Annotated in this window: 53 protein-coding genes; 26 read left to right on the top strand and 27 right to left on the bottom strand. The window is 64.7% G+C overall.

Annotated features, from left to right (window positions below; genetic code table 11):
* The 3 genes from OB916_RS14255 to OB916_RS14245 form a co-directional block, all read right to left on the bottom strand.
* The coding region (locus tag OB916_RS14255) for a HAMP domain-containing protein (protein ID WP_315909965.1) at window positions 1–1,329 on the bottom strand (1,329 nt) is incomplete at its 3' end.
* A 379-nt stretch (window positions 1,330–1,708) separates the two neighbouring features.
* Window positions 1,709–3,673, bottom strand: a complete 1,965-nt coding sequence (locus OB916_RS14250) for an ABC transporter ATP-binding protein (RefSeq protein WP_315909964.1) — start codon at window positions 3,671–3,673, stop codon at window positions 1,709–1,711.
* A gap of 247 nt (window positions 3,674–3,920) precedes the next feature.
* Complete coding sequence (locus OB916_RS14245; protein WP_315909963.1) at window positions 3,921–4,883, bottom strand: transcription initiation factor IIB; 963 nt, start codon at window positions 4,881–4,883, stop codon at window positions 3,921–3,923.
* A gap of 267 nt (window positions 4,884–5,150) precedes the next feature.
* Between OB916_RS14245 and OB916_RS14240 the strand changes: the two genes are divergently transcribed.
* Window positions 5,151–5,312, top strand: coding sequence for a DUF7859 family protein (locus tag OB916_RS14240; RefSeq protein ID WP_315909962.1), 162 nt, complete (start codon window positions 5,151–5,153; stop codon window positions 5,310–5,312).
* On the opposite strand, the gene OB916_RS14235 is transcribed toward OB916_RS14240, so the two are convergent.
* The 5 genes from OB916_RS14235 to OB916_RS14215 form a co-directional block, all read right to left on the bottom strand.
* Window positions 5,309–6,313, bottom strand: a complete 1,005-nt coding sequence (locus OB916_RS14235; RefSeq protein WP_315909961.1) for a threonine aldolase family protein — start codon at window positions 6,311–6,313, stop codon at window positions 5,309–5,311. The genes OB916_RS14240 and OB916_RS14235 overlap by 4 nt on opposite strands.
* Before the next feature lie 92 nt (window positions 6,314–6,405).
* Window positions 6,406–7,113: an RAD55 family ATPase gene (locus OB916_RS14230; protein WP_315909960.1), complete on the bottom strand. Its 708-nt coding sequence runs from the start codon at window positions 7,111–7,113 to the stop codon at window positions 6,406–6,408.
* Window positions 7,114–7,220: 107 nt separating this feature from the next.
* The gene (gene icd, locus OB916_RS14225; protein WP_315909959.1) at window positions 7,221–8,498 is read right to left on the bottom strand and encodes an NADP-dependent isocitrate dehydrogenase; all 1,278 of its coding nucleotides are present in this window, start codon (window positions 8,496–8,498) and stop codon (window positions 7,221–7,223) included.
* Window positions 8,499–8,653: 155 nt separating this feature from the next.
* Window positions 8,654–9,013: a cell division protein SepF gene (locus OB916_RS14220; protein WP_315909958.1), complete on the bottom strand. Its 360-nt coding sequence runs from the start codon at window positions 9,011–9,013 to the stop codon at window positions 8,654–8,656.
* 138 nt (window positions 9,014–9,151) lie between these two features.
* Entirely contained in the window at window positions 9,152–10,528 is a 1,377-nt protein-coding gene (locus OB916_RS14215) for an outer membrane protein assembly factor BamB family protein (RefSeq protein WP_315909957.1), read from the bottom strand.
* Window positions 10,529–10,612: 84 nt separating this feature from the next.
* On the opposite strand from OB916_RS14215, the gene OB916_RS14210 reads away from it, so the two are divergent.
* Both OB916_RS14210 and OB916_RS14205 read left to right on the top strand, forming a co-directional pair.
* On the top strand, window positions 10,613–10,882 hold the full coding sequence (locus OB916_RS14210; protein ID WP_315909956.1) for a DUF5827 family protein: 270 nt from the start codon (window positions 10,613–10,615) through the stop codon (window positions 10,880–10,882).
* The gene (locus tag OB916_RS14205) at window positions 10,879–11,688 is read left to right on the top strand and encodes an ATPase (RefSeq protein WP_315909955.1); all 810 of its coding nucleotides are present in this window, start codon (window positions 10,879–10,881) and stop codon (window positions 11,686–11,688) included. The genes OB916_RS14210 and OB916_RS14205 overlap by 4 nt, the downstream gene beginning before the upstream one ends.
* 28 nt (window positions 11,689–11,716) lie before the next feature.
* Here the strand turns inward: OB916_RS14205 and OB916_RS14200 are convergent, their stop codons facing one another.
* Both OB916_RS14200 and OB916_RS14195 read right to left on the bottom strand, forming a co-directional pair.
* Window positions 11,717–12,295 carry an MBL fold metallo-hydrolase gene (locus OB916_RS14200; protein WP_315909954.1) on the bottom strand — a complete coding sequence of 193 codons (579 nt, stop codon included), beginning with the start codon at window positions 12,293–12,295 and terminating at the stop codon, window positions 11,717–11,719.
* Between the two features lie 54 nt (window positions 12,296–12,349).
* On the bottom strand, window positions 12,350–13,684 hold the full coding sequence (locus tag OB916_RS14195) for a DEAD/DEAH box helicase (RefSeq protein ID WP_315909953.1): 1,335 nt from the start codon (window positions 13,682–13,684) through the stop codon (window positions 12,350–12,352).
* A 59-nt stretch (window positions 13,685–13,743) separates the two neighbouring features.
* Between OB916_RS14195 and OB916_RS14190 the strand changes: the two genes are divergently transcribed.
* Window positions 13,744–14,160, top strand: a complete 417-nt coding sequence (locus OB916_RS14190) for a VOC family protein (RefSeq protein ID WP_315909952.1) — start codon at window positions 13,744–13,746, stop codon at window positions 14,158–14,160.
* 30 nt (window positions 14,161–14,190) lie between these two features.
* Here OB916_RS14190 and OB916_RS14185 read toward each other — a convergent pair whose 3' ends face one another.
* The 3 genes from OB916_RS14185 to OB916_RS14175 form a co-directional block, all read right to left on the bottom strand.
* On the bottom strand, window positions 14,191–14,790 hold the full coding sequence (locus OB916_RS14185) for an RPA family protein (RefSeq protein ID WP_315909951.1): 600 nt from the start codon (window positions 14,788–14,790) through the stop codon (window positions 14,191–14,193).
* Window position 14,791: 1 nt separating this feature from the next.
* Window positions 14,792–15,724, bottom strand: a complete 933-nt coding sequence (locus tag OB916_RS14180) for a replication factor A (RefSeq protein ID WP_315909950.1) — start codon at window positions 15,722–15,724, stop codon at window positions 14,792–14,794.
* Window positions 15,725–15,823: 99 nt separating this feature from the next.
* Entirely contained in the window at window positions 15,824–16,405 is a 582-nt protein-coding gene (locus OB916_RS14175; RefSeq protein WP_315909949.1) for a GNAT family N-acetyltransferase, read from the bottom strand.
* 118 nt (window positions 16,406–16,523) lie between these two features.
* On the opposite strand from OB916_RS14175, the gene OB916_RS14170 reads away from it, so the two are divergent.
* A complete protein-coding gene (locus tag OB916_RS14170; RefSeq protein WP_315909948.1) occupies window positions 16,524–16,808 on the top strand; it encodes a DUF7091 family protein in 285 nt (94 codons plus the stop codon).
* Window positions 16,809–16,827: 19 nt separating this feature from the next.
* Here OB916_RS14170 and OB916_RS14165 read toward each other — a convergent pair whose 3' ends face one another.
* Window positions 16,828–16,977 (bottom strand): DUF7557 family protein, encoded by a 150-nt coding sequence (locus OB916_RS14165; protein ID WP_315909947.1) that lies wholly within the window; start codon window positions 16,975–16,977, stop codon window positions 16,828–16,830.
* Between the two features lie 111 nt (window positions 16,978–17,088).
* Between OB916_RS14165 and OB916_RS14160 the strand changes: the two genes are divergently transcribed.
* On the top strand, window positions 17,089–18,087 hold the full coding sequence (locus OB916_RS14160) for a mannose-1-phosphate guanylyltransferase (RefSeq protein ID WP_315909946.1): 999 nt from the start codon (window positions 17,089–17,091) through the stop codon (window positions 18,085–18,087).
* Window positions 18,088–18,160: 73 nt separating this feature from the next.
* Window positions 18,161–18,469 (top strand): DUF7116 family protein, encoded by a 309-nt coding sequence (locus OB916_RS14155; RefSeq protein WP_315909945.1) that lies wholly within the window; start codon window positions 18,161–18,163, stop codon window positions 18,467–18,469.
* A gap of 39 nt (window positions 18,470–18,508) precedes the next feature.
* On the opposite strand, the gene thyX is transcribed toward OB916_RS14155, so the two are convergent.
* Window positions 18,509–19,252 carry an FAD-dependent thymidylate synthase gene (gene thyX / locus OB916_RS14150; protein ID WP_315909944.1) on the bottom strand — a complete coding sequence of 248 codons (744 nt, stop codon included), beginning with the start codon at window positions 19,250–19,252 and terminating at the stop codon, window positions 18,509–18,511.
* 123 nt (window positions 19,253–19,375) lie between these two features.
* Here thyX and OB916_RS14145 point away from each other — a divergent pair, with 123 nt between their 5' ends.
* Complete coding sequence (locus tag OB916_RS14145) at window positions 19,376–19,807, top strand: DUF5788 family protein (protein ID WP_315909943.1); 432 nt, start codon at window positions 19,376–19,378, stop codon at window positions 19,805–19,807.
* Here the strand turns inward: OB916_RS14145 and OB916_RS14140 are convergent.
* The 3 genes from OB916_RS14140 to OB916_RS14130 all read right to left on the bottom strand — a co-directional run bounded on the left by OB916_RS14140 (window position 19,799) and on the right by OB916_RS14130 (window position 21,653).
* Entirely contained in the window at window positions 19,799–20,485 is a 687-nt protein-coding gene (locus OB916_RS14140; protein WP_449267327.1) for an RAD55 family ATPase, read from the bottom strand. The two genes, OB916_RS14145 and OB916_RS14140, sit on opposite strands and share 9 nt — an antisense overlap.
* A complete protein-coding gene (locus OB916_RS14135; protein WP_315909942.1) occupies window positions 20,469–21,053 on the bottom strand; it encodes a HalX domain-containing protein in 585 nt (194 codons plus the stop codon). The genes OB916_RS14140 and OB916_RS14135 overlap by 17 nt, the downstream gene beginning before the upstream one ends.
* Before the next feature lie 171 nt (window positions 21,054–21,224).
* Window positions 21,225–21,653, bottom strand: coding sequence for a hypothetical protein (locus OB916_RS14130; RefSeq protein ID WP_315909941.1), 429 nt, complete (start codon window positions 21,651–21,653; stop codon window positions 21,225–21,227).
* Between the two features lie 68 nt (window positions 21,654–21,721).
* Between OB916_RS14130 and OB916_RS14125 the strand changes: the two genes are divergently transcribed.
* The gene (locus tag OB916_RS14125; RefSeq protein ID WP_315909940.1) at window positions 21,722–23,266 is read left to right on the top strand and encodes a DUF790 family protein; all 1,545 of its coding nucleotides are present in this window, start codon (window positions 21,722–21,724) and stop codon (window positions 23,264–23,266) included.
* Here the strand turns inward: OB916_RS14125 and OB916_RS14120 are convergent.
* Together OB916_RS14120 and OB916_RS14115 are read right to left on the bottom strand one after the other, a co-directional pair.
* Window positions 23,263–24,444 carry an inorganic phosphate transporter gene (locus OB916_RS14120; protein ID WP_315909939.1) on the bottom strand — a complete coding sequence of 394 codons (1,182 nt, stop codon included), beginning with the start codon at window positions 24,442–24,444 and terminating at the stop codon, window positions 23,263–23,265. The genes OB916_RS14125 and OB916_RS14120 overlap by 4 nt on opposite strands.
* A 16-nt stretch (window positions 24,445–24,460) precedes the next feature.
* Window positions 24,461–25,651 (bottom strand): MBL fold metallo-hydrolase, encoded by a 1,191-nt coding sequence (locus OB916_RS14115; RefSeq protein WP_315909938.1) that lies wholly within the window; start codon window positions 25,649–25,651, stop codon window positions 24,461–24,463.
* A 324-nt stretch (window positions 25,652–25,975) separates the two neighbouring features.
* Here OB916_RS14115 and OB916_RS14110 point away from each other — a divergent pair, with 324 nt between their 5' ends.
* Entirely contained in the window at window positions 25,976–26,125 is a 150-nt protein-coding gene (locus OB916_RS14110; RefSeq protein WP_315909937.1) for a DUF7512 family protein, read from the top strand.
* Between the two features lie 2 nt (window positions 26,126–26,127).
* A complete protein-coding gene (locus tag OB916_RS14105; RefSeq protein ID WP_315909936.1) occupies window positions 26,128–27,156 on the top strand; it encodes a sulfite exporter TauE/SafE family protein in 1,029 nt (342 codons plus the stop codon).
* A gap of 60 nt (window positions 27,157–27,216) precedes the next feature.
* Here the strand turns inward: OB916_RS14105 and OB916_RS14100 are convergent, their stop codons facing one another.
* Complete coding sequence (locus OB916_RS14100; RefSeq protein ID WP_315909935.1) at window positions 27,217–27,930, bottom strand: helix-turn-helix domain-containing protein; 714 nt, start codon at window positions 27,928–27,930, stop codon at window positions 27,217–27,219.
* Between the two features lie 200 nt (window positions 27,931–28,130).
* Here OB916_RS14100 and OB916_RS14095 point away from each other — a divergent pair, with 200 nt between their 5' ends.
* The 3 genes from OB916_RS14095 to OB916_RS14085 all read left to right on the top strand — a co-directional run bounded on the left by OB916_RS14095 (window position 28,131) and on the right by OB916_RS14085 (window position 31,908).
* On the top strand, window positions 28,131–30,191 hold the full coding sequence (locus OB916_RS14095) for a hypothetical protein (RefSeq protein ID WP_315909934.1): 2,061 nt from the start codon (window positions 28,131–28,133) through the stop codon (window positions 30,189–30,191).
* 168 nt (window positions 30,192–30,359) lie between these two features.
* Window positions 30,360–31,190 carry a DUF4382 domain-containing protein gene (locus OB916_RS14090; RefSeq protein ID WP_315909933.1) on the top strand — a complete coding sequence of 277 codons (831 nt, stop codon included), beginning with the start codon at window positions 30,360–30,362 and terminating at the stop codon, window positions 31,188–31,190.
* 52 nt (window positions 31,191–31,242) lie between these two features.
* Window positions 31,243–31,908 carry a metal-dependent hydrolase gene (locus OB916_RS14085; protein ID WP_315909932.1) on the top strand — a complete coding sequence of 222 codons (666 nt, stop codon included), beginning with the start codon at window positions 31,243–31,245 and terminating at the stop codon, window positions 31,906–31,908.
* On the opposite strand, the gene OB916_RS14080 is transcribed toward OB916_RS14085, so the two are convergent.
* Window positions 31,909–32,502 (bottom strand): GNAT family N-acetyltransferase, encoded by a 594-nt coding sequence (locus tag OB916_RS14080; RefSeq protein ID WP_315909931.1) that lies wholly within the window; start codon window positions 32,500–32,502, stop codon window positions 31,909–31,911.
* Between the two features lie 114 nt (window positions 32,503–32,616).
* Between OB916_RS14080 and OB916_RS14075 the strand changes: the two genes are divergently transcribed.
* The 3 genes from OB916_RS14075 (at window position 32,617) to OB916_RS14065 (ending at window position 34,129) form a co-directional block, all read left to right on the top strand.
* Window positions 32,617–33,333, top strand: a complete 717-nt coding sequence (locus OB916_RS14075; RefSeq protein ID WP_315909930.1) for a hypothetical protein — start codon at window positions 32,617–32,619, stop codon at window positions 33,331–33,333.
* A gap of 22 nt (window positions 33,334–33,355) precedes the next feature.
* The gene (locus OB916_RS14070) at window positions 33,356–33,724 is read left to right on the top strand and encodes a DUF2237 family protein (RefSeq protein ID WP_315909929.1); all 369 of its coding nucleotides are present in this window, start codon (window positions 33,356–33,358) and stop codon (window positions 33,722–33,724) included.
* 90 nt (window positions 33,725–33,814) lie between these two features.
* The gene (locus OB916_RS14065; protein ID WP_315909928.1) at window positions 33,815–34,129 is read left to right on the top strand and encodes a YbjQ family protein; all 315 of its coding nucleotides are present in this window, start codon (window positions 33,815–33,817) and stop codon (window positions 34,127–34,129) included.
* An 86-nt stretch (window positions 34,130–34,215) separates the two neighbouring features.
* Here OB916_RS14065 and OB916_RS14060 read toward each other — a convergent pair whose 3' ends face one another.
* The 3 genes from OB916_RS14060 to OB916_RS14050 form a co-directional block, all read right to left on the bottom strand.
* Window positions 34,216–35,055, bottom strand: a complete 840-nt coding sequence (locus OB916_RS14060) for a fructosamine kinase family protein (protein ID WP_315909927.1) — start codon at window positions 35,053–35,055, stop codon at window positions 34,216–34,218.
* A gap of 195 nt (window positions 35,056–35,250) precedes the next feature.
* Complete coding sequence (locus tag OB916_RS14055) at window positions 35,251–35,376, bottom strand: hypothetical protein (RefSeq protein ID WP_315909926.1); 126 nt, start codon at window positions 35,374–35,376, stop codon at window positions 35,251–35,253.
* A 195-nt stretch (window positions 35,377–35,571) separates the two neighbouring features.
* On the bottom strand, window positions 35,572–36,552 hold the full coding sequence (locus tag OB916_RS14050; protein ID WP_315909925.1) for an FKBP-type peptidyl-prolyl cis-trans isomerase: 981 nt from the start codon (window positions 36,550–36,552) through the stop codon (window positions 35,572–35,574).
* Window positions 36,553–36,694: 142 nt separating this feature from the next.
* On the opposite strand from OB916_RS14050, the gene cyaB reads away from it, so the two are divergent.
* The 5 genes from cyaB (at window position 36,695) to OB916_RS14025 (ending at window position 40,890) form a co-directional block, all read left to right on the top strand.
* Window positions 36,695–37,258, top strand: coding sequence for a class IV adenylate cyclase (gene cyaB, locus OB916_RS14045; RefSeq protein ID WP_315909924.1), 564 nt, complete (start codon window positions 36,695–36,697; stop codon window positions 37,256–37,258).
* A 59-nt stretch (window positions 37,259–37,317) separates the two neighbouring features.
* A complete protein-coding gene (locus OB916_RS14040) occupies window positions 37,318–38,520 on the top strand; it encodes a methionine adenosyltransferase (RefSeq protein ID WP_315909923.1) in 1,203 nt (400 codons plus the stop codon).
* A gap of 81 nt (window positions 38,521–38,601) precedes the next feature.
* Window positions 38,602–39,030, top strand: coding sequence for a VanZ family protein (locus OB916_RS14035; protein WP_315909922.1), 429 nt, complete (start codon window positions 38,602–38,604; stop codon window positions 39,028–39,030).
* Window positions 39,031–39,083: 53 nt separating this feature from the next.
* A complete protein-coding gene (locus OB916_RS14030) occupies window positions 39,084–40,268 on the top strand; it encodes a tRNA sulfurtransferase (protein ID WP_315909921.1) in 1,185 nt (394 codons plus the stop codon).
* A gap of 91 nt (window positions 40,269–40,359) precedes the next feature.
* The gene (locus OB916_RS14025; RefSeq protein ID WP_315909920.1) at window positions 40,360–40,890 is read left to right on the top strand and encodes a DUF5804 family protein; all 531 of its coding nucleotides are present in this window, start codon (window positions 40,360–40,362) and stop codon (window positions 40,888–40,890) included.
* Between the two features lie 38 nt (window positions 40,891–40,928).
* Here the strand turns inward: OB916_RS14025 and OB916_RS14020 are convergent, their stop codons facing one another.
* Window positions 40,929–41,978 carry a saccharopine dehydrogenase family protein gene (locus OB916_RS14020; protein WP_315909919.1) on the bottom strand — a complete coding sequence of 350 codons (1,050 nt, stop codon included), beginning with the start codon at window positions 41,976–41,978 and terminating at the stop codon, window positions 40,929–40,931.
* A gap of 99 nt (window positions 41,979–42,077) precedes the next feature.
* Between OB916_RS14020 and OB916_RS14015 the strand changes: the two genes are divergently transcribed.
* Window positions 42,078–42,452, top strand: coding sequence for a Rieske (2Fe-2S) protein (locus tag OB916_RS14015; protein ID WP_315909918.1), 375 nt, complete (start codon window positions 42,078–42,080; stop codon window positions 42,450–42,452).
* A gap of 255 nt (window positions 42,453–42,707) precedes the next feature.
* Here OB916_RS14015 and OB916_RS14010 read toward each other — a convergent pair whose 3' ends face one another.
* A complete protein-coding gene (locus OB916_RS14010; protein WP_315909917.1) occupies window positions 42,708–42,998 on the bottom strand; it encodes a transcriptional regulator in 291 nt (96 codons plus the stop codon).
* Window positions 42,999–43,102: 104 nt separating this feature from the next.
* Between OB916_RS14010 and OB916_RS14005 the strand changes: the two genes are divergently transcribed.
* The 3 genes from OB916_RS14005 (at window position 43,103) to OB916_RS13995 (ending at window position 45,141) form a co-directional block, all read left to right on the top strand.
* Window positions 43,103–44,071 carry an NDP-sugar synthase gene (locus OB916_RS14005; protein WP_315909916.1) on the top strand — a complete coding sequence of 323 codons (969 nt, stop codon included), beginning with the start codon at window positions 43,103–43,105 and terminating at the stop codon, window positions 44,069–44,071.
* 90 nt (window positions 44,072–44,161) lie between these two features.
* Window positions 44,162–44,308: a hypothetical protein gene (locus OB916_RS14000; RefSeq protein WP_315909915.1), complete on the top strand. Its 147-nt coding sequence runs from the start codon at window positions 44,162–44,164 to the stop codon at window positions 44,306–44,308.
* Between the two features lie 113 nt (window positions 44,309–44,421).
* The gene (locus OB916_RS13995; RefSeq protein WP_315909914.1) at window positions 44,422–45,141 is read left to right on the top strand and encodes a diphthine--ammonia ligase; all 720 of its coding nucleotides are present in this window, start codon (window positions 44,422–44,424) and stop codon (window positions 45,139–45,141) included.
* Window positions 45,142–45,244 lie beyond the last annotated feature (103 nt).

The following is a 45,244-nucleotide window of genomic DNA, read 5'->3' as shown; positions in this document are numbered from 1 at the left end:
GCGGTCCATGGCCTCGTTCTCGCCGTCGGGCTCCATCCGCTGGGTGAGATCGCCGGCCGCACACTGCTGCATGATCTGGGCGTACTCGTCGGCCTTCTCCTGGAGGTAGTTCGACATCTCCATGGCCTCCGCTCGGGACACTTCCGCCTCCTTGCGGGCCTGCTCTGCCTCGTTGATCCGTTGTTTGAGTTGCTGTTGCATCTCGTCGAACCCTTCGTAGAGTCGGCCGATCTCGTCGATTCGTCCGGACGAGAAGTCCGCATCGAGATCCCCGTCTTCCATTTCTTCGACGCGGTTAGTGAGCCGATTGATCGACGTTGCCGTGCTCCGGCCGACTGCTGCTCCGATCAGTCCGGCGAACAACACGCCGAGTAGCGTCGCGTACAGCCCGTAGGTTTCCAGCGTCCCGGCGAATCCGTAGGCCTCGTCGCTCGGGGCGTGAGTGAGGACGACCCAGTCACTGCCGAAATCGGGCGCGTTTCGCTCACCCGACGGTGCGAACCCGACCAGGTGTTCCGAATCGGGCCCGATCGCGCTGTCGTGAACGTACTCGGAGCCGACGCTCGTCGACTCGCTCACCGTCCGGGCTTCGAGCTGTCGTGCACGTTCCAGTGCGGGACTGTCGCCCGGATACGGCTCGCCGACCGCTTCGCCGAGTTTCGCGTCCGCCATGACGATCGTGTTGTCGCTGTCCACGATGACCGTCTCCGACGAACGGTATTCGGGGTTCGCCCCGCCGGATAAGATCTCGTCGCCGATGTCTTCCATGTCGTGGACTGTGACGAGCCGTTGACTGCCCTCCAGGTCCTTCGTGAATGCGACCGCGTGATAGTCGTCTTCGGCGACGTAGAGCGGCGAGATGCCGACGTCGCCGACCGTGAAGTCGGGCTCACGGGCCCAGCCGACCGTCTCTCCGTCAAGCGTTTTGCCTCGCATCGAGGCCCGCGAGGAATGTTCGATCGTGTTCGTCTCTGTATCGACCACGTGAACGAGCGTCAGCGTCGATCGATCCGATACGTCGGTCCGGTACGTCTGCAGGTACTCGTCGATCACCCCGTCGCCTGCCCCGGCATCGGGGAGGTTACGTTCGAGCGTCTGCATCTCGATCGCGTTCGTTTCGAGCCAGTTGTCCAGTGCCTGTGCGTCGGCCGTCGCTGTTGATTCGAAGTCGCTGTCGACGCTCTGTTCGACCTGGTCGGCCATCAGCGACGTCCCACCGAGTCCGACGGCCCCGATCGCGAGCCCGATAAAGAGGATCACGATCCCGAACTTGACGGCGTAGCTTCGTCTGATTACGTTCGGTACGACTGTTCGTATGGTGTTGAGCATGGAATAGAAATATATGTAGATAATAATAAAAATTATGTAGAATTATATACAAATTTACAATACGAAGACATATCTCTTCGCTTCTTATGGTATGTCTGTTGCTGTATTCTGGTATAGTGCTCCGAGGAACTGTCTCGCGTCCGCTCCGGATCGGCCGGCTGCAGAACCCTCACCCCCACCGGAACAGTGCATTCGGGTGGGTGCTTCTGACACACTAGCCATTGACAACACTTGTTGTTATAATAGTTTCCCCGGGGTGGTACGATCGAGCGCTGCAGTGATTGTCGTGGCCGGTCAGAGAAACCTCCACCCCCGACCGGGTGTCGGAATTGGATTTCCTCGGCGAGGCCCATGGGCTGCTACGACAATCAGAGACGGCTTAGTCGTCGCCAGCCTCGGCGTCGACCCGTGACCGACGCCTGGCCGCCCGTTCGATAAACTCTCGCGGGAGTTCGTCGATTTCGCCGGCCTGGACCGCCCAGAGGTTCGCGTACAGGCCGTCCGCAGCGAGAAGGTCTTCGTGCGTGCCGCGCTCGACGATCCGGCCGTCCTCGATCACGACGATCCGGTCGGCGTCTTTGATCGTCGACAGGCGGTGGGCGATAGCGAAGGTGGTTCGATCTGCCGTCAACTCGTCGAGACTCTTCTGGATGAGCATCTCCGTCTCGGTGTCGACGTCGCTCGTCGCCTCGTCCAGCACCAGGATCTCGGGATCCTTGAGGATCGCGCGGGCGATGGCGATCCGCTGGCGTTGCCCACCCGAGAGTTTTACGCCGCGCTCGCCGACCTTCGTCTCGTAGCCGTCCGGGAGGTTCTGGATGAACTGGTGAGCTTCGGCCATCTTCGCGGCTTCGACGACTTCCGCCCGGCTGGCGTCGAAGGTCCCGTAAGTGATGTTCTCCTCGACAGTGCCATAGAACAAAAAGGTCTCCTGGCTGACGTAGCCGATCTGGCGGCGGAGGCTGGGAATCGTCACTTCGCGCAGGTCCGTCCCGTCGACGGTGATCGCACCCTCGTCGACGTCGTACATCCGCAGCAGGAGCTTGAGGATCGTCGACTTGCCCGCGCCGGTCGGGCCGACGAGTGCGACGGTCTCGCCGCCCTCGACCTCGAAAGAGATGTCCTCGACGATGGGTTCGCCGCTGGACTCGTCGTCCGGGTCGTAGTCGTACCCGAAGGTCACGTCGTCGTACGCCACGCGGCCGTCAGCCACCTCGAGCGGTTCGGCGTCGGGGTCCTCGGCGATCCGGGCGGGCGTGTCCATCAGCCCGAAGACCCGCTCGGCGGAGGCGTAGGCTCGCTGGTACATGTTGATAATCTGTCCGAACTGCGCCATCGGCCAGACGAACCGCTGGGTCAGCGTGATGAAGACGACGAACTGCCCGGTCGTCAGCGGCTCGCTGAACAGCCAGGGCGCGGCACCGGTCGTCTCGTAGGTTAGCGCCCAGTAGCCACCGACAGCGAACGTGAGCACGAATCCGATACCCGAGATGACCCGCAATCCGGGGAAGAACTTGATCCGGGTTTCGATGGCGCCCCAGTTGGCGTCGAAGTAGTCCTGCGAGACGTCCTCGACGCGGTCGGATTCGTAGGATTCGGTGTTCGCGCTCTTGATCACCTGGATGCCGCCGAGGTTGTTCTCCAGCCGGGAATTGAGCGCGCCGACAGAGGAGCGTACCTCGGCGTACTTGGGCTGGATCGTATCGATGAACCGCTTGGTAAAGAAGGCGATCAGCGGCACCGGGACGAGCGCGATCAGGGCCAGTTGCCAGTTGAGATAGAAGAGGATCCCGGCGATCCCGATCACCATCACGATCAGTCGGAACGCCGAGTTCATGCCGTCGTTGAGAAACCGCTCCAGGCGGTTGACGTCGTTGCTGAGGACGGACATCATCTCGCCGGTCTGCTTGTCGGCGAAGAAGTCCATGTTCAGCCGCTGCATCTGGTCGTAGGTGTCCGTCCGGACCGCGTGCTGGATGTGCTGGGCGAGGTTGTTCCAGCCCCAGTTGCGCGCCCAGTGAAACGCCGCCCCGAACGTGAAGGCCCCGGCGACGATCGCCGCGGCGATCCACAACTGTTCTCGCGGAGTCGCCGGAATCCAGGCGTCGGGGACGAACAACAGCGAGAACTCGGTCTCCTGTCGGATGATCGCGTCGATCGCGATCCCCAGAAACAGCGGCGGCAGCAGGTCCAGCACCCGCGCAACGATACTGGCGAGCAGTCCGACGCCGAAGTACCCGGCGTTCTCCCGCCCGTACTCGCGGAACAGCCGGACCATCGGTCGCTCGACGCGCTCGCGCTGGGCCTCGAACACGTCATCGTCGTCAGGGTTCGGTGCGTCCACACCCGCTTCAGGAACCCGCCCGAAAAAAGCCCGTCGCCGCCGTGTAAGACAGACGCTCACAAATCAGAGCGAAAGATCTCGGCTCCGGCGTGGGTGGCGGTCGATAGGAGTGGCCGCGATGACTCGGATCGCACTCCGGCGTATGAAGTAGTCTTCGTCCGCTCCCATAGGGATTATTGTACGTCTGTTCCGCATCGATCGCCCGATATGGTGCGGTCGGAGCGGTAAATCGGTACGATAATCTGTATCAGGCCATCGGGATGCCTTGCTCGGCTTCGAGCAGTTCGTGATAGCGGTTCCGGATCGTGACCTCGGAGATGTCCGCGACTTCCGAGACGGCGGCCTGGGTCGTCTTCTCGTTGGTCAACAGCGAAGCGGCGTACACCGCGGCGGCAGCGAGTCCGACGGGCGACTTTCCGGAGTGGACGCCCTGCTCTTTGGCGTTGGTCAGCAGCTCGCGGGCGCGGTGCTCGGCCTCTTCGGAGAGATCGAGGTCGGAGGCAAAACGGGGGACGTAGCTCTCGGGGTCGGCGGGTTTGACTTCCAGGCCGAGTTCGCGGACGACGTACCGATACGTGCGGGCGATCTCGTCTTTGCCCACGCGGGAGACGTCGGTGATCTCGTCGAGACTCCGGGGGACGCCGGCCTGCCGGGCAGCGGCGTACACCGCGGAGGTCGAGACGCCCTCGATGGAGCGGCCGGGCAGCAGGTCCTCGTCGAGTGCACGGCGGTAGATGACCGAGGCGGTCTCGCGGACGTTCTCGGGCAGGCCCAGCGCGGAGGCCATCCGGTCGATCTCACCGAGTGCCTGTTTGAGGTTGCGCTCCTTGCTGTCGCGCGTGCGGAACCGCTCGTTCCACTTGCGCAGCCGCTGCATCTTCTCGCGCTGGTTCGAGGACAGGGAGTTGCCGTAGGCGTCCTTGTCGCGCCAGTCGATGTTGGTCGAGAGCCCCTTGTCGTGCATCATGTTCGTGGTGGGCGCACCGACCCGGCTCTTCTCGTCTTTTTCCTTGGAATCGAACGCGCGCCATTCCGGCCCGCGGTCGATTTCGTCGGCGTCGACGACCAGTCCGCAGTCGTCACAGACGGTCTCGCCGCGGGCGTCGTCGGCGACGAGGTTTCCCCCGCATTCCGGGCAGGTAAGGTCGTTCTGTTCGTCGGTTTCCGATTCTACTGTCGATCGTGACCGCGTGCGTGTTGACTCACTCATGGTTCGAGGGCGGGCGCTATCCGGGCAGGAACATCCTGGCAAAACCCGGATCGTAGTCGCTGACCAATCGGTTAGTCTCAACCCTATATATTAGTTTCGGTATCTACACCTGTAGTACCGACAGCGACCCGTATCGTGTACTGCGGTATCTCCTCACATGAGTATTAAAGTAGGATAACATGGTGGTCGGGGCGGACGGCGATCGGGGGTCACTGTTCGGGGGCAGGCCCCGAAAAAGTCTTTTTCCCGGCCCGGAAACCACCAGATATGATTCAGCCCCTCGCCAGCGTCTTCGGCATCGAAGTCGATCCGGTGCTGGTGGCCCTGGTCGCCATCATGCTCGGGTTCGTGTTCTTCGTGTACATGTTCATCCGTCGGACCGTCACCGGGTTTCAGGAAGGGATCGAACAGAGCCGCCGCGAGCGCTAGAGCGACGCCGCGGTCTCGATCGCTGCTTCGATGTCTGCGTCGTCGATGTCCCAGTGCGTACAGAAGCGGATCGTGTGCTCGCCGAACGCCGAGCCCGCGACGCCGCGCTCGCGAAGTCGGTCGAGCACCACGTCCGCCGGCTCGTCGGTCTCGACGAGGACGATGTTCGTTTCCGGTTCGGACGGCGACAGGCCGGGGACGTCTCCGAAGCCGGCTGCCAGTTCGCGGGCTCGACGGTGATCCTCGTGCAGCCGGTCGCGGTTCTCGAGCGCGAGTAGTCCGGGGGCGGCGATCAGCCCGGCTTGGCGCATGCCGCCGCCCATGAGCTTGCGGATCCGCCGCGCGCGTTCGATGAACTCGTCTGGTCCCGCGAGCATCGATCCGACGGGCGCGCCCAGTCCCTTCGAGAGACAGCTCATCACCGTGTCGACCTCGCGGACGATCCGGTCGGCGGGCACGTCCAGTGCGGTTGCGGCGTTGAACAGGCGCGCGCCGTCGAGGTGGACCGGGACGCCGTGGTCGTGAGCGGCCTGCGCCGCCTCGTCGATCCGCTCGGGCGCGATTGCCGTCCCACCCTTCGAGTTGTGCGTGTTCTCGAGAACGAGCAGTCCCGTCCCGGGCCGGTGGTCGTCGCCCTCGACATAGCCGTCGTGGACCTGTCCGGGCCCGACGACGCCACGGTCGCCGCCGTCGATCGTCCGGGCCTGGACCTGGCTGTGCTGGGCGATCCCGCCCAGTTCCCACTTGTACGTGTGACACTCTTCTTCGAGGAGCACTTCCTGGCCGCGCTCGGTGTGGGCCCGGACGGCGATCTGGTTACCCATCGTTCCCGAGGGGACGTACAGCGCGGCCTCTTTGCCGAGCATATCGGCCATCCGCGCTTCGAGCTCGTTGACGGTCGGATCCTCGCCGTAGACGTCGTCGCCCACCTCGGCTTCGGCGGCGGCCTCGCGCATTTCGTCGCTTGGCTTCGTGACGGTATCGCTACGAAGGTCGATCATACCCGGTTTTCTCCGGGAGCACCCAAAAGGTTGTTCGGCACGGTCGTCTCCGAGGATCGAATGTCCACGCCCCTCCTCTCGGTGAATGCACTCTAGATCGCGCGACTGTCGTCGATCCGAACGTCTCGACGCTGAATGTCGAGCGAGAGATCTTCTGTGATGATATCTCCGCCCCGGTTTTTCGGGATGCGGAGCTGGTACTCGATGTTGTCTTTCGAGGTCGAGACGAGATCGAGTTCCCAGATGACGTCCGCGACGATGAGCGTCAGATCACGGAACGGCGGCTGTGGGTCGCTCGTGTGACAGAGCAGGACGCCCAGGCTGCCCGTCTCCTCGAGCTTCAGACTTAGAAACGAGAGCGTCTCGCTGTATGCCTGGCGTGAGTCACCGCGCTCGAGCGGGCTCATCGGGTCGACGATGACGTTGATCGGTTCGTCGATCGTCTCGACGAGATCGTACAGGTCGTCGAGTGGATCGTCTCTGACGGCGGAATTGCCCGTGTACGCACGGCTCCCGGTCAGCTCGCGGATCAGCTCGCCTTCCATGGTGAGCTTGTCTCCCGTCGTCTCGATCCGATATGGCATGTCGATGCCGCCGCGTTTGTCAAAATCGCGCTGCACCGACGATTCGGGCCGGAGCGTCGACACGTACAGCGACGGGCGTTCGCCCATCAACTGGTAGAGCAACGTCTGGCTTTGCGTCGCTGGCGGCGCGACGAGCGCGAGAATGTCTCCCGGATCCAATCCTCCGTTGAGACGCCGGTCGAGTGCCTTGATCCCCGTCGAAAGCTCACCCACCATATGCATGTTGTTGTCACTCACGGAAATATATGTTTGCAAAAAATTCAATGGAAATGATCAGAATTACAGCGATCCGGGAATGAATTCTCTCAGATTCCCGGGGGTCGTTACGACAGATCCTCGATCTTTGTGACGATTTCCTCGGCGTATTCGGTGGTGCCGAGCTTTTCAGCGCCTTCGAGCTGGCGTTCGAGGTCGTAGGTGACTTTGCCCGAAGAGATCGTCTCCTCGACGGCGTCACGGACGAGGTCCGCGGCGTCGTCCCAGCCCATGTAATCGAACATCAGTCGGCCGGAGAGGATCATCGCGGTCGGATTGGCCATGTCCTGGCCGGCGCGCTTGGGCGCGGAGCCGTGGACTGGCTCGGCCAGCACGCGAGCGTCGCCGAAGTTCGCGCCGGGTGCGATACCGAGTCCGCCGATCTGGGCACCCGCGGCGTCTGAGAGGTAGTCGCCGTTGAGGTTCGGCATCGCCAGCACGTCGAACTCGTCGGTTCGCAGTTGCATCCACTGCAACATCGCGTCGGCGAGACGTTCCTCGACCATGACGGCGTCTTCGGGGATGTCGACCTCGTCCTGGGTTTCCCACAGCGAGTCGGGCGCAGCGAAGACCTCGTCGTCGGGGTACTCCTCGTCGGCGACCTCCATGCCCCACTCGCCGAACTGGCCTTCGGTGAACTTCATGATGTTGCCCTTGTGGACCAGCGTGACCTTGTCGCGGTCGTGCTCCAGCGCGTAGTCGATGGCCTTCCGGACGAGTCGCTTGGAGCCGAACTCGGTGATCGGCTTGATGCCGATGCCGATCGGACCGTCGTGCATCGTCTCGTCGAAGCCCATCTCCTCTTCGACGAACTCCCGGACGCGCTCGACGTCTTCGGTGCCTTCTTCCCACTCGATGCCGGCGTAGACGTCTTCGGTGTTCTCCCGGAAGGTCACCATATCCATCTCTTCGGGTGCCTTCATCGGCGAGGGGACGCCATCGAGGTAGTAGGTCGGCCGGACGTTTGCGTAGAAGTCGAGCGTCTGGCGCAACGCGACGTTCAGCGAGCGGAAGCCAGCGCCGACGGGCGTCGTGAGCGGGCCCTTGATCGCGACCCGGAACTCGTCGATGGCATTGACGGTGTCATCGGGCAAGTTCTCGTCGTAGTGTTCGCGACCCGACTCCCCGGCGTAGACGCGCATCCACGCGATGTCGTGACCGGTCGCCTGGGCGGCGGCAGTCAGCACCTTCTGTGCGGCCGGCCCGACGTCTTTCCCGATGCCGTCCCCGTGGATGATCGGGACGATCGGCGTCTCAGGGATATCGAGTTCGTCCGCGTCCTCGTCGATGACTTCGATCGGCTGTCCCTCGGCCGGGACTTCGACCTTCTCGTAGTCGTATTTCATTATCGTCTGCACAGACGCCCAGAGTTCCTAAAAGGTCTGCCATTCCGGCGAGCGCCGGCGACCGAGACCTGTTGCAGTCGATCGGTATCGACCGAGACCTGTTGCAGTCGATCGGTATCGACCGAGACCCGCTGCAGTCGATCGGTATCGATCGACTACCGGCCGAGGCGCTCGCGGCTGATCGCCACGCCCGAGGGCGTGATGATCAATTGATCGTCGTCTTTCTGGACGATGTCGCCCCCGACTTCGCTGGCGACCTGCTTGAGTTCGTCCGTGATGTGTTCCATCGTCTGATCCTGCGTGGTGTGTCGCGTGATGTCCGCGATGACGATGTCGCCGTCGTAGACGGCGTCTTTGATGTCGATGACGTCCTGCTGGTCGCCGATGCGTGCGATCCGAACTGTCGTGTCAGCCTCGGCCGCGTCTGTCTCGAAGTCCTCTGCACTGAGTTCGACGTAGTCGTCCGTCCGCCGGGAAGAGCCGGATTCTCCCAGGATTTTGCTCATCAGTCCCATACTCCATCCAGCGGTGCCTGCCACAATAGGTTTTACGTCCGCGAACAGCTCGCGACGCCCCCGACCATTCGAACGGAGCGGTCGGCCCGCGACGCTCCCGGGCAGTCGAACGGAGCGGCCGGCCCGCTGTGCTCCCGATCACTCGTCGGAGCCGAGACAGTACACCTGCCCTTTTTCGAGCAGTTCGGTCTCGCGGTCGTCGTCCCAGTAATGCCGGAAGTCCGCCCGTTCGGCGTAGTAGATCCGGTCGCCGTGGGGCACGGCCGCACTGGTGACGTGACCGCGGTTCGGGACGCTCCAGCGGACCCGTCCGGTCGTCGATTCGAGCGCGTACAGGCGCGTGTCGTACGAGCCGACGAGGACGGTCGTCGGCGTGACGGTCAGCGATCCGATCACCGACCCGCCGACGTAGGTGGCCCAGCGTTGCTCGCCGGTCGCCGCCTCGAGGGCGTAGACGTACCCGTCGCCGCTCCCGACGTAGACGAGGCCACGCTCGGGGTCGATACCGGGGTTCGACATCACGATCCCGTCGGTCTCGAACGACCACAGTTCGGTCCCGTCTGTGAGATCCAGACAGTAGATCGAGCTGTCCCAGGAGCCGACGTAGGCCTTCCCCTCGTAGATCGGCGGAGTTCCCTTGACCTCGCCGTCGGTCTCGAACGACCACGCGAACGACAGCGACGGGAACTCCCAGGCGTAGACGATCCCGTCGTTCGACCCCGTGACGAGCCGTTCCGTGGCCGGATCGATGGCCGGCGAGGGGTGGGGCATACCGCCGATGTCCTGCTCGTCGGTCCACACCGGCTCGCCGGCGTCGACGTCGACGGCCCACAGCCGTCCGGACGCCGGGTGTTTGTGTTCGGTCACGAAGTACAGCACGCCGTCCCAGTAGGCGGGGCTGGAGCCGATCGCGATCGAGAGATCCAGCGCGGAGCGGGACAGCCGCCAGACTCGCTCGCCGGTGTCGACGTCCACGCCGTACAGCGATCCGTCGTAGCCGCCGACGTAGGCCGTCCCGTCGACGATCGTCGGCGTCCCGTGGATACCGAGGTTCGTCGCGCCGGTCCGGGCAGTCCAGAGTTGCTCCCCGTCGAGCCCGAAGCCGTGAACGCGGCCGGTATCGCTCGCGACCACGATCCGATCGCCGTCCGGCGTCGGCCGGGGGCTGGATTTGGCGGCGGTGTGACCGACGGCATTGATCGGGTGTGACCACTTCTCGACGGGATCGTCCGGCACCGTCGCGTCGGGATAGTAGCCGAGTCGCCGCAGTCCACGCCGGAACATCGAGACGTCGCCAGGGGGGTACGTATCCTCGTAGGACAGTTTGGGCGGATCGAACTGCGCTTGCGTGCGGTCGTAGGTTGGCGGCGACGCCGACAGCACGCTACAGCCGGCGAGTGCGGCCGTGGCAGCGGCCCCGACTCCCGCGAGGAAGGACCGTCGTCCCAGTCGCTGCTCCCGTCGTTCGTCCGTCCGGTTGCCCATCCGTACCGTTCGTTCGGATCGAGTCGACATATGTCATCGGGTCTGTCCTCGATGACCGTTCCGGGAGTCGTCCCGTTTCGAGAGGTTTAGGCGTCGCTCGATCAAAGCGGGCGTATGCCCAGAGATCGATCCGAATTCGACGTCCTGCGGGCCCTGGAGTTCCGGGAGCCCCGTGAAGTTCTCGATCCCGACAAGATGTACACGATCTACGAAGTCGCCCGACTGCTACAGGGCGTCGAGCCCGACGCCGAACTGGATGTCGAGACCGAGAACGTCCTGCTCGACTGGGCAATTCCGTGGATGCTCAACTACAGCTCGGAGTTCGTCTTCGCCGAGCCGGCTGACGACGCGGAGCCCGGCTACTACGGCCTCGCGGAGTCATGAACCTGCTCGTCGCCGGATCCGAGCACCTCGACGCTGGCAAGACGACCTTCTCTGCCGGGCTGGTCGAGCGTACCGGGGCCGTCGGCTACAAGCCCCGGGCCGGCAACGACTTCTGGTACAGTCACGACGACGTACTGGCAGCCGCCGACGACGGCGTCCTCTACGGGAAAGACGCCCGGAAACTGGCTGCCGTCGGGCCCGATGGAATCGAGCCGGCCGACATCAACGTCGTCCATCGCCTCTGGCGGCCGCTCCCGGGCGGCGTCGGCGGCGTCCTCGGGCAGGACGGCCGCGAGTTCCTGCTCGACCGGGCTGGCGAGACGTACGTCGTCAACGGAACGACGGCGATTCCGGACGTCGTTCGACGGTCGTTCCCGATCGAGTCTGCGGTACGCGTCGAGTCGCTCGCGGAGTTCAACGACGTGATGGCCGGCCACCACCAGCCAGTCCAGGCCGACCTGCTGGCGGAGATAGAGGCGCAGCCGCTGTCGGTCATCGAATCCTACGGTTCCGTCGCGCGTCCGCTTTCGGATCTCGACCACGACGTCGTCGCAGTCGTCGAACCCCGGCGAGTGCGCGTCTACGAGGGGCGGCGCTACGACAGGAGCTGCTCGGTCGCCAGTGGCTCGCCCGGACCGGATAGCGGCACGCTTGAAGAGCGCGTCGCGGACGTGACGGACCTGATCGACCCGGTCGAGACCGTTGAGATACCGCCGCTGCCCGAGTCCGTCCGTCACGATCCGGCAGCGATCGCTGCGGCCTACGAACCTGCCTACGACGCGCTGCTTTCGGCTGCCGGGTCGTGACCTCGGACTGACTGTCGAGTCGCGGGGATCACCCGAACCGCGCAGCCTGGGCCGCGAGTCCGACGTGTTCGTAGGGATCACTCTCGACGCTGGGGCCGTGTCCGCAGTGCAACTCCGAGAGCGTCTCGTCAGTCGTCTCCCGAACCCGCTCGATGCTCTCGATCAGTCGCTCGCGGTCGCCTTCCGCGAGATCAGTCCGGCCGAACCCGCCGTTGGCGAAGATCAGGTCGCCCGCGAACAGGATTCCCGGCCCCGGGGCGAAAAAGCAGAGGTGGTCGTTCTTGTGGCCCGGCGTGTGCAGCGCGGTGTAGGCGTCGTCGCCGAGTCGGACCGTCTCGCCGTCCTCGATGGCGTGGTCGACGCCCGGCTGGTCGAGATCGTACCCCCAGACGTCGACGTCGAACGTCTCGGTGACGCGCTCGAGGTTCCCGACGTGGTCCGGATGGGTGTGCGTGAGGACGACGGCGTCGAGTTCGTCGACGTACTCGCGCACGACCTCGCACACGTCGAAGTCGTTGCCGACGTCGACCAGGACGGTTCGTTCCCCGGTGACGAGAAAGACGTTGCTCGTGAAGACCTGCTTGCCCGCGGCGAGGTTCGTTATCATGTCCTGGTATACACACAGGGCCCGCTTGTGCGTGTCGGTGGCTGTGCGTCCCCGTCACCGCCGTCGGCGGGCGACGCGTTCTTCGGCGGTCTCCTCGGTGACGACCTCGTAGAGCAGCGCCCGCGAGCCGTCGGCCGTCGGGCGCAAGATTCGTCCCAGCCGCTGGGTGAACTCCCGTTCGCTGCCGCTGCCCGAGAGGACGACCGCCACGTTGGCGTCGGGAACGTCGACTCCCTCGTCGAGCACGTTCGCGGTGACGATCCGCGAGTACGTCCCGTTACGGAACGCCCGCAGGATCTCCCGGCGCTCGTCGGCTCCCGTCTCGTGGGTGATCGCCGGTAACAGGAACCGCTCGGAGAGCCGATACACGAGGTCGGTAAACGCCGTGAAGACGATGATCCTATCGTCGGCGTGCCGATCGAGCAACTCGGCCAGCAACTCGACCTTCCGGTCGGCGTTCATCATCACTTCGCGAGCCCGCTGTTTCGCGAGCAGCGCCTCTCTGGCGGCGGGGTCGGTCCCCGAGCGCATCACGAGCTTCCGGTAGTCCTCGCCGCTGTGTAGCTGGAGGTTCGACCGCTTCAGGTAGTCGGTGAACGTCCCCTGGTGGCGCTCGTAGCGCTCGCGCTCCTCGGGAGTCAACGAGACGGTGAGACGCTTGATGTCGTAGGCTGCGAGGTGCTCGCCTGCCAGTTCGTCGGGATCGATCTCGACCACTTTCGGACCGACCAGTTCAGCCAGCAACTCGTGGGCGCCGTCCGGTCGTTCGAACGTCGCCGTGAGTCCCATCCGCGCCGGCGCGGCCAGCAGCCGTGCGATCTCGCGATACCCTTCGCCGCCGAGATGGTGGACCTCGTCGAAGACGACGAACTCGAATCGGTCACCCAGTTCGTCCGCTCGGAGATACGCCGAGTCGTACGTCGAGACAGTGATCGACTCGACGCGCTGAGTCCCCCCACCGAGTTGCCCGATCGGAACGTCGAACTCCCGATCGAGTTCCTCGCGCCACTGTTCGAGCAGATCGATCGTCGGCACGACGACCAGCGTCGGCACACCCAGCGTTGCGATCGCGGCGATAGCGATTACCGTCTTGCCGCTGCCGGTCGGCAACTCCAGTACGCCCCGGTCGTCGGCATCACGCCAGGCGTCCAGCGCCTCGCGCTGATAGGCTCGGAGTTTGTAGTCGGTGGTGAGATCGAGGTCCTCGGCCCGGAAGACGGCATCTTCGCATTCGTCGGATTGCTGTGCGAGCCAGCGTCGCAACTCCCGGTATCGAAACGCCGGCGCGCGAGCGGTCTCGCTCCGGGAGTCGACCTCGACGAACGGGAGGTCCGGCGTCTCACCATCGATCCGGATCGTCCCGTCCTCGTAGCTGAGCCGCGTTGCCATCGGTCGGCGTTGCGTCCCCAGTCGTAACTATTTATCTCTGTCCGACCGCCGCGTCTAGTATGAATCCGACTGCACACCACTACGGGATCACCGTCTCGGACCTCGATCGGACGCTGACGTTCTATCGCGACGTGCTCGATCTCGAGGTCATCGCGGAGTTTTCCGTCGGCGGCGATGCCTTCGCGACCGGCGTCGACGTACCGGGAGCCGGCGCCGAGTTCGTCCATCTCGACGGCGGGGACGCGCGGATCGAACTGGTCGCCTACGAGCCCGAGGGGGACAGCCGGCCACGGCCGTCGCTGGACGAACCGGGTGCGACACACCTTGGACTCGCAGTCGACGACCTCGATTCGGTCTACGCGGACCTGCCAGACAGCGTTGAGACGCTCAGCGAACCGCAGACGACTGAAAGCGGGACGCGAATCCTGTTCGTCCGCGATCCCGAGGGGAACCTCGTCGAACTGCTCGAAACGTGAACTGAGCGGGACCCGTTCCGAATCGCTCGACTAGGGGCTCGCTTCGGCTGCCGTCTCCTCGTCTTCCAGGCTTTCGAGCGCTTCGAGCGCGGCCCGCCGGTAGTTTTCGACCGGCAGGTCGTACTGTTCGCCTGCCATCTCGACGTACTCGTCGGCCGTGTCGGATTCGAAACGCTTGATCCGTTCGAGGGTCCGCTCGGCGGTCTCGACGACCCAGCGATCGCGCGTTGTCTCGTCGACGCTCGTGATCGATTCCGGCCGGACCGAGACGTTGACGTCGCCTTCGTCGGTCTCGTAGGTTCGCGGCTTGCCGACGACGGAGACGTACGCCGGGGGTTCCAGCTCGCGCAGCGTGGCGGCCGCGTCGGGCTGGTACTGGCCGGCGTAGACGAAGAACGTGTCGCCGTTGGGATCGACGATCCGCCCTTGCCAGTACTCGCTGTCCTCGCCGACGTCTTCGGTCTCGGTCAGCGTCCCGACCACGAAGATCCGGTTCGCCCGGGCACCCGTGGGTAACAGGACGTACACCGGCGCGCGCTCGTCGTCGCTCTCCTTGAACGTGTAGGTCGCGTCGTTGAACTCGCGTGCGAAGACGCGACGGGCGACCTCTCGGGTTGGCGTCGAACTCATGTTAGATCGACCTCGCTTTGATCAGCGCCTGTTCTGCATCCACCGGCTCGTCTAAGATCTCCAGGTCGTTCACCAGGACGTACCGTCCCAGCGTCGGCCCGGTGACGCGATAGTACCGGCCGAGCGTGGCCGCGCGCATCTCGTCGGCGACGACCGTCGTGTCCAGCGCGTCCATGGCCATGTCCTTGGCCTCCTCCAGTTCGATCCCGGTCAACTCCTCGGTCGCCTCCTGGTCGAAGATGATCTCCTGGACTTCGTTGCCGTCGTCGAGCACGCCCTTGATCCGCAGGTCGAACTCGCCGTCGACCTCTCCGTGCTCGCTGCAGCGGCCGTTCTGGAGGACGCGCGTACAGCCCTCCTCGGGGCAGCGCTTGATCAGCCCGCTACCGTTCTGGATGTCGACCAGCGCGCCTTCGACGGTCCGGGTGTCGTCGCCGACCTCGATGTCTTCCTCTACTTCCTCGATCGTCGTCGTCCGGTTGAGTTTGACCGAGTAGTTGCCCTGGTACTCGTCAGTCACGACGTTGCCGAGGTCGTAGACGTGCTCCTCCTCGAGTTCGGGCAGGTCGGATTTGGCCCATTTGGTGAACTTGATCGTCCCGGACTCGTCACCGAGGAGGCCGACCTGTGCGATGGAGTCGCTCCGGGGCTCCCAGAGGTCGACGACCTTCGCAGTGACGTCGACCCACTGTTCGGCCGTGTCGATGTCGGCGAGCTCGACGTGCTCGTTGCCGCCGCCACCGCCGAGATCGTCTCGCTCCATGCCCGCCTCGTCGAGGTAGCCGTTCGTGACGCTCCGGCGTGCCTCCTCGAGGGGGACCTTGTATTCGTTGACCAGCGTGTCGAGTCGGCTCTCGACGTCTTCGACGTCGATCTCGAGCTGGTCGGAAAACTGCTCGTGTATCTCTTCCGCGTGGGTACGCAAATCGGTCATGGTCTCACTGTCTCCGCTCTGTTTTCGACGGGAGACATCCGACAGTTGGTCGCCATCACTTATAAACCCTCGGCGCCCGGGGTGAAAGTGAAAACCACCCTACTGCTCGCTGTTCCACTCCGTCCGGAGCAGGCCGTAGAGGCGCTGGTCGACGTACTCGCCGTCGACTACGGCGCACTCGCGCTGGGTGCCCTCGTGGGTGAATCCGAGCCGTTCGAGGACGCGACAGGAGGCTTCGTTCGGTGCCAGCGCTCGTGCAGTGACCCGGTGGAGGCCCAGTTCACGGAACGCGTACTCGACGAACAGCTCACTGGCTTCCGTCGCGTATCCGTTACCCTGTGCCGGTGGGGCGACCCAGTAGGCGAGGTTCGCCCACCCCGAACTGTCCCTGACCGGATACAGCTGTACGGAACCGACCGCTGTCGGGCCGTCGTCGGATCCACCGAGGTCGTCGCCGTCCCACTCATGATGGCAGATCAGTGCCGTCGCGCCGTCCTCGCTGGTGTCGTACGGTTCGAAAATCTCTTCTTCGTACTCCTCCCGGCTGTATGGCGTTCGGAAGTTGTCGACGTATCGACGTACGTCCGGGTGATTGACCCACCGCTGCAGGAAGGGGACGTCGTCACGTTCGACAGTTCTGAGATCGATCCGGCTGCCCTCGATGAAGAGCGGTCCTGGCATACCTGTCACCGTCCGTGACAGGGCAAACACCCGACTGTGTCAAAATGGTACGGGTGCTTGGGACGCGTTGTGACACCGTTCGGAGAAGGCCTATGTGTCCGGCGTGCCGAGTCCGGGTATGGACGAGGACGGTCGGCTCGAACGGTTCCTGCGGGCGAAACTCCGGTCCGCGGGCGAGCAAGTCGGCCAGGCGCAGGACGCCTACCGGCGAGCGAAACACGCCGCAGCCGTCGATCTCCCGGTCGACGACGAGGGGAACGCGCGTCTCGTCTGCCGTCGCTATGCCGAGCGGCGTGCTGTCCCGGTCGACGGCGACGGGAAACCGTCGTGTTTCGAAGGCGGTCATCCCGACTGTGAGGGCTGTCTCGAAGACATCCGCGACGGCCGGATCGAGACGTGGTAGGCACTGGTCCTCGAGTGGATCACTCGGAGTAGCCTTCCTGGAGGAACGCGCCCTCGGTCTCGTAGACCGAGACGAGTTCCTCGATGAACTCCTCGTAGGATTCGCCCTCTTCGGTGTGTGTGTCGAGCCGCTCTTTGAGGTCGTCGCTGATTTCGAGCGTGTACGTCATTGGGATCGAGCCGGGTCTGGCCGGCACGTGTCAACGTTGTCCGCGCAGACGTAAATAGAAACCTGCCATGCGTTGTCGTGGATTTTTATTGTCGGAGGGGGACAGGCCGATATGGACCGTCCGATCGCGGCCGTCGTGCTGGCCGGCGGCACCGGAACGCGACTGTATCCAGCGGCCCGAAGCGACCGGCCGAAGCAGTTTCTCTCCTTCGGTGACGAGCAGTCGATGCTCGAAGCGACCGTCGAACGCGCCGGCTTCGCCGACGAAGTGTACGTCCTCACGCGACCGGCGTTTCGCGACGACGTCACAGAGCTCGTGCCTTCGGTGACGGTACTGACCGAGCCGGAGCCGAAAGATACCGGACCGGCGCTGGCCTACGCTACCCATCGCGTCCGCGAGGATCTCGGTCCGTGTGTCGTGCTCGCGCTCCCGAGCGATCACCACGTCGAGGGAGATTTCGAGTCGACGGCACGCCGGGCCTGCCGCGTCGCCACCGACACCGGACGGCTGGTCACGATCGGCATCGAACCCGACCGGCCGGCGACGGGGTACGGATACGTCGAACCCGGGGCCGATCGGGGGGCCTACTACGAGGTCGAGTCCTTCACCGAGAAGCCCGACCGCGAGCGCGCGAAACGGTATCTCGAGGACGGTTACTACTGGAACAGCGGCACGTTCGCGTGGACGCCCGAATCGTTTCTCGACGCGGCGGCCGACACCGAACTCGGCCCGCTCGTTTCGGCCCTCGAAGAAGACAGCCCCGAAACGGGATACCGGGCCGTTCCGTCGGTCAGCGTCGATTACGCCGTCATGGAATCCGCGTCCGGCATCGCGGTCGTTCCTGCCGACTACGAGTGGGACGATCTGGGCACCTGGGACGCGCTCGAACGCGTCCTCGACGCTGACGCCGACGGTAATGCTGTCCTCGGTGAGTACCTCGCCCTGGACGCATCGAACAACGTCATCGCCAGCGACGGCCACGTGAGCGCTATCGGTGTCGAGGATCTCGTCATCGCGACGTTCGACGACCGGACGCTCGTCGTCGACCAGAGCGACGTGCAGCGCGTTCGCGACGTCGTCGATCAATTGAGAACCGACGGAAAGTTCTGATTCAGTGTCAGTTCTATCCGGGAGCTGTCACGTGTCAAGACTTAATATACTGGCACGAGTACCAGACCACTGAATGGGGACTGTTACCACACGTCTCGACTCGCAGGCGAAATCGATTTTCGACGACCTCGGGTACACGGTCTCTCGTGACGGCGAGGAGATCAAAGCCGAGCGAAAGTGGCGTGTCGTCCACGTGACGCCGATGCCCGAGCCGGACGACGCTCCGACCTCGGGGCGGTTCCGGTGTTTCGTGACGCGGGAGGGGAACTGCCGAGATCTCGAACGGCGGCTGCAGCGCCAGAAACTGGAGTACGACTGGGCGATTATCGGTGTCGACGAGGCCGGCGAGTACGAAGTCCACGCGACGACCGTCGGCTGGTGACTGCCCGGCGATCGAACGGGCCGTCGCTGCGTTCGCTCATCACGGCGCGAGCCGGTTCTTGCGGTTTTTCATGTGCTCGTTGTAGTGTCTGAAGGTGATCGGCGCCCACTCTTCGGCCAGGTCGAGGATCTGTTCGGTCATCTCTCGGATTTCCCACTGGGCATCGGCTGCAGCCCGCATGTCGGCGATGTGCATCAGCATCCGCGCGTTCATCGTCATCACGATGTTGACTTTCGTCCCGATCGGGAGGACGAACCGGGCGTCCTCGGGCGGCATGCCGAGTTCGAGCAGTTCCTGGTAGGACTCGACGGCGCTGGAGACGGTGTCGGCGAAGATCTCCTCGCGCTTCTCGACGGTTTCCTCGTCGACGGGTCCGGTGTCCTGGTTGCGTCCGACCCAGTCGGGATCGGTCGCAGAGGGCGGATAGACGACGAGTTCGCCCTCGCGGACCGCCTCGGGATCGATGTCATCGAAAGAGACGTACCGCATCGACTGGATGTCGAAGGTGACGTGGCGGTGCCGAGTGATCTGGGCCATACACGAGCGGCTGACGCCCTCGATGGCGAAGGTGGCGTGTGGGTGCTCGAAGGGCCCGAAGTGGCCGTGCTCGAGCAGGTGTGTGAGAAGCGTCTCCTTTTTGTCTTCGAGCGAGTCGCCGTCGATCGTCGACATGACCTCCTCGAAGGACTGGTCGGCGATGAACTCCGAGGCGTAGTCGTTGCGGGCGGCCTGACAGATCAGTTCCTCGGGATCGTCGGTCGCATCGAGTAGACGAACGTCCATACCAACGTTCGATACCGGCGGAGAGATAATAGCTACTATCCAGCCTGCCGAGGTATCCGGCATCACAGCGGGACCACGCTGGAAACCGAAAGACTGGCTACGCCGGATGGTCCAGGTTCGGGCATGGACAGCGAGACAGACGACGAGGTCGTCTCCGAGCAGCGGCGATCGGAACTTCTCGACCGGATCTCCAGACGGGGGGCGACGATCGGCGAACAGATCCCAGAGGAGGTGACGATCGACGACCAGACGATCGCGTTGCGGTCGTTCGTCTGGGAGACGAAGAAACAGGGCGTCGTTCCGCCGGAGAAACGCGAGAGCGTTCGGGAAGTCCGCGCAACGCTCAACCGGGAGCGCGACCGCCTGAAAGAACGGCTCCGAAGTGAGGACCTCTCGCCCGAGGAAGCCGAGGAACTGGCCGATGCGATCGTCGGGATCGATCGGGCGATCTCCGCGCTGAAGAGTCTCCGCGAACCCGATCTCAAACAGCACGCACACGAGGAATACGTCGAAAGCAACCGCCGCTGGGTCAACTTTATCGACCAGCTACTCTAGGGGTTTCCAGTCGGACGGCGAGGAGGTCAGCCCGACGACCCGCGCTTCGCGCGTGCCGTCCCGTTCGCGGATCTCGATCATCCCGTCGAACGCCTGCTTGATGACCTGAAGCGTCTGATCGTCGTGCGCACCCGAGTCGATCGTGAACAGTCCGAGATAGCCCGCTGCGTCCAGCCGCGACGAGAGGACGTGACAGAACTTGAAGACGGTCTTGCGGTCGGTATAGGTCAGCATCGTCGACAGCGACGAGAGTGCGAGGCGTCCGTCTTCGACACCGCTCTCGTGGAGTCCCTCGAGCGCCTTGGTGATCCCGATCCCGATACCTGTCAGGTCGCCCGGCGACGAAACGTGGTGGGTGTACACGCCGTTGTCGGTCGTCTCCCCTCCAGACGCGTCAGAGACACAGTCGACGACGCCCAGCGGGAACGACTCTGATCCGGCCCGCTCGCGGAAGTCCGCGATGATATTGTCGGCCCGGTCTCCCGTCGAGACGACTACAGCCCCCTCGTTCTGGCGCACGCCATCCGCGAGGATGTCATACGCGAGCGCCTCTTTCCCAGTCATGGCCGGGCCCGAGACGAGAATCGAGGAGCCGGGTCTGACCGAAGCCAGTGCGTCTATATCGAGTACGTTAGTGAGATCGTACATTGTCCCGGTGTGATCAGTGTTCGTCGCCATTGCCAAGCCCCCGCAGCGTCGCAATGAAGTCCTCGTCGTCTTCGATTCCCCCCAACGTCTGCGATAAGTTGTCCTGTAACTCGTCGATCCGCCCCGTTAATTCTTCGTATTCTTCGCTTTCGGCCAGCTCCGCGCTACTTTTGGTCGCTTCCAGCGTTGCCTGTTTTTCGACCAGCGAGTAGTACTCCTGGAGCAGTCCGTCGTATGTCGACCGTTCGAGGAGGTTTTCGACCGTCTCGTGGAGTTGCTCGCTCCGGATCGGCTTCGTGAGATACGAGTCAAAGCCCATCTCGAGAATGTCGAAGTCCGGCTCGACTGCCGTCACCATGGCGACCCGGCACTCGTAGCCACTGTCGCGGATTCGCGAGAGGACTTCGTCGCCAGATAGACCGGGCATCATCCGATCCAGCAGGACCACGTCGACTTCCTCGCCGAGCATGTCGAGAGCTTCGTCGCCGTTCTGGGCCACGCGGACCTCGTAGTCGTCCTGTAACCAGAGATTGTACGTCTCGGCGACGTCCGGTTCGTCTTCGACGATAAGCACGACGGGTGCGTCGGGATCTGACATCGACTCTCTGCGGGTTGTTTTACCCTCCAAATACATATCAGTGTGGGTCACGATCCAGCCGAACACAGCGGCACGCACCGCTCTCCCGTCCCGGAGGAAGTCGGTCGATCGCGTCTCGCGCCTTCACAGGCGGCACGAGGCGGATGCCACGGGGCTTGACCCCGAGGCGATTTACTGCGAGGTCTCCGACGGCGGCACCGAAGCGACGTCCAGTCGAAGGCTCGGAGACGGCGCGACGGCTTCGTATTCGATCGGTGCCGTCAGCGTGACGGTCGTGCGACCGAGCGGTCTGACCTCGAACGCTGTCCCCGAGTGGACGGGCGTTCCTTCCCGCTCGAACTCGGCATGCAGGTACCCGTCGAATCGTGACGGGCCCGGGTTTTCGATTTCCGCATCGACGCGAACGTTGCCGTCCGGCCCGCGGACGATTTGCCGGTCGACGACGGTTGGCTCGAGCGCACCTGTCGGGGTCTCGGATCCGTGCGGCGTCTGTTCGGTTACCGTCGTCCGCGGGGGTCGTTCGGGATCGCGTCGCAGACAGCCGCTCGCAGCGACCCCGCTCGCGAGGCCCGCGAGCAGCGCGCGCCTGGTCGTCTCCATGATCGACCACTCGACGCCGACCCGCAAGTGCCTTGGCACTTATGAGCGTGGCGACGCCTGTTTCGACCGTGCTGACGAAGGAGCTACTTCGCGTCTCCCGGGCCGGCGGCGGGTACCATCCCCAGTTCGTCGGCGAGGAGCACCGCGATCTCGCGGCCCGCGTCATCGGGACGTACCAGGGGCACGTCGGCGAACCGCGCGAGCAACTGGAGTCGGCTCTGACGGATCTCGAACGCGACGCCCCCGATTTCAAGCTCGTCCGCGGGTTCGCCAAACTGCTGGAGCGCGAGGCGACCTTCGAGACGCGGGCACCGCTGCCGCCCGAACGCGCTCGACGTGCCGCTTTCGAGGCAGCCGAGAGCGTCGGCGTCGTCACCGAGAGCGATCGCGAGCGCGCGCTCGCACGGGCAGCCGATCGTCTCGCGGTCGATCCGCCCGACGTCGAAGCGTCGCTGTATGCGGATCTGGACGACAGACAGGTCCTGACCGACGTCGCCGCGCGGTACGACCCCGACTCGCTGTGTCGTCAGTACGACCTCTCGCTCGCCCAGACCGCGCTGTTCGACGCCACGGCGGTCCGGATCACGAGTGACGATCCCAAGTCCGTGATATCGGCGGTCAAGCGCCTGCGACTCATGTACGAGATCGAGCGAACCGGTGACGGCCGGGAGATCGTCGTGACCGGACCGACCGCACTCTTCCGGCGGACGCGCCGCTACGGCACTCGCTTCGCCCGCCTGCTTCGTAGCGTCGCGAAAGCCACCGAGTGGCGCCTCGTCGCGACGATCGACGACGACGGCACCGACCGCCAGCTCGTTCTCACGGAAGCCGACGTCACCGTTCCGGACCACGAGCCAGTCACGGCGGTCACCTTCGACAGCGGCGTCGAGGCCGACTTCGCGGCCAGATTCGAGGCACTCGATCTCGACTGGGTTCTCGTTCGCGAGCCCGAGCCGCTCGCTGCGGGCGCACACGTCGTCATTCCGGATTTCGCCTTCGATTACCGGTACGCCGATTTCCGGGTATACTTCGAGATCATGGGCTTCTGGACGCCCGAATACGTCGCGAAGAAGCTCGACCGCCTGGGGGACCTGGAGGACGTCGAGTTGCTGGTGGCCGTCGACGAATCGCTCGGCGTCGGCGAGGTCGACGACGTCGACCAGTTGACCGAAACCGGTGACGCGAGCGCGGAGGTCGAGGCGCGCGACCACCGTGCGATCCCCTACTCGGGCACAGTCCGGGTGAAGGACGTCCGGGACGCACTGCGGCGCTACGAGGACGAGCTGGTCGCCGAGAGTGCGGCCGACCTCCCCGCGGAACTCGTCCCTGACGAAGACGTGACGACGCTTGCTGCGGTGGCAGCCGACTACGGCGTCAGCGAAGACGCAATCGAGGACGAGCCCTTCCCCGAGCACGAGCTGGTCGGCCGGACGCTGGTCCGTCCCGGTGTGCTGGAGTCGCTCGCCGGGGAGATCGAGGCCGGGATGGATCTCGCCGCGGTGGAAACGGTCCTCAAGGAACACGGAATCGACGACACCAGTGCGGTCCTCTCGCGGCTCGGCTATCGCGTCGAATGGGACGGGCTGGCGGGGGGAACGATCCGGAGCCGCTAGAGCACCGAGAGCGTCCCGAATCCGATCGCCAGCGCGAGGAGAAACGAGCCGGCCCAGGCGCCGAGCGTGCGGCCGATCTTCGACCGACTGACGCCGTCACCGCCAGCGACGGCCGCGCCGCTGCCGATGATCGCCGTCACGATGGCCTGGTTGAACGAGATCGGGACGCCCAGCGCGACGGCGGTTTGTGCGAACAGGAACGTCGGCAGGAGTGCGGAAATCGACCGGCGTGGCCCCAGCGAGGCGTAGTCCTGTGCGAGGGACTTGATCATCCGCGGCGCGCCGGTCCAGGAGCCGACGAGCATGCCAACGGCACCGCCGACGAGCACCGCGAACAGCGAGACGTCGGCGGTCTCGAGCAGCGGGACGAGGGGACCGACTGCCAGCCCGACCTGGCTGCCGCCGGCCGAGAAGGCCACGAGCGATCCCAGGACGAGCAGGTATCGCCGGAGGCCACGCTGCTGGTCGGCTCCGATCCAGGCGCGAACGACTAGCGCCGACGCGAGCGCGAACAGCACGACGACGGTCACCTCGACTGCGACGCCGCCGATCGAACTATCGACGGGACCGAAGGCTGCCGCCGCCGCGGCGATCGAGCGGCTCGTCGCGCCCGGGCCAAGCACGGCGAACCCGATCAGCGACACTGCCGCGCCGGTCAGCGCGGCGAGAGCCGGGATAGACCACCGTTCGGGCACCTCTTCGCGGGGGAGCAGGCTCGCGAGCCCGTACGCGAGCCCGGCGTTGACGACCGGCGCGACCGTCCACATCAGGCCGATCTCGGTGTATTTCGACCACGCGGGGAGCCCGCCCAGCGCGAGTCCGGCACCGACGATCGCGCCCGTGACGGTAAACGCAGTCGCGATGGGATAGCCCGTCGCGATGCCGACGGCCATCAGCCCCGCAGCCGTGACGAGCGCGAGGATGACCGCCTCGGGCGTGAGCGTCACCCCGCGGATCAGTCCGGACCCGACCGCCTCAGTGACGTTCCCGCCCTGCAGGACTGCACCCAGGAACCCGAGAATACCGACGACGAAGGCGGCCTGCATCGTCGAGATGGCGTTGGCACCGACTGCGGGGGCGAACGGGGTCGCGCCGCTGGAGCCCGCGCCGATGACCCACGCCATGAACAGACTCGCACCGCCGGCAAGCAAGAAGAGTCCGAGTGTCGCGAGATCCATAGAGAGAAAAGCGCGCTTAGTCGCTGGTCATCGAGCCCTGGCTCGCGGCACAGTTGTTGGGCCCGAGTTCCAGGGTGAACGCTTCCTCTTCGTCGGTCTCGCGCTGACCGAGGTTGGTTGCGATGATGTCCTCGTAGTTAGCGGGGCGGGGCGGCATGTCCTCGAGGACGGTCTCGACGAACTCCGCCTCGTCGTAAGTGAGCGGATCCATCTCCTCGCGGAGGTCGCCCAGCGGCGCGGTGTAGGTGCCGTCGGCTGCCGGCTCGGCCGCGTCGCTCGTGTGCGCGCCACCGACGATCACGTCGTCGGGCAGTTCGAGGACCCGCTCCTGGAGGGTTTCGTAGAGCTGGCGAGCCGCGTCGGGGGCACCGTCGTCGCCTTCCTCGAGGTCGGGCCGGGCGACGCTCTCGACGAACAGCCCGTCGCCGGTTGCCAGGAAGCTCTCGCCGACCAGATACGAGGTCATCCCGGACGTGTGACCGGGCGTGTACAGCGTTTCGATGGTCACCTCGCCGACTTCGAAGGTGTCGCCGTCCGCGGCCGTCTGGAGTTCGTCGGCGTAGGTGACGCCGCGATCGACGGCCTCCTCGGGGATGACGCCGGTGACGCCTTCCTCGTCGAGCGCGCGCACGCCGCTGACGTGATCGGCGTGGATGTGCGTGTCGAAGGCGTAAGTCAATTCGACGCCCAGATCGGCGGCGTCGTCGAGATAGCGGTCGGTAAACGCCTGGAGCGGGTCGATCACGGCGGCCTCGTCGTCGTCGTAGACCATGTAGCCGAGACAGCCGCTGGAGGGACGCTGGTACTGCACCAGCGTGCCCGGCCCGTCGTAGTTCTCGACTTCGACGGACTCGTAGATGCTTGCCCAGCCGTTCATCCCGTCTTCGAGGTGGACGACCTCGCGGCCTTCCTCGGCGAGCGTCCCGGCGACGTACTCGCTGGCACCGCCTTTCGCACACAGCACGACCACCGGTTCGCCGACCGGCACGTCTTCGAGCAGTTCCTCGTCGACGCCGTCGAGGAACTCGAAGTACGGCACGTTCTCGATCTCGACGGACTCGCCCTCGATGTGCCACTCCTCGAAGTCCCCGCTCGCGCGGGTGTCGAGGATCGTGACCTCCTTGCCGTCCTCGATGCGACGGCGAAGTTCCTCGGGGGTGATCGCGTCGACCGGTTCTTCTGGTGTGGGGAAATCGTCTGCGTCCATCGTACTCGTCACCGAGTATTGGCGGGACGAATAAAAGAGTTTTGTATGGTAATCACAATTCTAAACTATCACAACGTCTACTATTCTGGATCTGTCAGAGCATTCATATCGGCCCAAGCATAAAAATACCCCAATATTTCGGGACTGCTGTTTTCTAAGTACGTGCCAGGGCCGGTATGATCGATATAACTTATGCGAAACCATGCGTAGGGTAGGTGGATATAGTATTGTGTATTCAACCCAAAACCGTTAAGGCCTGTCGACGGATATTGCCACGCGAGCAGCGAACTATGACGCACACTCGGAACGCAAAGGTGACAGACGATGTTCGGAATTGAGACGCTCGAGGGTCCGGTGGGCGCAGCCGTGCTCATCGGAATCGTCCTGCTCGAGGCGATCGTCCTGTACGTGGGCTACGGGGCGCTCGAACAGCTACTCGGCCCGCGCATTGCCCGCCTGTTGCGGGGTGACTGACGATGGAGTTGTTCGGTGTCGCCGTGAGTCTGCTCGGAATGTTCGTCGGTTTCGGCGTGCTGATCGGGCTGTTGTTCGGCTTTTTCGGCATGGGCGGTTCCTTCCTCGTCACGCCCGCGCTGCTGGTGATGGGCTATCCGACTGACGTGGCGGTCGCTTCGGGGCTGGCGTTCGTCTTCGGAACCTCGGTGATCGCGACGCTGAAACACCGCGACCTGGGGCAGGTCGACTACAAGCTCGGCGTCCTCATGATCGCGGGGACGACAGCCGGGATCGAGGTCGGGCGGATCGGCTTGCACTTCATGCAGGATCTGGGCGTCGCGAACACGTTCGTCAGCGTCACCTACGTCCTGTTGCTTGGCGGGATCGGCGCGTTCGTCACCCGGAACGCCCTCACTGGCGGCGGTGGCGGACTCAGCCACGACGCCGAGGCCGACGATCACGACGAGGACGAACTGCCCGAGATCGCACAGACGATCCAGTCCTACGAGGTCCCGCCGATGATGTCGCTGCGCGGGGGCGTGACGGTCTCGCTGTGGATGATCCTGCTCGTGGCCTTTGCCACCGGTCTGCTGTCGGGACTGCTGGGCGTCGGTGGCGGGTTCATCCGCATGCCCGCGCTGTTCTATCTGGTCGGCGTCCCCGTGCCCGTCGCGGTCGGGACTGATCTGTTCGAGATCGTCTTCTCCGGCGGGATCGGCAGCTTCCTGTATGCGATGGACGGTGCGGTCGATCTGACGATCGTCGTCCCACTGCTTGCCGGGAGTGCCTTCGGTGCGCGACTCGGTGCCGCGGCGACCAGCATCGTCGACGAGGACGAGATCAAGGTCTACTTCGGCGTCATGCTGTTGCTCGGTGCCATCGCGGTCGCCGTGCGGGAGATCGGCGGCGCGGTCGAGATGCCGATCCTGGACGTGGTGAGCCTGCTCATCATCGTCGGGGCCGCGGCGCTGGTCAGCGGGGCCGTCGTGGTCAGCTCGATCCGGGAACTCCGTAGCGAGGGGCAGGCGACGCCCCAGCCGGCCGACTGATCGCGACCACTGTCGGTCTGTTCATTCGACTCACCGTGTTCGGGGCGTTTTTGCCAAAAATCAGGGCAGCTCGCGGTGTCGCTGCAGCGTCGTCTCCAGGTCGGCTTCGAGCACGGCCAGCGAGAAGCCGTCGACTCGCGCCAGCTCGGTCGCGTGTTCCCAGACGTCGTCTCGATCGATCCCCTGCAAGACGACGACGTTGGGGGTCGGATTGACTACGCGCATCGCCACCAGCGGTGACTCGCCGCGCGTGACGCCCGAGAACACGAGCGCGCGGTTCGCGCTCTGACCGTACAGCCGATAGAATTCCTCGCTGGAGAGTCGCGTGATCGCCGCGATGCTGTCGATGATCGTGTGTCCTGCGATCGTGTTCTCGCGGCCACGAACGAGTTCCGCCGCGCCGATCGCATCGTAATAGCGATCGAGATCGATCGTCGCCGGGTATTCTTTGAGTTCGTGGACGACCTCGCGGTCGAATCCGGCGCTGAGCACGCGGGCGTGCTGGCGGATCCGGCTCCCGCCGCGCCGCTCGTCGACGACGAGCAGCGCCTCGACGAGCCGGCCGATGATGTCGCTCCCCGGATTGGTCCGTCGACCGCTCTCGTAATCGGAGATCACTGACGAGGAGATATCGAGCTGGTCGGCCAGCTCCGTCTGGCTGACCCCGAAATCGGTGCGCCACTTTCGAAGTGTCGCACCGGTGTCTTCGCTGAGCGCGATCTCGCCAGCGATCCGCTCGGCCAGCCGCTGGCGCGCGTTCGCGTCGACGTCCATACGCTGGGTTCGAGCTACTCCTGAATAAGGGTTGTCGAACCGAGCCTCGACGACCGTCGAACCTCGAATCCCTTTGTCAACGAGGCACAAGGAATATACCTCGCGAGACCCGTGTGGCAAGGACAATGCGACAGCTGACGTTCGCGGGGGTCGATCCCGGTGAGACGAGGACGCGACCGGAAGCGCGTGAGGGCTGAGACGTGTCCGGAGACACGATCCCGACGCTCGACCGGCGGACGGTACTGGGGGGTGTTGCCAGTGCCGGGATCGCTTCGATCGCGGGCTGTTCGCTGCTGGAGTCGGATGCGGACGGGCCGTCAACGGAGGTCGACGGCGAGCGGGCGCGCTCGCTCGCCGAGGAGTTCGCACCGACGATCTACTTCGACCGAAACGAGCGGTGGTTCCCGACGGATCCGCGGGCCTACGAGAGCGAGCGAGACGGGCGGACAGTCGTCGGCGGGTTCGACGCCTTCGAAGGGTACGTACAGGACGGAACGGACGACGATCCACCGGACCCGGCGGTGTTCTACCACGCCATCGAGTACGAGGAGTCGCCGCTGGCAGTCGTCCAGTACTGGATGTACTCGGCCTTCGACCAGTTCACCACGAACTTCCACTGGCACGACTGGGAACTCCTGCAGGTGTTCGTCGATACCGACACCGGCGAGCCCCAGCTGTACGTCGCCAGCTCCCACTCGCGGTCGGTCCCGAACAACGAGTTCCTCGATCCGGACACCCGGCCACGGGTCCTGTCCGAGCTGGGTTCACACTCCAGCGGGCTCTCAGTAAACGAGGACGAACAGCACTTCCAGCGGTTCCCCCTCGGGGACGACATCGCGGACGTCACTAACAGCGTCATCGAGAAGCTCGAAGACGTCGCGACGATCCCGTTTGCGTACGGACTGCCGCGGGACGAAGGGTTCGCGCTGCCGTACGTGGTGCCGGAACTCGACGGTGCACCCGTCTACGAACACGAACGTCTCCCCAACGTCGAGCCATCGGATCTCGTGAGCGGCGCGCTGACAGTCCGGTCGTTCGAGGACCTCCAGTCCCCGCCGAGTGACCTTCCGCGTCGGGAGACCGGCTTGCGGTTCGAGTACCAGGGCCGGGAGTCAGAGACCGCCGACGTGGACTACGACCTCCGTCCGAGCGCGGACCTCGAGCACATCGCGGCGTTCACCGGTCCGCAGTTGAGCTTCGAGTTCGCGATCCCGGACTTTGCCGAGGATGCGATCGCGGGCCACATCACGACGACCGGCGTCCCCTGGGACGGTTCGCGGTACGACGACCCCGCGAGCGACATCAGCGAATCGAGACACCGGCAGGCACTGTCCGACCGATACGACGCTATCGGTGCCCCATCGGAAGTCGACCAGGTGATCGCGAGAGTGACGAACGCCGTCTCTTCGGAGGAGGCGCCCGACGGTGAGGGGCTCGTGACGGTCGATTCGCCGCTGGAGGTGTTCGCGCTCTTCGAGAGCGAGCCCGAAGCCGTCCCGACCTTTCGGGGGATCGTCGCACTCCAGGGCGTCCCGGACGGCGACCACACCCTGACGGTCAACGGTGCCGGCGTCGCACCACACAGCGAGTCCGTCACTGTCTCTGGCGACGGTGAAACGACGATCGCCGGCGTGGACGGCGAAATCCCGCTGGTCGCACGCGAGAACGCGACGAAGCTGGAGGTCGATCCCGACGGAACCGACCGGGACCTCACGGCGCTCGCCGTCGAGGACGATTTCGCCGGAAAGCTCTACGGCGCGCCGCTGTCCGGCCCCGACGCCGTCTACGTCCACCGCGGCGGTGCCTTCACGACGGAAGTCCGCGACGCCGACGACGAGGTCGGAGCGTTCCGGGTCAATCCTGACCAGGAGGATCGCGTCCGGATCGAACGACCCGACACAGGTACGAGGCCGCTGGCCCGGTACGTCGCCGACGTCGCTGAAGAGACGCGAGCCCAGGTGGCCGCCCTGGAGAACGAACCAGGGGAGGGGAGCGGCTCCGAGAACGCCGTTACGGGGCTGGCGACGGCACTGGGTGCCGTCGCCGAGGCCGCCGACAGGGCGGCCGAACGCGCTGCTGCCGGTGACCGTTCCGGCGCGCAGCAGCGGCTCGACGCTGTCGCGACTCGTCTGGAGCGTGTCCGCGCACGGCTGTCCGAAGCCAGAGATGACCTGCCCTCGGAGGTCGCCCGCGCGGTCGACAGGCGACTCGAGCAGACGGACAGGCGGTCCGCGCAGGCGCGCCAGGCGAAAAAACTCTGACCGTGCAGGCGACCGTTCCGGGCCCGAGAGGAGTGGCGTCTCGCACGCAAACAGGGTGTTTTTCATATAGAAAAACGCGCACAGAACGTTTAATTCCTCCAAAATCGGCCAAAATGGGTTACAGCGAGTTCCCGGTTTATCCATCCCCGAGTGGTACGAACGGTCGCTATGCGAGACGCGACAGACGAGACGTCGACGTATCGGCGCGAGTATCTCAAGGCGGCAGGCGCAGTCGGACTGGCCGGTGCGATCGGACTGGCCGGCTGTTCGGAGAACGCGAGCGCAGCGACGGGAACGCTCGCGACGGCCGTCAAGGACGCGCCCGGGGACATCGAGGATTTCGAGACCTGCGTCGTCACCGTCGAAGGGGTCTGGCTCAAACCCGGCGAGGCCGATGAGACGACCGACCCGGAAACCGACACGGAAGCTACTGACGAGACGACGACCGACGTCGAGGAGACGGCAGACGAAACGACTGACACGGAGGCCGCTGGCGAAACCACGACCGACGCCGCGGAGACGGAAGACGAGACGACCGACGAGGAGGTCACCGAGCAGACCGAGGAAGACGTCGACGAGAGCGACCGTCGGGAGTACTACGAGTTCGAGCAACCCCAGGAGGCCGATCTCGTCCAGCTCCAGGACGGCAACTCGAAGCTGGTCGACGAGCGTGAGGTGCCCGTCGGGACCTACCAGTTCCTCCAGCTCGACGTGTCGAACGTCGAGGCCACGCTGGTCGACGGCGGCGACGCGGAGATCGACACGCCCGGGAACGCACCCCTGCAGTTCAAACACGCGTTCGACGTTCGCGAGGACCAGCGCACGGTCTTCACCGCCGACTTCACGCCCGTCAAGCGCGGGCGGACGAACCGATACCTGCTCCAGCCGGTCGCGAAGGGGACCGACGTCACCTACGAGAGTGCGACGACGAGCGAGCCAGCGACGGACACCACGACGGACAACATGACGGACGAACCAGCTACCAACGAAACTGCGTAGCGACTGACAGACGGACGGAACAGATTTACGCCGCAGTGCCGCTAGCTGGCGTATGGCTTCGACGGTCGTCCACGCGGCGCTCGCGGGTCTGATCGCCGTCGCGCTGTTGCGGGACGCCTTCAGCGTCCGATCGCTCGCTGTCGTCGTCGGGGCAGTGGTGTTCATCGACCTGGATGTGTTCGTCGGGTTATGGATCGCTGGCGCGCACCGTGCAGCATTTCACACGTTACTATTCCCGCTCTTGCTGTCCGGGCTGGTGCTCTACGAGACGCGCGCTCGCGATCGATCGTGGCTTCGAGAGCGGTTCGGCGCCGGCGGCGTTCGAACTGCCTGGGTAGGAATCGTCGCCGTGGTCTTCGCCGGGATCGGACCGGATCTGTTCACCAACGGCGTCAACCTGCTGTACCCGCTGCACGATCAATTCTACCAGTTTACCGGCCACGTCAGACTCTCGACGAAAGAGGGACTGGTTCAGACGTTCGTGGATCTGTCACCCACCGAGCCATCCGACGGTACCGGCCAGGTCGCCGTCGGCTCGACCGAGGAGGTTGGCGACCGCTACTGGACCGGCGTCGATCCACAGCCGTCTGAGAGTGGAACCGACTCGACTGCCGTCGAGCGCGTCTTCCCGATCGTCGAATCGGGCGAGCAGCTCTTGCTCGTGCTCACGAGCGCGTTCGTCGTCGGATCGCGGCTCCTCGAGGAGCGGCGGGCCTGATCACTCACTGACGGCGTCCCGGTATTCGGCCTGCGAGACCGAGTACCGGACGACGTCGACCGGTTCCTCGTAGCGGTTGCCGTTGCGGATCGTCCCCTCCTTGCGCCCGCCGAACCGTTCGACGTATCGCTCGATCGCCCGCCGGGAGTTGTCGTTGTCGACGTGGTGGGTGACGGCGACGATCTCCAGATCCAGATCCTCGAAGGCCAGTTCGAACAGGGTTCCGGCACGCTCGCCCGAATACCCCCTGCCCCAGAAGCGCTTCCGGAACCAGACACCGAGGGTCGCGATCTGGCGATCCCAGTCGGGGATCAGACCCGCGCAGCCGGCGATCTCGCCGGCTCCGTCCTCTCCCTCGCGTGGCCTGACGACGAACTGTGCGGACTCGCGCTCGTCCCAGGCCCGGCGGGCGTCGGTGAGGAACTCGTGAGTCTCTTTCGGGCTCGCGTGGGGGCTCCAGGACAGGTAGCGAGTGATCTCGTCGATATGCGGGGCGCTCGGATTGACGTGCTCGTACAGCGCCAGCGTATCGACCGTGTCCGGACCGAGACGTTCGAGCCGGAGTCGATCCGTCTCGATGGTTTCGGAGAACATACTCACGCTGACCGGCGAGCCCGGAATAAGTATTTGGTCAGTGTGGGTGTTCTTCGCATGGGATCGGGTCGGGAGGGCCGACACATTCAACTTGCACTCGTGCCGAGAGCCACTGTGACCAGAGCAGCCGTGCAAGCTGGATTCGAGCGGTTCGTCGGCGACGCCATGGACGCGTCCCTCGAGCATTTCGACGTGGCACGTGCACTGAGACGGGGTGTCGATGGACCGGGCGGTTCCGTCGTCGACCGCTTGCTCGGAGACACGCGAGCCGTACGTCGTCGTGTCGTCGAGCCCCGGCTGCAGCGGTATCGACGGCAAGTACTCGCACAGTTCGATGTCATCCTCAAGTACGCCGACAGCGACGATGGAATCGACGCCTTTCGAGACGAGATCCTCGATCACGACATCTTCGCACAATCGATCAGCCCCGACGTGCCGCCCGCGCGTCGCCGGGAGATCCGCGAGCGGCTGCTCGAACGACACCGGGCGCTCGGCGACGCGGCTGCCCCGCTGCTCGACGCGCCCGAAGACGATTTCTGGGCGGCTGCACAGGCGACGCTCGACCGGACGGAAGCGAAGCGACTCGTCGAAGAGCAGTTCGTCCTCACGCGGCCGGTGCGCGAATACACTGACGACCTCGCGATTTCGACGACGATCGATCCGGGCGAGGTGCTCGGCGGACTCGGCCGCGTGCTCGGCGGGCGGCTCCCGTCGATCGAGGTGACCTACACCGAGGAAGCGATCCGGGCGCTCCGGCGGGCCGAACGCGAGGTCGTCGCCGACGCGACCGCCGAGATCGACCGCCGGTTCGACGCGTCCGAAAACCCTTGACGATTCGGCTCCTACGAAACCTGTGTCACAGCAGAACGTGCTCGGAACGCCGCTACAGACGTGCAGTACCGATCCCACGACCGGCTATCTCCGCGACGGCAACTGTACGGCACTCCAGCGCGACCCGGGTCGCCACGAAGTCTGTGCAGTGGTCACCGAGGAGTTTCTCCAGTTCAGCAAGCGCCAGGGCAACGACCTGATCACGCCGCGTCCGGATCTCGACTTTCCGGGGCTGGAGCCCGGTGATCACTGGTGTCTCTGTCTCCCGCGGTGGGAGGAGGCGCGCGAGGCCGGCGTCGCGCCGCCGATCGTGCTGGATGCGACGAACGAAGCCGTGCTGGACAGCCTCGACGTCGAGACGCTACGGGAGTACGCCCACGACTCGGCGTGACTGACGGCTGACTCTCTTCGCGCCCACTGACGCTACTGATGGCTCTTCTGTTCCCTACCTTTCATTATCGGTGCGCGCGAACCGGCGTGCATGGAGTTCACGACAACTGAAACGGTTCCCGGTCGGGAGATCGACGAGTCGCTCGGCATCGCTCGCGGAAACACGGTCAAGGCTCGTAACGTCGGTCGAGACATCACGCAGAGCATTCGCAACATCACCGGCGGGGAGCTGAAAGCCTACTCGGAACTGTTGACCGACGCCCGTGACGAGGCACTCGAACGGATGAAGGCCGACGCGGAGTCGATGGACGCCGACGCCGTGGTCAACGTCCGTCTGGAGAGTTCCGAGATCGCCAACGGCGGCTCGGAAGTCATCGCTTACGGGACAGCTGTCTCTCTGAAGTGAGGGCCGTATCGCGTCGCGGTGAGATCGCTTCGCTGGGCGTACGCTGGCGACGCCGCGAGGCTTTTTCCCTCCCCCAACAGCCGTCGTCACAGGCCCAGCTCGTCCAACGTCTCGCGGAGGTCGTCGAGGCGGTCGCGCCCGAAAAAGCGGACGTTCTCCAGGGTGTGAAACGCGTCGTAAACGGACCGCCGCCGTTCGAATCCCGCGTCGATTCCGCGACACTCCCGATAGCGCTCGAAGAACGACTCGCCGAACGAATTCGCCGCGTAGGCCAGCTCGAGCTCGTCGTGTCCGTAGTAGATCGCCGGGTCGAGTACTGCCTGGAGAGACTCTTCTGCGACGACCAGATTCCCAGGCCAGAAGTCACCGTGGATCAGCGCCGGTGCGTCCGGTTCGACGAGCCACTCGCCGAGCCGATCCGCGAGCGTCCGGACCCTCGTTAGCGTCTCCTCGGGGAGTACCCCTTCGGCATGTGCCCGCTCGGCGAACGGACGGAGGCGACACTCGCGGAAGAATTCGACCCACGAATCTGTCCACGGGTTAGGCTGCGAGAAGGGACCGGAGATCGTCTCGAAGGGGAAGCCGTACGCGTCGGCCGAGCACTCATGCAGTGCCGCGACGCGCTCGGCGACGTCCCGCTCGGTCGCTGCCGTCCATCTGTCGTCGCCATCGACGTATTCCATCACGAGCAGGTCGTCGGTCGCGACGTGTACCGCCGGGACCGGTAGCGACGACTCCCGGTCGAGGTATTCGAGCATCCGGCCCTCCAGTGACAGTGGCGTGTCGCCGACCTTCGCGGCGAGGGTTCGACAGTCAGCGGTTTCGACACGATAGACGCTTCCGACGTATCCACCGGACAACTCTCCGACGTCCGTGATCCTCGTGTCGAGGATCGCGTCAAGGCTGGCCCGCGCGTCGTCGTCCATGGATGCCGGTACCGGCGTGGGACCAATCAGACTTGTGCAGTGGTCTGGAGTACCGTGACCGATCGGAAGCGTTCACATCACCGCCGGTATTACCGGCGAATCGATTGATTGCTACGATACTCCCCGTGAATCGCGCTGCTGGGCCCTGTCGTTCTCGCTGCGATATCGATCGTGGAAAGCGGCGCGAAACAGTTGCTACTCTTCGGCGTCTTCGAGTTCGTCGACGATCTCGTCGGCGTCGACGTCGGCGTCTTCCAGATCCATGTCCTCGACGGCCTGTTCGAGGTCGACATCGACGTCACCGCCGGCGCCGCCCATCATGCCGCCGCACCTTTTTCTCGTTGGGTGGACTCGCTTCGCTCACGGCAGAGCCGTTCGCATTCGCGGTTCTCACGACGTTCGAACCGCGCCGCTCGCCCACCACGCCTCGAAAAAGCTGCACCAAAAAACCGGATCTCGCGGCGAACTGCCGCTCGATCCGGCGCGACCTCTTCGATCCACTGCAGGACGTTCGTCTTACTCTTCGGCGTCTTCGAGTTCGTCGACGATTTCGTCAGCGTCGACGTCGGCGTCTTCCAGATCCATGTCCTCGACGGCCTGTTCGAGGTCGACGTCGACGTCACCGCCGGCGCCGCCCATCATGCCGCCCATGCCGCCCATCATACCGCCAGCGCCGATCTCTTCCTGGACGATGATCCGATCGACGCCGAGCTGCTGGGTGAGTTCCTGGGCGATCTGCTGTTTGCCCATCATCCACTGCTGGTTCATCGTCAGCTGTGGCGTGGCCTCGATGTACATCGTCTCCTCCTCGACCTCGACGGTCTCGGTCTCGGGCTCGGGTTCCTCGTCCTCGTCGAGGTCGTCCTCGTCGGGCTCGACGAGCTGCTCTTCCTCGACGGTCTCGGTCTCGAACCACACGTCGAGTTCCATGTCGAGGAACATCTCGATGAGGCCCTGGGCCTTCTCCTCGCGGTCGTCGATCTCACGGAGGATCTCGTACTCGTATTCGATGTCCTCGCCCGCGAGGGGATGGTTGAAGTCGACTCGCGCGCGGCCGCCGATGATCGTCTCAACGTGGCCGTGCTGGCCGTCGATGTCGACGTGCGCGCCGGGGTAGCGGTCGTCTTCGGGGATCTTGTTGGCGCTGACGGTCCGAACCTCGTCCTCGTCGTATTCGCCGAACGCCTCCTCGGCAGGAACGACGACGGAGCCGCTGTCGCCGACTTCCGCACCGATGATGTCGTCTTCGACGGTCTGGAAGATGTGGCCCTGCCCGAGCACGATCGTCCGCGGACCGAACTCCTGCTCTTCGCCGACGCCCTCTTCTTCGGCGACCTCGGCGTCGGTCGTGTCGACGAGCTGTCCGCCCTCGACGGTGTATGCCGTGTAGTCTAGCTCGATGAAGTCTCCGGTCTGGAGCCCCTCGGTTTCTTCGTCGGCCGTCTCTTCTTCGACGTCTTCGATGTCGGCCTCCTCGGCCTCGGAATCGTCACTCATAGTTTCTCTGTCCGTCGTTGCACTCTTAAGGACAACGTTTCCCGGTCGAGATAGCAGATCTGCGGGGGTGAAACGGGTGCACTGACCTCGTAACCCGCCGCCTAACGCGTCGCTTATGTCTATCCCCGCCGGTTTCGGGGACATGTACGAGGTCGAACTGAAGGTCCGTGCCGATCACGACCGGGTGCGCGAGCGACTCGAAGCGCTCGGTGGTGAACGCGTCGGGAGTCTTCGGCAGGCGGACACGTACTACGACGCACCGCATCGGGACTTCGCGGCGACCGACGAAGCGTTTCGCGTCCGCGAGGAAACTCGCGACGGCGACAGGGAGACCCGGATCACGTACAAGGGACCCAAGGTCGAGGCCGAGTCGAAGACCCGCGAGGAGCTGGAAACGACGGTCGGCGACGGCGAGACTGCCCGTGAACTCTTCGAGTCGCTCGGCTTCGAACCGGTCGCGACCGTCCGCAAGGGCCGCGAGCACTTCACCGTCTCCGGTCTCACCGTCACGCTCGACACGGTCGAGGGTGTCGGCGAGTTCGTCGAAGTCGAAACCGACGTCGAGACGGGCGACGAGGTCGAATCCGCTCGTGAGGCGGCCGTCGAGTTGCTCGCCGACCTCGGACTCGACCCCGACGACCAGATTCGCGTCTCGTATCTCGAACTCCTGCTCGCCGACGAAGCGAGTTCGGATACCCAGCAGTAATCACTCCCTCTCGAAAAGTTTCCGTAAGTTATAGAGCCACGGGTGGCCAAGCCCGAGTAATGAGTCAGCGGAACATCCGGGTGCAGCCGACAGAAGACAGAGCAGTCGAAGATCAGGACGTAGAGATCGTCGAGCGCAAGGGGATCGGCCACCCCGACTCGATCTGTGATGGGGTCGCAGAGAGCGTCTCGCGGGCCCTCGCACAGGAGTACCTCGACCGGTACGGCACGGTACTGCACTACAACACCGACGAGACCCAATTGGTCGCCGGGACGGCCGCGCCGGCGTTTGGCGGCGGCGAAGTGCTCGATCCGATCTATCTGCTCGTGGTCGGGCGCGCAACGAAGACCTACGACGGCCGGCGTTTCCCCGCCGAGTCGATCGCGCTGGAAGCCGCACGGAACTACCTCGACGAGACGTTCCCGAGCCTCGACGTCGGTACGGACGTGATCGTCGACGTCAAGCTCGGGGAAGGGAGCGGAGACCTCCAGGAAGTCTTCGGCGAGGACGGCGCGGTTCCGATGGCAAATGACACCTCGTATGGGGTCGGTCACGCGCCGCTGACCGAGACCGAACAGATCGTGCTGAACACCGAACGGAAGCTCAACGGCCCATACAGCGACGACAACCCGGCCGTCGGACAGGACATCAAGGTCATGGGCAAACGCGAGGGCGACCACATCGACGTCACCGTCGCCGTCGCGGTCATCGACGATTACGTCGAGAACATGAGCGAGTACCGCGAGACGATCGAGGGCGTTCGCGAGTACGTTCGAGACCTCGCGAGCGAGTACACCGACCGCTCGGTCGACGTCCACGTCAACACCGCAGACAACTACGACGAGGGTGCGATCTATCTCACGACCACCGGGACGAGCGCCGAACAGGGCGACGACGGGTCGGTCGGCCGTGGCAACCGCGCGAACGGTCTCATTACCCCGAACCGCCCGATGAGCATGGAAGCCACCTCCGGGAAGAACCCGGTCAACCACATCGGGAAGATCTACAACCTCCTCTCGACGAAGATCGCCCAGTCGGTCGCCGACCGGGTCGAAGGGATTCAGGAAGTCCAGATCCGGCTGCTCAGCCAGATCGGCCAGCCGATCGACAAGCCCCACGTCGCGGACGCGCAACTGGTCACCGACGACGGTGTCTCTGTCGCCGACGTCGAATCCGCGGTCGAGGCGACGATCGACGAGGAACTCGCCAATATCACCGACGTCACCGAAGCCGTCATCGAAGGCGACATCTCGACGTTCTAGGCCCCGTTCTTCGACGCTCCAGACACGATCTCTCGACGCTCCAGCGAAAACGATTTGCTCGTGGGTGGTGCGTGTACGCCCGTGTATCGGCTCCCGGTAGTCCCGAAGCGGGTCCGGTATCTCGCCTTCGGGGTCGCGCTCGCGCTGGTCGTCGCGTTCTCGATCGTGCCCCTCCCGGACTGGGTGACCGACACCGGTCCGTTCGGGTTGTTCCCGATCAGGCAACACCTCCACTTGCTCGCGTACGCCGGTCTCGCGCTCGCTCTCGGCTACGTGTTCGTCGACGCCGACCGTCCGGACTGGCAGCTCCTGGTGCTCGTATTCGTGGTCGCCACCGTCCTCGGACTCGGTCTGGAACTGCTACAGTCGACGCTCGAGCACCGAACTGCCAGCAGCGGGGACGTCCTGATGAACGCGGCCGGCGCGACGGTCGCGGTTTTGCTCTGGCGAGTACTCCTGACACGGACGCGGCCCACGCCGGTCGAGTTTCCCGTCGGTCCCCTGCTGTGACCTGTCCGACGGAGGTCGAAGGCTGTTTATGCGCCAGTGGAATAGCCGCGAGTATGCACCCGCCGGATGCCGGGACCGTCCTTGTCCGCCACGGCGAACTCGGCGTCAAGAGCGACCAGGTCCGCATCAAGATGGAGCGTCAGCTCCAGGACCATATCGACGCCCTGCTCGACGATCGCTCGATCCCCGGGACGGTCCGAACCGAACGCAACCGGCTCTACGTCGAGACCGGACCCGGATACGTCGAAGACGCCACCGACGCGGCGACCGACGCCTTCGGGGTCGTCTCGGCGAGCCCGGCACGCAGAGTCGAGCCCGAACTGGACGCGATACTCGAAGCGATGCGGCGGGCGACCGAACGGTGCTACGACGGCGGCGCGTTCGCGGTTCGCGCTCGCCGGGCGGGTCCAGCGAGCGCCCACGCGTTCTCCAGCACCGATCTCGAACAGGAGGGGGGCGCGGCCGTCAGCGAGACGATCGAGTCGCTGGGCGAGGAGTCGGTCGTCGATCTCGACGACCCCGAGTTCACTGTCTTCGTCGAGTGTCGACCGGAGAAAGCGTTCGTCTTTCTCGAGAAACGCGAGGGTTCGGGCGGCCTCCCGCTGGGGAGTCAGCGCCCGCTGGTCGCCCTGCTGAGCGGCGGCCACGACTCGCCGGTCGCGGCCTGGGAGGGGATGCGTCGCGGGAGTCCAGTTGTGCCGCTGTACGTCGACCTCGGCGAGTTCGGTGGTGCGGACCACCGGACGCGGGCCGTCGCGACGGCGGAGCGACTCGCCGAACTGGCTCCACAATACGACATGCGACTTCGGGTGGCTCCCGCGGGCGAGCTCGTCGCCGATCTGGTGGCGACGGTCGGAGAAACCCGGATGCTCTCGCTTCGCCGGGCGATGCTCGCGATGGCCGAAGCCGTCGCCGACGACCACGACGCTGTCGGGATCGTCACCGGCGAGTCGATCGGGCAGAAATCCAGCCAGACGACTGCGAACCTCGCCGTCACCGACGCAGCGACGGACCTGCCAGTCCATCGGCCACTGGTGACCGACGACAAGACAGACATTCTGGAGCGTGCGCGAGCGCTGGGCACATACGAGGACACGTCGATTCCGGCGGGGTGTGACCGCGTCGCGCCCGAGTACCCCGAGACGAACGCGACCCTCGAGGCTGTCGAGGACGCTGAGCCCGGCGATCTGTTCGAGCGGGCACGATCGATCGCCGACGATCGGACGATTGCAGAGTGATCGTCTGCCAGAACAGTGCGCCGGTCGCGATCGCCGAGCGATCGAACGACGAGCGAAATCGCTTTCCCGCAGGGCGGCCTGGTTCGGGACGATGACGCGGGTCTGCCTGCTCGGCGGGGAGAACGTCAACCTCGAGTACGAACTGCTGAGCCACGAGACCTCCCGCAACGCGCTGGCGACCTACGACCTCCGGGAACCGTACGACAACGCTGTCGCGCTCGAAACTGTGAGCCTCGGCTCGGCAGTCGCGCTGTTGAACGATCTCAACTGGTATCTCGTCCGGTTCGTCTCGGAGGCGCTCGTGCTGGAGCCGAGCGTCTCCGACTCGGAGTGGCTCTCCCGCGACGTCGCGACGGCCGTCCGCGACGACGACCTCGCGCCGGCGGAGACAGATCGCTTTCTGAAGATCTACGGCGTCGTCGAACCCGGCGCGAACGAAGCCGACGAGCAGTCAGATCCGGGCGAAGGGGGAGCGGACATCGAGACCAAGCAGGATCGCCCGCCCCGGCTGGTCGAACCGATGTTCGTCACGCGAACGGGCCCCGATCTGCCCGAGTACGACCTGCGAGACGTCGAGGAGACGGTCGTCGTCCGCGTCACCGAGTCAGAATTCGGCGCCTGATCGCCATCGAATCGAATTGCCGGGCGCTCTCCTGTCGATCACCGGTGCCACTCGTCGATCCGTTCGACGCCCTCGACCGAGAGGATCAGGTCGGATCCGAAGGCACTCGCCGGCGTCTGATATCCTGCCGGCGCGTCGCCTGCGAGCACGCGTTCGACTGTCTCGAGTGCCGCGAGTTTCGTCGTCCGGTAGACGTTCGGCGTCCGCAGGCGCGACACCCGCGTCGCGTCTCTGCTTCTGACTTCTCCCCATAGCGTCGCCGTCGTTTCGGCCCGCGTCTCGGCGTCGGGGCCCTCGACCAGCCGATCGACGAGCCCTGCGAGCAGCGTCTGCACCGGATCGAGCGCGAGGACGGGATCGAGATAGCGCTGGTAGCGGAGCCAGCGCGCCGCTACTGGCGGGACCGCGAGGTAGCACTCGATGTTCGGGACGCCGGTCGTGTGATACGCCGTCGAGACGTCCCCGAGCGGAGCCGTCATCGCCGGCACCGGGCCGTCGCCGAAGTCGATCTCGCGCGTCTCCCAGGCGATCGAGACGGGTTCGAGGCGACCATCCCGACGGACGAGACCGTCCTCGCCGAGTCCTGTGATGGCGGTTTTCAGCGTTCCCGGTGAGAACCCGCCCGCGGGCTGGTACCCGATCGTGAGCGATTCGGCCTCGGGCAGTCGCTCGACCAGGTGTGCGGCCAGACAGTCCGAGGGGACGACGTCGAATCCGACGCCGGGGAGCAGCGTCAGATCCGCCCTCCGGGCGCGGTCGTTGTCCTCTCGGATCGACTCGAATACCTCGATCTCGCCGGTGACGTCGAGATAGTGGCTCCCGCTTTCGAGACAGGCCGCCACGAGCGGTTCGTGGGTGTCGACGAACGGCCCGGCGCAGTTGAGCACGAGGTCGACGTCGTCGAGTCGCTCGGCGAGTGCCGGATCCGACAGCGAGAACACCCGTGACTCACAATCGAGATCGGCAGCGAGCACGTCGACCTTCTCGCGGCTTCGCCCGGCGAGGATCGGATCGAGGCCCCGTTCGACGGCCGCTCGGGCGATCAATTCGCCAGTGTACCCGTACGCGCCGTATAGCAACCACGTCATGGACACGATTCGACTCGACGACTCCTGAAGGTTGTGGCGAGCAGGCGACGGCTCTCCTGAATCGAGGCATTCAAACCCGACGCTTGCGCACGCGAGAGCATGGCGGCCCGGATAGTCGACCTGGAGGCTGTCCCGACCGACGGGACGTTGCTTTTCACGGTCGGACACGACGGCGAGGAGCGCGAAGCGATCCTGACGCGACTCACCGACGGTTCGGTCGTCGCCTGGCGAAACTACTGCCAGCACTGGACCGACGTTCGTCTTGACACGTGTGACGGTGCACCGATGCGCGGTAGTGAAATCACTTGCCGTCGCCACGCTGCCACGTTCGACCGCGAGTCGGGCGAGTGCACATTCGGCCCTTGCGAGGGAGCGTCCCTCAACGAGGTCGGGGTCACCGTCCACGACGGCGCGGTCTACAGGCGGAACAGGCCGAGTACCTCGGGGTCGTACGGAAATCAAAGATTTCCGTGATGACGAGAATCGGAGATTCTCGAACCACTTGACCCCGGAGCAGTTCACCTGACTGACGAGGGATGCACGTTCGCGTATCGTGGCCCGGCAGACGCCCACACAGCCTCCAGTGGGTCGACCTCGCCGGGCGAACGGCTCGGCTTTTGACGGATTCGACAGCGCCGACCCTCCCTCGTACGGATCGCTGTCAGCCCCTTCCGCATCGCCTGCCCGGCCGCTGGCGGTCCGAGCGGTAGGTCGTCATAGCGATCCGTATCACTCGATCGTGAACGCCGGTTCGCTGACGGACTCGCTTTTGCACTCGGGACACCTGCTCGGCCGGTTGATTAGGTCGTCGAACTCGTCGAACCCACACTCCTGGCAGGTCGGTGGCGAGACCAGCAGTTGCTCGTCGGTATCATCGAGCGACCGAGCGATGTGTTCGACGTGATCGAGCGCAACGCTCGTCCGGATATCGAACTCGTTTGCTATCTCGCCGGCTTCCATCGCCATCTCACGCAGCCGGTCGGCAATTTTCTGTCGCGTCGTCCGACTCGCCTCACGCATACTCTTTGTTCACAATGGACAAACATATGTGTTCTCCATCGCTGCCATGCGGCCGGGTCGCCGGGACCGAAATGACTTACATCTTCCCGGGAGACGGGATGGATATGCACGCTGTCGTACTCGCTGGCGGCTATGCGACGCGGCTGTGGCCGATCACGAAGAACCGACCGAAGATGTTCCTCCCGGTCGGCGAGGCGGCTGTCATCGATCGCGTTCTCTCTGATCTCGAATCCGATGACCGGATCGAGGACGTCTACGTCTCGACGAACGAACGGTTCGCCGAGGATTTCGAGACGCACTTGCGCGAGTCCGACTTCGAGAAGCCACGGCTGTCGATCGAGGAGACGACCGCCGAGAACGAGAAGTTCGGCGTCGTCGGCGCGCTCGCCCAGCTGGTCGAGCGGGAAGGGATCGGCGGCGAGGATCTGCTCGTCGCCGCCGGAGACAACCTCATCAGCTTCGACGTCGACGAATTTATCGACAGCTTCGAGGCCTACGGTGCGACGACGATTGCCGCCTACGACGTCGGGAGCCTCGAGAAGGCGACCGAGTACGGCGTCGTCGAACTCGACGGCGACCGCGTCGTGGACTTCCAGGAGAAGCCGGACGATCCGACGAGCACGCTCGTTTCCATCGCCTGTTATGCGTTCCCGTCCGAAGCCATTCGCTTCGAGGAGTACCTCGCGGCGGGCAACAACCCCGACGAACCTGGCTGGTTCGTCCAGTGGCTCGTCGAGGACGACGACGTCTACGCCTATTCGTTCGACGAGGCCTGGTTCGACATCGGAACCCCCGAGAGCTATCTCGAAGCTGTCGCCTGGGAACTCGACGGCGAGAACCGGATCGCCGACGGCGCGACCGTCGAGAACGCCGAGATCGGTTCGAACGTCCACGTCGCCGACGGCGCGGAGATCATCGATTCGACGCTCGAACGCTCGGTGGTCTTCCCCGAGACGACGGTTCGCGATTGTGAACTCCGCGATTCGATCATCGACCGCGACACGCACCTCGCAAACCTCGACCTCGGCGGCGCGCTCATCGGCGCACACACGAAGATTGCGAACGGCGAGTAAAATTCGGGCGCTCATCACCGTCTTCCTGTACTTTCACTTTCACTCCGGGGATGGCTCGCCTTCACTATCTCTCGGCGCGTAACGTTAGGTATGCTGAACGAGCTCACGAGCACGTGCGAACATTGCGACCGCGAACTCGACGACGACCACTGTATGATGGTCTTCGAGACCGACGCGGGCCAGCGGCGTGCCTACGAGTGTGACTGTGGTGCGGTGACGATCACGGTCCACCGGTAGTTTTCGGCTTCGACCGCCGTCTCTCCGTTCGTTTCTCTGCTCGACCGACGGGACGCCTTCCCCGCTATCGCCGGATCGAGAAAGGTATAGGCCAGCCCCCTCGTACAGAGAGTATGTCCGACGGAGCGTGGGTGAGCCTCTTCTCTGGCGGGAAAGATTCTGCATGGGCGCTGTACAGGGCCCTGGAAGCCGGCCATCCCGTCGAGCGGCTGGTGACAGTACATCCGGCGGGCGACTCGTACATGTACCACGTTCCGGCGACGGAGCTGGCCGAGCTGGCTGCCGAAAGCATCGGGATCGAGCTGCTGGCTGTCGAGCCCGACGACTTCGCGGCCGAGACGACAGTCGACGCCGGCGAGCAAGGTGACGCCGAACTCGAGCCGCTGGAAGCGGCGCTCGAACGGCTGGACGAGCGCCTCGATGGCGGGATCGCCGGCGTCACCGCGGGCGCCGTCGAGAGCGAGTATCAGACCAGCCGGATCCAGGCGATGTGTGATCGACTCGGGGCCGAGCTGTTCGCCCCACTCTGGCAGAGGGATCCGGAAGAACTGGCCGAGGCCATGCTGGACGCGGGCTTCGAGATCCGGATCATTCAGGTCGCCGCGTACGGGCTGGACGAGTCCTGGCTCGGCCGACGGCTCAACGCCGACGCGCTGGCGGAACTGCGGGGGCTCAACGACGAGTACGGCGTGCACGTCCTCGGCGAGGGCGGGGAATTCGAGACGCTCGTGACCGATGGCCCGCACATGGACCGACGAATCGAACTCGAATACGACACCGAGTGGGACGGGACGCGCGGGACGATCCGGATCGAGGACGCCTGGCTGGTCTAATCTCGAACTCAGCTTTGCACGTTAGCGTCAGCTGTTGAATGAACGAACAGGTGATCGATTTCTTCCATCAGGTCATCGACGCCACGATCATTATTGTCCCGAA

This window comes from Halapricum hydrolyticum, assembly GCF_025517535.1.
Classification (GTDB): Archaea; Halobacteriota; Halobacteria; order Halobacteriales; family Haloarculaceae; genus Halapricum; species Halapricum hydrolyticum.
Note: the sequence above shows the minus strand (reverse complement) of the source record. Positions and strands in the feature narration are given on the sequence as shown.

What these genes read in the sequence shown, in the direction of transcription:
- OB916_RS14205 (WP_315909955.1), top strand. Translation starts at nt 10,879, where the DNA reads ATGAACCTGCTCGTCGCCGGATCCGAGCACCTCGACGCTGGCAAGACG.
- OB916_RS14160 (WP_315909946.1), top strand. Translation starts at nt 17,089, where the DNA reads ATGGACCGTCCGATCGCGGCCGTCGTGCTGGCCGGCGGCACCGGAACG.
- OB916_RS14005 (WP_315909916.1), top strand. Translation starts at nt 43,103, where the DNA reads ATGCACGCTGTCGTACTCGCTGGCGGCTATGCGACGCGGCTGTGGCCG.
- OB916_RS14235 (WP_315909961.1), bottom strand. Translation starts at nt 6,313, where the DNA reads ATGATCGACCTTCGTAGCGATACCGTCACGAAGCCAAGCGACGAAATG.
- OB916_RS14215 (WP_315909957.1), bottom strand. Translation starts at nt 10,528, where the DNA reads ATGTCGACTCGATCCGAACGAACGGTACGGATGGGCAACCGGACGGAC.
- OB916_RS14105 (WP_315909936.1), top strand. Translation starts at nt 26,128, where the DNA reads ATGGAGTTGTTCGGTGTCGCCGTGAGTCTGCTCGGAATGTTCGTCGGT.
- OB916_RS14115 (WP_315909938.1), bottom strand. Translation starts at nt 25,651, where the DNA reads ATGGACGCAGACGATTTCCCCACACCAGAAGAACCGGTCGACGCGATC.
- OB916_RS14110 (WP_315909937.1), top strand. Translation starts at nt 25,976, where the DNA reads ATGTTCGGAATTGAGACGCTCGAGGGTCCGGTGGGCGCAGCCGTGCTC.
- OB916_RS14030 (WP_315909921.1), top strand. Translation starts at nt 39,084, where the DNA reads ATGCACCCGCCGGATGCCGGGACCGTCCTTGTCCGCCACGGCGAACTC.
- cyaB (WP_315909924.1), top strand. Translation starts at nt 36,695, where the DNA reads ATGTACGAGGTCGAACTGAAGGTCCGTGCCGATCACGACCGGGTGCGC.
- OB916_RS14195 (WP_315909953.1), bottom strand. Translation starts at nt 13,684, where the DNA reads ATGGCAACGCGGCTCAGCTACGAGGACGGGACGATCCGGATCGATGGT.
- OB916_RS14245 (WP_315909963.1), bottom strand. Translation starts at nt 4,883, where the DNA reads ATGAGTGAGTCAACACGCACGCGGTCACGATCGACAGTAGAATCGGAA.
- OB916_RS13995 (WP_315909914.1), top strand. Translation starts at nt 44,422, where the DNA reads ATGTCCGACGGAGCGTGGGTGAGCCTCTTCTCTGGCGGGAAAGATTCT.
- OB916_RS14140 (WP_449267327.1), bottom strand. Translation starts at nt 20,485, where the DNA reads ATGGCGACGAACACTGATCACACCGGGACAATGTACGATCTCACTAAC.
- OB916_RS14230 (WP_315909960.1), bottom strand. Translation starts at nt 7,113, where the DNA reads ATGGTGGGTGAGCTTTCGACGGGGATCAAGGCACTCGACCGGCGTCTC.
- OB916_RS14055 (WP_315909926.1), bottom strand. Translation starts at nt 35,376, where the DNA reads ATGATGGGCGGCGCCGGCGGTGACGTCGATGTCGACCTCGAACAGGCC.
- OB916_RS14135 (WP_315909942.1), bottom strand. Translation starts at nt 21,053, where the DNA reads ATGTCAGATCCCGACGCACCCGTCGTGCTTATCGTCGAAGACGAACCG.
- OB916_RS14180 (WP_315909950.1), bottom strand. Translation starts at nt 15,724, where the DNA reads ATGACCGATTTGCGTACCCACGCGGAAGAGATACACGAGCAGTTTTCC.
- OB916_RS14020 (WP_315909919.1), bottom strand. Translation starts at nt 41,978, where the DNA reads ATGACGTGGTTGCTATACGGCGCGTACGGGTACACTGGCGAATTGATC.
- OB916_RS14015 (WP_315909918.1), top strand. Translation starts at nt 42,078, where the DNA reads ATGGCGGCCCGGATAGTCGACCTGGAGGCTGTCCCGACCGACGGGACG.
- OB916_RS14155 (WP_315909945.1), top strand. Translation starts at nt 18,161, where the DNA reads ATGGGGACTGTTACCACACGTCTCGACTCGCAGGCGAAATCGATTTTC.
- OB916_RS14090 (WP_315909933.1), top strand. Translation starts at nt 30,360, where the DNA reads ATGCGAGACGCGACAGACGAGACGTCGACGTATCGGCGCGAGTATCTC.
- OB916_RS14120 (WP_315909939.1), bottom strand. Translation starts at nt 24,444, where the DNA reads ATGGATCTCGCGACACTCGGACTCTTCTTGCTTGCCGGCGGTGCGAGT.
- OB916_RS14165 (WP_315909947.1), bottom strand. Translation starts at nt 16,977, where the DNA reads ATGACGTACACGCTCGAAATCAGCGACGACCTCAAAGAGCGGCTCGAC.
- OB916_RS14010 (WP_315909917.1), bottom strand. Translation starts at nt 42,998, where the DNA reads ATGCGTGAGGCGAGTCGGACGACGCGACAGAAAATTGCCGACCGGCTG.
- OB916_RS14145 (WP_315909943.1), top strand. Translation starts at nt 19,376, where the DNA reads ATGGACAGCGAGACAGACGACGAGGTCGTCTCCGAGCAGCGGCGATCG.
- OB916_RS14060 (WP_315909927.1), bottom strand. Translation starts at nt 35,055, where the DNA reads ATGGACGACGACGCGCGGGCCAGCCTTGACGCGATCCTCGACACGAGG.
- OB916_RS14100 (WP_315909935.1), bottom strand. Translation starts at nt 27,930, where the DNA reads ATGGACGTCGACGCGAACGCGCGCCAGCGGCTGGCCGAGCGGATCGCT.
- OB916_RS14130 (WP_315909941.1), bottom strand. Translation starts at nt 21,653, where the DNA reads ATGGAGACGACCAGGCGCGCGCTGCTCGCGGGCCTCGCGAGCGGGGTC.
- OB916_RS14220 (WP_315909958.1), bottom strand. Translation starts at nt 9,013, where the DNA reads ATGGGACTGATGAGCAAAATCCTGGGAGAATCCGGCTCTTCCCGGCGG.
- OB916_RS14185 (WP_315909951.1), bottom strand. Translation starts at nt 14,790, where the DNA reads ATGAGTTCGACGCCAACCCGAGAGGTCGCCCGTCGCGTCTTCGCACGC.
- OB916_RS14000 (WP_315909915.1), top strand. Translation starts at nt 44,162, where the DNA reads ATGCTGAACGAGCTCACGAGCACGTGCGAACATTGCGACCGCGAACTC.
- OB916_RS14210 (WP_315909956.1), top strand. Translation starts at nt 10,613, where the DNA reads ATGCCCAGAGATCGATCCGAATTCGACGTCCTGCGGGCCCTGGAGTTC.
- OB916_RS14050 (WP_315909925.1), bottom strand. Translation starts at nt 36,552, where the DNA reads ATGAGTGACGATTCCGAGGCCGAGGAGGCCGACATCGAAGACGTCGAA.
- OB916_RS14170 (WP_315909948.1), top strand. Translation starts at nt 16,524, where the DNA reads ATGGACGAGGACGGTCGGCTCGAACGGTTCCTGCGGGCGAAACTCCGG.
- OB916_RS14200 (WP_315909954.1), bottom strand. Translation starts at nt 12,295, where the DNA reads ATGATAACGAACCTCGCCGCGGGCAAGCAGGTCTTCACGAGCAACGTC.
- OB916_RS14040 (WP_315909923.1), top strand. Translation starts at nt 37,318, where the DNA reads ATGAGTCAGCGGAACATCCGGGTGCAGCCGACAGAAGACAGAGCAGTC.
- icd (WP_315909959.1), bottom strand. Translation starts at nt 8,498, where the DNA reads ATGAAATACGACTACGAGAAGGTCGAAGTCCCGGCCGAGGGACAGCCG.
- OB916_RS14190 (WP_315909952.1), top strand. Translation starts at nt 13,744, where the DNA reads ATGAATCCGACTGCACACCACTACGGGATCACCGTCTCGGACCTCGAT.
- OB916_RS14085 (WP_315909932.1), top strand. Translation starts at nt 31,243, where the DNA reads ATGGCTTCGACGGTCGTCCACGCGGCGCTCGCGGGTCTGATCGCCGTC.
- OB916_RS14240 (WP_315909962.1), top strand. Translation starts at nt 5,151, where the DNA reads ATGATTCAGCCCCTCGCCAGCGTCTTCGGCATCGAAGTCGATCCGGTG.
- OB916_RS14025 (WP_315909920.1), top strand. Translation starts at nt 40,360, where the DNA reads ATGACGCGGGTCTGCCTGCTCGGCGGGGAGAACGTCAACCTCGAGTAC.
- OB916_RS14080 (WP_315909931.1), bottom strand. Translation starts at nt 32,502, where the DNA reads ATGTTCTCCGAAACCATCGAGACGGATCGACTCCGGCTCGAACGTCTC.
- OB916_RS14065 (WP_315909928.1), top strand. Translation starts at nt 33,815, where the DNA reads ATGGAGTTCACGACAACTGAAACGGTTCCCGGTCGGGAGATCGACGAG.
- OB916_RS14175 (WP_315909949.1), bottom strand. Translation starts at nt 16,405, where the DNA reads ATGCCAGGACCGCTCTTCATCGAGGGCAGCCGGATCGATCTCAGAACT.
- thyX (WP_315909944.1), bottom strand. Translation starts at nt 19,252, where the DNA reads ATGGACGTTCGTCTACTCGATGCGACCGACGATCCCGAGGAACTGATC.